This is a genomic window from Pedobacter sp. UYP30, from assembly GCF_040547165.1.
Lineage (GTDB): Bacteria > Bacteroidota > Bacteroidia > Sphingobacteriales > Sphingobacteriaceae > Pedobacter.
Map to the genome: position 1 here is coordinate 57,672 of NZ_JBEPPD010000010.1, position 57,671 is coordinate 115,342.

General features: G+C 37.7%; 42 protein-coding genes and 1 other RNA gene (2 of these 43 cut by a window edge). 26 read left to right on the forward strand and 17 right to left on the reverse strand.

Going from position 1 to position 57,671, the window contains the following annotated elements:
• Positions 1–329, reverse strand: partial view of an aspartate kinase gene (locus tag ABIB40_RS12445; RefSeq protein WP_354359519.1) — the start only. 985 nt of this gene lie to the left of the window's left edge; 329 of the gene's 1,314 nt are visible here — the first part of the coding sequence; its start codon is at positions 327–329; the stop codon falls past the left edge of the window.
• 179 nt (positions 330–508) lie between these two features.
• Here ABIB40_RS12445 and ABIB40_RS12450 point away from each other — a divergent pair, with 179 nt between their 5' ends.
• Both ABIB40_RS12450 and ABIB40_RS12455 read left to right on the forward strand, forming a co-directional pair.
• Positions 509–2,245, forward strand: coding sequence for a phospho-sugar mutase (locus ABIB40_RS12450; RefSeq protein WP_354359521.1), 1,737 nt, complete (start codon positions 509–511; stop codon positions 2,243–2,245).
• Between the two features lie 385 nt (positions 2,246–2,630).
• Positions 2,631–2,999, forward strand: coding sequence for a YccF domain-containing protein (locus tag ABIB40_RS12455; RefSeq protein WP_354359523.1), 369 nt, complete (start codon positions 2,631–2,633; stop codon positions 2,997–2,999).
• 21 nt (positions 3,000–3,020) lie between these two features.
• On the opposite strand, the gene ABIB40_RS12460 is transcribed toward ABIB40_RS12455, so the two are convergent.
• On the reverse strand, positions 3,021–3,404 hold the full coding sequence (locus ABIB40_RS12460) for a hypothetical protein (RefSeq protein WP_354359525.1): 384 nt from the start codon (positions 3,402–3,404) through the stop codon (positions 3,021–3,023).
• Between the two features lie 174 nt (positions 3,405–3,578).
• Entirely contained in the window at positions 3,579–4,235 is a 657-nt protein-coding gene (locus ABIB40_RS12465) for a hypothetical protein (protein ID WP_354359527.1), read from the reverse strand.
• Positions 4,236–4,307: 72 nt separating this feature from the next.
• Here ABIB40_RS12465 and ABIB40_RS12470 point away from each other — a divergent pair, with 72 nt between their 5' ends.
• The 6 genes from ABIB40_RS12470 to ABIB40_RS12495 all read left to right on the forward strand — a co-directional run bounded on the left by ABIB40_RS12470 (position 4,308) and on the right by ABIB40_RS12495 (position 10,423).
• On the forward strand, positions 4,308–4,679 hold the full coding sequence (locus tag ABIB40_RS12470) for a hypothetical protein (protein ID WP_354359529.1): 372 nt from the start codon (positions 4,308–4,310) through the stop codon (positions 4,677–4,679).
• A gap of 87 nt (positions 4,680–4,766) precedes the next feature.
• Complete coding sequence (locus tag ABIB40_RS12475; RefSeq protein ID WP_354359531.1) at positions 4,767–5,414, forward strand: SCO family protein; 648 nt, start codon at positions 4,767–4,769, stop codon at positions 5,412–5,414.
• 186 nt (positions 5,415–5,600) lie between these two features.
• Positions 5,601–6,026 carry a c-type cytochrome gene (locus ABIB40_RS12480; RefSeq protein WP_354359533.1) on the forward strand — a complete coding sequence of 142 codons (426 nt, stop codon included), beginning with the start codon at positions 5,601–5,603 and terminating at the stop codon, positions 6,024–6,026.
• A 1,073-nt stretch (positions 6,027–7,099) separates the two neighbouring features.
• On the forward strand, positions 7,100–7,561 hold the full coding sequence (tnpA, locus tag ABIB40_RS12485; protein WP_354359535.1) for an IS200/IS605 family transposase: 462 nt from the start codon (positions 7,100–7,102) through the stop codon (positions 7,559–7,561).
• A gap of 794 nt (positions 7,562–8,355) precedes the next feature.
• An RNA gene (gene rnpB, locus ABIB40_RS12490) (RNase P RNA component class A) lies at positions 8,356–8,735 on the forward strand.
• Between the two features lie 110 nt (positions 8,736–8,845).
• The gene (locus ABIB40_RS12495; protein ID WP_354359537.1) at positions 8,846–10,423 is read left to right on the forward strand and encodes a S8 family peptidase; all 1,578 of its coding nucleotides are present in this window, start codon (positions 8,846–8,848) and stop codon (positions 10,421–10,423) included.
• 79 nt (positions 10,424–10,502) lie between these two features.
• On the opposite strand, the gene ABIB40_RS12500 is transcribed toward ABIB40_RS12495, so the two are convergent.
• Entirely contained in the window at positions 10,503–11,552 is a 1,050-nt protein-coding gene (locus tag ABIB40_RS12500) for an NAD(P)-dependent alcohol dehydrogenase (RefSeq protein WP_354359539.1), read from the reverse strand.
• A gap of 298 nt (positions 11,553–11,850) precedes the next feature.
• On the opposite strand from ABIB40_RS12500, the gene ABIB40_RS12505 reads away from it, so the two are divergent.
• Complete coding sequence (locus ABIB40_RS12505) at positions 11,851–12,504, forward strand: YceH family protein (protein WP_354359541.1); 654 nt, start codon at positions 11,851–11,853, stop codon at positions 12,502–12,504.
• Between the two features lie 231 nt (positions 12,505–12,735).
• Here ABIB40_RS12505 and ABIB40_RS12510 read toward each other — a convergent pair whose 3' ends face one another.
• Positions 12,736–13,023, reverse strand: a complete 288-nt coding sequence (locus ABIB40_RS12510; RefSeq protein WP_354359543.1) for a BRO-N domain-containing protein — start codon at positions 13,021–13,023, stop codon at positions 12,736–12,738.
• Positions 13,024–13,060: 37 nt separating this feature from the next.
• Positions 13,061–16,195 carry an Eco57I restriction-modification methylase domain-containing protein gene (locus ABIB40_RS12515; protein ID WP_354359545.1) on the reverse strand — a complete coding sequence of 1,045 codons (3,135 nt, stop codon included), beginning with the start codon at positions 16,193–16,195 and terminating at the stop codon, positions 13,061–13,063.
• Positions 16,196–16,521: 326 nt separating this feature from the next.
• On the opposite strand from ABIB40_RS12515, the gene ABIB40_RS12520 reads away from it, so the two are divergent.
• The 5 genes from ABIB40_RS12520 to ABIB40_RS12540 all read left to right on the forward strand — a co-directional run bounded on the left by ABIB40_RS12520 (position 16,522) and on the right by ABIB40_RS12540 (position 18,451).
• Complete coding sequence (locus ABIB40_RS12520; protein ID WP_354359547.1) at positions 16,522–16,869, forward strand: type II toxin-antitoxin system RelE/ParE family toxin; 348 nt, start codon at positions 16,522–16,524, stop codon at positions 16,867–16,869.
• Positions 16,869–17,177 carry a helix-turn-helix domain-containing protein gene (locus ABIB40_RS12525; protein WP_354359549.1) on the forward strand — a complete coding sequence of 103 codons (309 nt, stop codon included), beginning with the start codon at positions 16,869–16,871 and terminating at the stop codon, positions 17,175–17,177. Before ABIB40_RS12520 ends, ABIB40_RS12525 begins: the two co-directional genes overlap by 1 nt.
• A 408-nt stretch (positions 17,178–17,585) precedes the next feature.
• On the forward strand, positions 17,586–17,816 hold the full coding sequence (locus ABIB40_RS12530; RefSeq protein ID WP_354359551.1) for a hypothetical protein: 231 nt from the start codon (positions 17,586–17,588) through the stop codon (positions 17,814–17,816).
• Entirely contained in the window at positions 17,806–17,973 is a 168-nt protein-coding gene (locus ABIB40_RS12535; RefSeq protein WP_354359553.1) for a hypothetical protein, read from the forward strand. Before ABIB40_RS12530 ends, ABIB40_RS12535 begins: the two co-directional genes overlap by 11 nt.
• A 337-nt stretch (positions 17,974–18,310) precedes the next feature.
• Positions 18,311–18,451 (forward strand): type II toxin-antitoxin system RelE/ParE family toxin, encoded by a 141-nt coding sequence (locus tag ABIB40_RS12540; protein ID WP_354359720.1) that lies wholly within the window; start codon positions 18,311–18,313, stop codon positions 18,449–18,451.
• Positions 18,452–18,517: 66 nt separating this feature from the next.
• Here ABIB40_RS12540 and ABIB40_RS12545 read toward each other — a convergent pair whose 3' ends face one another.
• The 3 genes from ABIB40_RS12545 to ABIB40_RS12555 form a co-directional block, all read right to left on the reverse strand.
• A complete protein-coding gene (locus ABIB40_RS12545) occupies positions 18,518–21,745 on the reverse strand; it encodes an error-prone DNA polymerase (protein WP_502931061.1) in 3,228 nt (1,075 codons plus the stop codon).
• Positions 21,746–22,132: 387 nt separating this feature from the next.
• Positions 22,133–23,662: a Y-family DNA polymerase gene (locus ABIB40_RS12550; RefSeq protein WP_354359555.1), complete on the reverse strand. Its 1,530-nt coding sequence runs from the start codon at positions 23,660–23,662 to the stop codon at positions 22,133–22,135.
• Positions 23,662–24,417, reverse strand: a complete 756-nt coding sequence (locus ABIB40_RS12555; protein WP_354359556.1) for an ImuA family protein — start codon at positions 24,415–24,417, stop codon at positions 23,662–23,664. The genes ABIB40_RS12550 and ABIB40_RS12555 overlap by 1 nt, the downstream gene beginning before the upstream one ends.
• Positions 24,418–25,097: 680 nt before the next feature.
• On the opposite strand from ABIB40_RS12555, the gene ABIB40_RS12560 reads away from it, so the two are divergent.
• Both ABIB40_RS12560 and ABIB40_RS12565 read left to right on the forward strand, forming a co-directional pair.
• Positions 25,098–25,661, forward strand: a complete 564-nt coding sequence (locus ABIB40_RS12560; RefSeq protein WP_354359558.1) for a hypothetical protein — start codon at positions 25,098–25,100, stop codon at positions 25,659–25,661.
• A 155-nt stretch (positions 25,662–25,816) separates the two neighbouring features.
• Positions 25,817–27,457 carry an FMN-binding glutamate synthase family protein gene (locus tag ABIB40_RS12565; RefSeq protein ID WP_354359560.1) on the forward strand — a complete coding sequence of 547 codons (1,641 nt, stop codon included), beginning with the start codon at positions 25,817–25,819 and terminating at the stop codon, positions 27,455–27,457.
• A 97-nt stretch (positions 27,458–27,554) separates the two neighbouring features.
• On the opposite strand, the gene ABIB40_RS12570 is transcribed toward ABIB40_RS12565, so the two are convergent.
• The 4 genes from ABIB40_RS12570 to ABIB40_RS12585 form a co-directional block, all read right to left on the reverse strand.
• Positions 27,555–27,947 (reverse strand): YidH family protein, encoded by a 393-nt coding sequence (locus ABIB40_RS12570; protein ID WP_354359562.1) that lies wholly within the window; start codon positions 27,945–27,947, stop codon positions 27,555–27,557.
• Between the two features lie 219 nt (positions 27,948–28,166).
• On the reverse strand, positions 28,167–29,129 hold the full coding sequence (locus ABIB40_RS12575) for a hypothetical protein (protein WP_354359564.1): 963 nt from the start codon (positions 29,127–29,129) through the stop codon (positions 28,167–28,169).
• Positions 29,130–29,191: 62 nt separating this feature from the next.
• On the reverse strand, positions 29,192–30,562 hold the full coding sequence (locus ABIB40_RS12580; RefSeq protein WP_354359566.1) for a hypothetical protein: 1,371 nt from the start codon (positions 30,560–30,562) through the stop codon (positions 29,192–29,194).
• A 27-nt stretch (positions 30,563–30,589) separates the two neighbouring features.
• A complete protein-coding gene (locus tag ABIB40_RS12585; protein WP_354359568.1) occupies positions 30,590–33,394 on the reverse strand; it encodes a TonB-dependent receptor in 2,805 nt (934 codons plus the stop codon).
• 336 nt (positions 33,395–33,730) lie between these two features.
• On the opposite strand from ABIB40_RS12585, the gene ABIB40_RS12590 reads away from it, so the two are divergent.
• The 4 genes from ABIB40_RS12590 to ABIB40_RS12605 all read left to right on the forward strand — a co-directional run bounded on the left by ABIB40_RS12590 (position 33,731) and on the right by ABIB40_RS12605 (position 41,376).
• Positions 33,731–34,495 carry a COG4705 family protein gene (locus ABIB40_RS12590; RefSeq protein ID WP_354359570.1) on the forward strand — a complete coding sequence of 255 codons (765 nt, stop codon included), beginning with the start codon at positions 33,731–33,733 and terminating at the stop codon, positions 34,493–34,495.
• A 1-nt stretch (position 34,496) separates the two neighbouring features.
• Entirely contained in the window at positions 34,497–35,129 is a 633-nt protein-coding gene (locus ABIB40_RS12595; protein WP_354359572.1) for a phosphatase PAP2 family protein, read from the forward strand.
• An 88-nt stretch (positions 35,130–35,217) separates the two neighbouring features.
• Positions 35,218–37,656, forward strand: a complete 2,439-nt coding sequence (locus ABIB40_RS12600; RefSeq protein ID WP_354359574.1) for a TonB-dependent receptor — start codon at positions 35,218–35,220, stop codon at positions 37,654–37,656.
• A 1,002-nt stretch (positions 37,657–38,658) separates the two neighbouring features.
• Positions 38,659–41,376, forward strand: a complete 2,718-nt coding sequence (locus ABIB40_RS12605; RefSeq protein ID WP_354359576.1) for an alkaline phosphatase family protein — start codon at positions 38,659–38,661, stop codon at positions 41,374–41,376.
• A gap of 327 nt (positions 41,377–41,703) precedes the next feature.
• On the opposite strand, the gene ABIB40_RS12610 is transcribed toward ABIB40_RS12605, so the two are convergent.
• Genes ABIB40_RS12610 through ABIB40_RS12620 form a run of 3 tightly spaced genes read right to left on the reverse strand, consistent with a single transcriptional unit; the run spans position 41,704 to position 47,418 of the window.
• Entirely contained in the window at positions 41,704–42,759 is a 1,056-nt protein-coding gene (locus ABIB40_RS12610) for a phosphatidylinositol-specific phospholipase C1-like protein (RefSeq protein ID WP_354359578.1), read from the reverse strand.
• A gap of 49 nt (positions 42,760–42,808) precedes the next feature.
• The gene (locus tag ABIB40_RS12615) at positions 42,809–44,398 is read right to left on the reverse strand and encodes a RagB/SusD family nutrient uptake outer membrane protein (protein WP_354359580.1); all 1,590 of its coding nucleotides are present in this window, start codon (positions 44,396–44,398) and stop codon (positions 42,809–42,811) included.
• Positions 44,399–44,418: 20 nt separating this feature from the next.
• Positions 44,419–47,418 (reverse strand): SusC/RagA family TonB-linked outer membrane protein, encoded by a 3,000-nt coding sequence (locus tag ABIB40_RS12620; RefSeq protein ID WP_354359582.1) that lies wholly within the window; start codon positions 47,416–47,418, stop codon positions 44,419–44,421.
• A 470-nt stretch (positions 47,419–47,888) separates the two neighbouring features.
• Here ABIB40_RS12620 and ABIB40_RS12625 point away from each other — a divergent pair, with 470 nt between their 5' ends.
• The 6 genes from ABIB40_RS12625 (at position 47,889) to ABIB40_RS12650 (ending at position 57,079) form a co-directional block, all read left to right on the forward strand.
• A complete protein-coding gene (locus ABIB40_RS12625; protein ID WP_354359584.1) occupies positions 47,889–50,621 on the forward strand; it encodes a TonB-dependent receptor in 2,733 nt (910 codons plus the stop codon).
• Positions 50,622–50,637: 16 nt separating this feature from the next.
• Entirely contained in the window at positions 50,638–51,864 is a 1,227-nt protein-coding gene (locus tag ABIB40_RS12630; RefSeq protein ID WP_354359586.1) for a right-handed parallel beta-helix repeat-containing protein, read from the forward strand.
• 98 nt (positions 51,865–51,962) lie between these two features.
• Entirely contained in the window at positions 51,963–52,967 is a 1,005-nt protein-coding gene (locus tag ABIB40_RS12635) for a YncE family protein (RefSeq protein ID WP_354359588.1), read from the forward strand.
• 234 nt (positions 52,968–53,201) lie between these two features.
• Positions 53,202–55,511, forward strand: a complete 2,310-nt coding sequence (locus ABIB40_RS12640) for a TonB-dependent receptor (protein WP_354359590.1) — start codon at positions 53,202–53,204, stop codon at positions 55,509–55,511.
• 2 nt (positions 55,512–55,513) lie between these two features.
• Complete coding sequence (locus tag ABIB40_RS12645) at positions 55,514–56,410, forward strand: DUF4249 family protein (RefSeq protein ID WP_354359591.1); 897 nt, start codon at positions 55,514–55,516, stop codon at positions 56,408–56,410.
• A gap of 6 nt (positions 56,411–56,416) precedes the next feature.
• Complete coding sequence (locus ABIB40_RS12650) at positions 56,417–57,079, forward strand: DedA family protein (RefSeq protein WP_354359593.1); 663 nt, start codon at positions 56,417–56,419, stop codon at positions 57,077–57,079.
• 142 nt (positions 57,080–57,221) lie between these two features.
• Here the strand turns inward: ABIB40_RS12650 and ABIB40_RS12655 are convergent, their stop codons facing one another.
• On the reverse strand, positions 57,222–57,671 hold the end of the coding sequence (locus tag ABIB40_RS12655) for an ArnT family glycosyltransferase (protein ID WP_354359595.1). The gene runs 1,176 nt beyond the window's last position; only the last 450 of its 1,626 coding nucleotides appear in the window; its start codon lies off the right edge, out of view; the stop codon is at positions 57,222–57,224.

The following is a 57,671-nucleotide window of genomic DNA, read 5'->3' on the forward strand; positions in this document are numbered from 1 at the left end:
TCAATGCTTGTAAAAAGATCTTGCGCTAAGGTCTCTAAAAAATTAAAATGATAATCAATAACCGAATTGCCTTGTTCTTGGTACTCTTCAGCGGGTAAAAGTTCTATTACGAAAGCCTTGTATTTTTCGTGCAGAGCACTTGTAGCGGCTCTACCTGCAGGCTTATCGCCCTTTAATAACTTATTTGTAATATCTACTAGGCTATTGGTTGTGCCGGCAACAGCCGATAGAACAACGATTTGAGGTTCATTAGGATTTATGATATCCAATAATTTGGTCATGCGCTCCGGGCTCCCTACAGATGTTCCGCCAAATTTTAATATTTTCATTTTTAGATTTTGAATAGGTAATTTTTCTTTATTATTGTATCGGGGCGTGAAATTAAGCAAAAGCAGTTTAATTGCAACATCCACATAGAATTAAATTTGGATTTGCTCGGCAAAACCGTTCAACAACCAAATTTATATTGTTTTTAGTCATTTTATCTTCATTTAAATTAAAAAAACACATGAGTACAATAGATTCGGCAACACAGCAAACCATAAACAAATGGCTAAACGGCAATTACGATGCCGACACGAAAAAAGACATCCAAAAATTGGTAGATGCAAATGCCAGCACAGAACTTACCGATGCTTTTTATAAAAATTTAGAGTTTGGCACAGGCGGTTTGCGTGGCATTATGGGTGCTGGATCAAATCGTGTAAACAAATACACCATTGGCACCGCAACACAGGGACTTGCAAATTACCTAAACAACAAATATCCCAACGAAAAAATAAGCGTTGCCATTGCCCACGATAGTCGCAACAATTCAGATTATTTTGCAGAAATTACAGCAAACGTGTTTTCTGCAAACGGCATTCTTGTTTATTTTTTCTCAGCGTTAAGACCAACTCCTGAGCTTTCTTTCGCCGTAAGGCATTTTGGCTGCAAAAGTGGTGTAATGCTTACCGCTTCGCATAACCCGAAAGAGTACAATGGTTATAAAGCATACGGCGCAGATGGCGGTCAGTTTACTTCGCCAGATGATAAAATGGTTATCGACGAAGTGAACAAAATTAATAGTATAGACGAGGTAAAGTTTGATCGCGTAGAGGCAAACATTAAGCTAATTGGCGAAGACGTAGATAAATTATATTTGGACGGCATTACTGCGTTGTCTATATCGCCAGAAGCGATAAAAAACCAACACGACCTTAAGATTGTGTTTTCACCAATTCATGGGACCGGCATAACTTTGTTGCCACAAGCTTTAAAGCAATTCGGTTTTACCAACTTAACATTGGTAGAAGAACAAAGTATGCCAGATGGAAATTTCCCAACGGTTGTTTATCCAAACCCAGAAGAAAAAGAAGCGCTTACCTTGGCGCTAAAGAAAGCCAAAGAAATTGACGCTGATTTGGTGCTAGCAACCGATCCAGATGCGGATCGCGTTGGCATTGCCGTTAAAGACACAAATAATGAATGGGTTTTACTGAACGGTAACCAGACTGGTAGTTTGTTAATTAACTATTTGTTAAGTGCTTGGCAAGAAAAAGGCAAGTTAGATGGCAAGCAATTTATTGTTAAAACCATTGTTACCAGCAACCTTATTGCGGCAATTGCCGACAAAAAGAATGTAACCTATTACAATACCCTAACGGGATTTAAGTACATAGGTCAGCTGATGACACAATTAGAGGGCGAAAAATACTTTATAGGCGGCGGCGAAGAAAGTTACGGCTACCTTATCGGCGATTTGGTGCGAGATAAAGATGCCATTGTTTCTGCCGCTTTTATTGCAGAAATGACTGCCTATTATAAAGATAAAGGCAAATCTTTGTACGAAGCTTTGTTAGATACTTATGTAGAATATGGCTTGTACAAAGAAGATTTGGTCTCGCTTACCAAAAAAGGTAAAACTGGCGCCGAAGAAATTAAGGCCATGATGGAAGGTTTTAGAAACAATCCACCAAAAAGTTTGGGTGGTTCTAAAGTTGCCGTTTTAAAAGATTACGAATTGGGGCAAGAAACTAATTTGCACACCAACGAAGTGAGTAAATTAGACTATCCAACATCAGATGTGTTGCAATTTATTACCGAAGACGGAAGCATTGTTTCGGCTAGACCAAGTGGCACCGAGCCAAAAATTAAATTTTATTGCAGCGTAAATGCGCCGTTGGCCAGCAAAGCAGATTTCGAGAAGGTTAATGGCGAATTAACCGAAAAAGTGAAAGCGGTAATGGAAGATTTGCAAGCGTAAACTTGTAGCAATCAATCCCTCGCAGATTTTAAATTTGCGAGGGATTTCTATGTTTAGTAGAAATCTATTATAAAGGTTTGGGCGCTTTAATCCCGAATCAAAATCGGGACAGGCTCGCCATACATTATATCTTTTATAGCTGAAGGCGCAATAAAAGGATTTCATTTCTGTCGTAAGCGCAATTAATACGCATAAAAATTTTATCCCAACTAGCAGATTCCGTCATTTCGACCGCAGGGAGAAATCGCACTTTCTAAAATCAGCTTTCAATATGAATCCTAGTTGTGAGACCTGTCCTACGGTCGAGGTGGCGCTGAAAAAAAATAATTCACTAAACAAAAATGTAACAAACTTAATTTTTGGACATCTTAAATGAAACTCACGAATGAATCTTTTAGGCAATATTATTTGGATTATTTTCGGCGGAATCCTTATTTTCTTCGAATACATCATCGGCGGTTTAATCCTTTGCCTCACCATAGTTGGCATTCCATTCGGCATACAATGTTTTAAATTTGCAGTAGTTGGCCTTGCTCCTTTTGGTGTTAAAATAACCGATACTTCATCCAATACAGGATGCTTATCTACCATAATGAATGTTATTTGGATTTTTTGTGGCGGCATCTGGATTGCCTTAACTCATTTCTTTTTTGGAATTTTGCTTTGCCTTACCGTTGTCGGTATCCCATTTGGCCGTCAACATTTTAAGCTTATGAACCTCGCTTTTACACCTTTTGGTAAATCAATAAAATGAGACAGAGCTATTTTCCACACGCTAAGGCGTGGTAATTTTGTCGATTTTTAAAAAGTACAATTGTTCCCCTCCGAGCGTTTCGAAAAAATTCTCGCCGTCGTTAAACTTTTCAAGTTTCCCGTTTAAAACTACGCGTTTTCCTTCAATTTGAAATTCTTTAGGCAACTCACATGGCAATCCATTAATATGAGTATCGATGTTGTCTTTGATTAAAGTGTCTATGCTCACGGCAAATTTATTATACTGCCGATAATAGAAGACAGTACCTTGATGATTAACAAGGTTTCTAAATACTTGCCTTTTGGCCGAACAATTTGGTAAAGTAGCTTTTTTCTTGCAACTGTTAAAACTAAACAAAACCATTATAAGAACAATGGGCATCGCAAACAAGGATAATTTCTTCACAATAAATTTTATTTTAAAACTTGATCTACAAACAAGTTATTTCTTCAATCTTTTAAGGTAGTCAGCTAATCTGTTAAAAATACAGAATTTTGAGTGAGTATTTTTCTCCAAAGTTTTATCTCAGATTATTCGCTCCTCAAAAATTAACTGCAAAGTGCAGCTATAGAAGTGTTACTATTCATAAACCTTATGGTAACCAAAGCCATAGGTTAAGCCAAAACCAAGATAACTAAATTTAGAAATGTTCCCGCTAAGTTTTAAACCAAAGCCCCTACCAAAAGCGGTCGGCTTTCCAACAGGAAAAATACTATAAATAATACGATAACGTGTTTTTTTATTTTTAAACAATTTATAATTTACCTCAAAAGGGAACCCAACATATTCGCTTCTTTCTGAATATACACTCTCCCTCGGTGAGTAAACCAGTTTGTTATTGTAAGATATTCCTCCAGAAACGCTAAACGAGTGTCCGTTTTTTATATACCGATATCCGTAAAGCAGTGCGGGCTCATAATAGAATTCTTTGGTATAGAATACAGGAATAATAAACCCTCCAATTTCAAGCACCGAAACTCCGGTAATTCGTGCGGTAAATAGAGAATGATTAACCTGGTAATTAAGCTCGCCACCAAACAAAAAACCAAAAGAACCTCCGATAAACCCTTCACCAAAAATAATAGGATTCTTCGCTTTTGCAACCACGTCTAAATTAATGGTCGTATCTACCTGCCCAAAAGCCTGATTGGTAAATGCTGCACCTATAAAAAGCAAAACCACAAATAGCTTGAAGCGCGTGGAGAGCATGGAGAACGTGGAGAACGTGTACCTCATCTGTCATAAAATAATTTATCTAAGTTAGTATTTTTATTTAAAACCATTGTTTGGTATGTTTGCCAACATAAAATGATCAAAAAACTTCTTGTTTTCTTTTTGATAATAAGCATGGTTGGCAATTGCTGTATGCAATTGATTATGTATTCGGGTTATCAATTAAACAAAGCGTATATTACAAGCGTATTCTGCGTAAATAAAGTACACCCAGAACTACACTGCAATGGAAAATGTTTCCTTTCTAAAAAACTTAAAGAGCTAAATCAAAAAACAAAGACGAATCAAGAAAACCTAAAAAAGTCTGTAGAGGGTTTTGTTACCTTCAAGATAATTTCCGTGGAACAAGCCTTTTCCACATTACTTGCAAAACCAAGCACCGGATATTTAAAAAAACCGACAATCGGTCTATCGGCGATTATTTTTCATCCCCCGAAAGTTGCTTAGTCTTTTACAAATTGTTTTATAAACCAACGCTCAGTTTAGCATATTGTGTACCCATAAGGTTGCACATTTATCATAAATTTAAAAAAAATGAAAATCCTATTTTCTTATTTGGCCGCCAGTTTGGTAGCCACAACCCTTTTTACAGCTTGCAACAATAACAAAACGCTGCCCTATTATGGCGAACGCCATGCAGAAACCGTTAAAGATGCAAATGGCAAGGAAACTATAGATACCGTTTATCAACAGATTCCAGAATGGTCTTTCTTAAACCAAGACAGCGTGGTAACCACCAATAAAGTAACCGATGGCAAAGTATATGTGGCAGATTTCTTCTTTACTTCTTGTACCAGTATCTGCCCAATTATGCACAGAAATTTGCTTCCCGTGTATCAAAAATTTAAAGACAATCCTAACGTAATGTTTCTATCTCACACCATAGATTTTAAATATGATGTACCGAGCAAACTGAAAAAATACGCCGAAAAACTAGGCGTAGATGGCCCTAAATGGCAATTTTTATATGGAACCAAAGATCAAGTTTATCCGTTAGCAGAAAAAAGCTACTTGGTTGCTGTTGGTCAAGACAGCACCTCGAAAGACGGCTACATTCACCAAGGTTATTTGGTATTGGTAGATCAAAATAGACACGTTAGAGGCGCTTACGATGGCACTAAACCAGAGCAGGTTGCCCAAATGGAAAAAGACATTCAGCTTTTGTTGGCAGAAAAGAAATAAGATTTTGCGATAAAAAACTCAGAGCTAAAAATTCTGAGTTTTTTTACACATTTTACCAATCCTAAATTGTCCTAGCAATAACCACCGAACACTTTTAGATAGTTTCGCCTGTTTTTTTTTATAAATTAGCGCAAAAAAATCCAATAATTGAATATTCAAACGATAGCACATTAGTAAAATCCCTTTATGCGCAGAACCATCATTGCCGCCATTTATCTATCCGTACTCGGGCTAATTTTTTTCTCATGCCAGAACAAAGAGCAGATTCAGTTTCAAAGCTATAAGTCTAGCGGGAAAGATTTATATGTGAGTAACTGTCAAGGTTGCCACGGTGAAAATGGTGAAGGTTTGGGAATGCTCGCTCCACCACTTACCGATGTAAAATATCTTACCGCAAATAGAACAAACCTAGCTTGCATTATTAAAAATGGATTGCACAAACCCATAACCATCAATGGTAAGGCATACAACGAAAAAATGCCTGCTTTTCCAGAATATGCGCCAATAGATATTGCGCAGGTAATGGTGTACATTACAAACAGTTTCGGCAACAAACAGGGAACTTACACCTACCAGCAGGTAACCATGGATTTGAAAAATTGCAAGAAATAACGTTATAAATCACCGTTTGCGACATCTAATTTAGAATGTGATTTCTTAGTAAAAGCTTCAAATGTTTATGGCAAACAATTAGGTTGCTTAACATTCGACCCCGACGGGGTCGACTAATTTCAATTAAAATTCTTACACCTACCAGCAGGTAACCATGGATTTGAAAAATTGCAAGAAATAACGTTATAAATCACCGTTTGCGACATCTAATTTAGAATGTGATTTCTTAGTAAAAGCTTCAAATGTTTATGGCAAACAATTAGGTTGCTTAACATTCGACCCCGACGGGGTCGACTAATTTCAATTAAAATTCTATAAACATTTAATCCCTCCAGGATTAGCAAAGCCACAAAAATATCTTTCCCAAGCAGGCTAAAGGACAACCGAACCTGAAGGGTTCAAATGTTTATAGCAAATGGTCTCAGTAAAATTCTACCCTGGCGGGGTCGCACAACCAATTATTTCAACATCATTATAAACATTTAATCCCTCCGGGATTAGCAAAGCCTTAAAAACATCTTCCCCAAACAGGGGAAAAATAAAAGAACCTGAAGGGTTCAAATGTTTATAGCAAATGGTCTCCGTAACATTCGACCCGGGCGGGGTCGCACAACCCATTATTTCAACATCATTATAAACATTTGATCCCTCCGGGATTAGCAAAGCCTTAAAAACATCTTCCCCAAGCAGGGGAAAAATAAAAGAACCTGAAGGATTCAAATGCCTATAGCAAATGGTTTGCGGAGAATGCGACCCCGACGGGATTAGCAAAGCCACAAAAATATCGTCCCCAAACAGGAAAAAATAAAAGAACCTGAAGGGTTCAAATGTTTATAGCACAATGCTCTCCGTAACATTCGACCCCGGCGGGGTCGCACAACCCATTATTTCAACAAGGCTATAAACATTAAAGCCCTCCGGGATTACTCATCTGACTAAATCCACCAAGTAGATTATCTTAAACCAAATCTGAAAATTTCCCAGGACTTCATCATCAAAAAGAAAAAAAATAAACAGAAATCTGGAAATCTTTTCCCGATATTTATAAAACCACCAACTTAAGAAATGGTATTATGTCTGGAACATTTTCGCAAATTTATATTCAAGTGGTATTTGCAGTAAAAGGAAGGCAAAGTCTAATCCATTCTGTCTGGGAAGAGGAGTTATACAAGTACATTTCGGGAATCGTAAAAAACAAAGAACAAAAGATGCTCGCTATCAACGGAATGCCTGACCACATTCATTTACTGATTGGTATGAGACCGATCTGTTGCTTGTCGGATTTAGTTAGAGAAATAAAAAAATCATCAAACGAGTTTATACAACAAAAGAAATTTTTAAAGCATAAATTTTCTTGGCAAGAAGGTTATGGCGCTTTTTCATACAGCCATTCTGACTCAAACAATGTAATTCAATACATCAACAATCAGAAAGAGCATCATAAGAAACAATCCTTTAAAGAAGAGTACAAATTGCTTTTAAAAGATTTTCAGATAGCATTTAAAGAAGAATATTTATTTGAATGGTTGGAATAGGTTAAAATATTCACTGCAGTATAATAGTTGACGAGGCATTCGACCCCGCCTGCGGTTGCGCAACCATATATTTCAACAACGCTATAAATTTTTAATCTCTTTGGAATTAAAAATAATACAAAATTTGTTTAACATGAACGCTATCCACCATAACCTCGACGGTTCGAACATTTGTCAATATCGACACATATAATTCTCCTGTAATTAAGACTCTAGTGGGCCAAACCTAAAGTTAATGTAGAGCCGAGACGGTTTTAGTTTTTACAACACACGATAAGATTTAACGCCGTACGACCTCGAGGAGGTCAAATGCTTATGGCTCAAATTCGAGCAAGATTCGACCCCGTCGGGGTCGCACAACCCATTGTTTCAACAAGGCCATAAACATTAAATCCCTCCGTGCTTACATAAGCCATAAAGCATCGTGTACCGGCGAGGTAACGACACAACCGAACCTGAAAGGTTCGAATGTTTTTAGCAAATGGTTTGCGTAGAATGCGACCCCGTCGGGATTAGCAAAGCCACAAAAATATCGTCCCCAAGCAGGAAAAAACAAAAGAACCTGAAGGGTTCAAATGTTTATAGCACAATGCTATCCATAGCATTCGACCCCATCGGGGTCGCACAACCCATTGTTTCAACAAGGCTACAAATATTTAATCCCTTCGGGATTAAACACATTACAAAATATTTTGAGCTCTTTGATAATATCTATGGAACACAAATATTCACTATTTAAAACAAAACACATAAAATTCATCGCTTTGCGCGATAAAAGATACATCTTTGCAAAAAATGCAGGCTGTTCTATCGCTGGCTCAACCTAGGTTGAGAAAGAGGAAAGTCTGGGCAACATAGGGCATCTCGCTTTCTAACAGAAAGGGATTTAGGATTGAAAACCTGAATTACGGAAAGTGCAACAGAAAATATACCGTCTCGATTTATTGGGATAAGGGTGAAAACGTGCGGTAAGAGCGCACGACAAGGGTTAGTGATTGCCCTTGATTGTAAACCCCGAGAGTTGAAAAACCAAATAGGCTAACGCATGTAGGGCTGCCCGCCCGATGTTAGTGGGTAGGTTGTTAGAGGCTGGTGGCAACGCCAATCCTAGATAAATGATAGAAACTTTGTGCAAGCAAAGACACAGAACCCGGCTTACAGGCCTGCATTTTTTTCTCTATTTTGTCATAAAACTCTTCTCGGACACGCTTTTAACATCATTTAACGGAACAGGTTAGTTTGATAAAAATTAAATTGATATTTTGCATAAAAATAAAATACACAATGAACAACTTTTTTATAAAAGGAGCTCTAGGTCTTGCCCTAATGGTTTCTCTGCCATTTTTAGCTAGCGCACAAAAAGAAAATTGGCAAAATTTAGATTTAAAAACCGATTCTGTTTTCGGAATAAGTACCGAGAAGGCATACAATGAATTGCTAAAAAACAAAAGACCAACCAAAGTAATTGTTGCTGTAAACGATGGCGGAGTAGATGTGAATCATGAAGATCTTAAAAGCGTTATTTGGACAAACCCAAAAGAAAAAGCTGGCAACGGAAAAGATGATGACAAGAACGGATACATAGATGACATACACGGTTGGGACTTTTTGGGTGGAAAAGACACTGCCATTAACTACGAAACTTTAGAGCTTACCCGATTGGTGCGTAGAGATATGAAACGCTTTGGATCTACCACCGATGAAAATGTTGCCCCAAAAGATACAGCAGCGTATACTAAATTTAAAAAAGCACGTACAGAATACGAAAGCAAACTTGCCGATGCAAAGCAGAATTTGGCTGGAATAACTGGATTTAAAAATGCATTAGACGAATTGGTCAAGCATATTGGTAAGGCAGATCCTACGGCAGAAGACATTGCAAATTACAAGCCTCAAAATGATATGGAAACCCGTATTCAAAGCGTTCTTGGCAAAACGTTACAAAAGATGACCCTCAAGGAGTTTTACGACAGCCAAATTATGGAAGGCTTAAAATACTACGGGCAACAAGCAGATTACAACTTAAACATTGATTACAATCCCAGAAATATTGTTGGCGATGACCCAGATAATAGCAAAGAAAAATTTTATGGAAATAACGACGTAAAAGGGCCAGATGCCTTGCATGGTTCGCACGTAGCGGGGATTATTGGTGCCGACAGAACAAATAACTTGGGTATAAAAGGAGTTGCAAACGATGTTGCCATTATGGGCGTGCGTGTTGTTCCTAATGGAGATGAACGCGATAAAGATGTTGCCAATGGTATTTATTATGCGGTAAACAATGGCGCAAAAGTAATTAACATGAGTTATGGCAAAGGCTATAGTTACGATAAAGAAGCGGTAGATGCAGCTATGAACTATGCGGCAAAAAAAGATGTGCTGATTGTACAAGCTGCAGGTAACGATAATGAAGATATTGATATAGAAAACAACTTCCCCAACCACAAAGGTTTAGATCAAAAAACCATCGATTCTTGGATTACCGTTGGTGCTTCTGGCCCTACAAATGATTCAACCTTAAAGGCTAGCTTCTCTAATTTTGGAAAAACTCAAGTAGACGTTTTTGCGCCAGGGGTAGATATTTTAAGCACCGTAGCAGGCAACGACTATAAAAAAGAAAGCGGTACAAGTATGGCCTCGCCAGTAGTTGCAGGTTTGGCTGCACTTATTAGAGAATACTATCCTAAACTTTCTGCCAAGCAGGTAAAAGAAATTATTGTGAAATCTGTTGTAAAAGTAGATCACAACGTAAGTTACATGAAAGGCACGGAAAGTGTTTCTGTTCCTTTCTCTGATCTTTGCATTAGCGGTGGCGTTGTAAATGCATATAACGCATTAAAATTGGCAGCCACTTATTAGTTAAACATAAAATAGCACAAAATAGCCCCGAAAACCATTGGTTTTCGGGGCTATTTATTTACGTTAAAAATTTAAAGACCTAATTCAACGTATCCATATCTATTACAAAACGATATTTAACATCGCTACTTAAAACACGTTCATAAGCCTCATTTACATAATTGATGTTTATCACTTCAACATCCGAAACAATATCATGCTCTGCACAAAAATCTAACATTTCTTGTGTCTCTGGAATGCCACCAATGCTAGAAACGCTGATACTTCTATTTCCCCTCAACAAAGAAAACGCACTAAATTTCATTGGTTCTGTTGGCAAACCTACACAAATGTGCACTCCGCCAATAGCCAACAATCCAAAATACATTTCATAATCGTGAGGGGCAGAAACCGCATCAATGGTGAAATTAAAGTAATTGCTGTATTTTTTTACGTGTTCTGGGTTGGTGGTTATGCAAAAATTATGGGCACCTAAATTTTTCGCATCTTTTTCTTTCGATGGCGAAGTACTTAACACAGTTACCTCTGCCCCTAAAGCAACAGCAAATTTTACGGCCATGTGCCCTAAACCGCCTAAACCAACAACTGCAACTTTATGTCCTTTGCCAATTCCCCATTTTTTAATGGGCGAATAGGTGGTAATTCCTGCACAAAGCAACGGCGCTACCCCACTTAAAGGAAGTCGTTCGCTTACCTTTACAACAAACTCTTCGGTACACACAATTTTATTGCTATACCCACCGTAGGTCGGCGTTTTTTTATCTCGTTCTAAGCTGTTGTAGGTAAAAACTGTTTCACCTTTCTCGCAAAACTGCTCCAATCCTTGTCTGCACGTTGGGCACGTTTTGCAGCTATCTACCATGCATCCAATACCAACCAAATCGCCTTCTTTAAACTTCGCCACCTCAGCTCCTATTCCGGTTACGCGGCCAACAATTTCGTGCCCAGGTACCATTGGGTATTTCGCTGGCCCCCATTCGCTCCGCACCTGGTGAATGTCTGAATGGCAAATGCCACAAAAAGCAATTTCAATAAGTACATCATGTGGTTTTAAATCCCTGCGTTCAAATGTCCAGGGTGCTAAAAGATCTGTTTTGTTATGAACGGCATAGCCTTTGGCTTCTATCATTTTTTTATAGTTATTTTTATTTTCAAACTATCAACACAAGCAGCCATTAAAAGTTTCGAGACTTGATAATCAATAGGTGTAAAAATATGTTTCGACAAAAATAGAAATCAACAATTATTTGGGCGTTTTTACACGCTATCCGCTAAATCTTTATTTGGCTTAAAGAGGCCAAATAAAGTAAATCGCTTCTATCGTTAACGCCAGCGACCGCCCAAAAAAATAAAAAAAACCTAAACCGTGTTAAAATAATTTAACGTCGAAAACCTAACCCGTATCAAATGTTTTATATTTTTACCGGATGGATAACAATGAATATAAAATTCCCCAACTAACAGCTCCACAACAAAGAGTGTTGGGTGTTCTAATAGAAAAAAGCAGAACCACGCCAGAAGTGTATCCGTTAAGTTTAACCAGTTTAACGCTTGGTTGCAATCAAAAATCTGCTAGAAATCCGGTTGTTAATTATGATGAAGAACTCGTTATCGCCACGCTAAACCAGTTAAAAATAATGGCACTAACCTCTACTGCAACGGGCGGCAGCAGTCGGGTTACAAAATACAAGCACAATATGGGCATCGTTTTTCCGCTGGTTCCCGCAGATTTATCTATTCTATGCCTTCTATTTTTACGTGGGCCACTTACCGCCGGCGAAATAAACAGCAACAGTGGCCGTTTGTTCGAGTTTGATAGCATAGAAGAAGTAAGCGAGCATTTAGAAAACTTAGCCGAAAGCGAGCATCCATTTGTTAAAAAATTAGCTAAAAAACCTGGACAAAAAGAAGGCAGGTATATTCATTTGTTCGGAGATTCTGAGATTGAAATCGAAGAAAGCTCAATCGAACAAGTAGAAAATCAATCTTCAAATAATGCTGATTTGGAGGCAAGAGTTGCTGTTCTTGAATTGGAATTAACAGAGTTGAAAGAAATGGTTAATCTGTTGATGAATGGGTAGATAAAAATTGTATCCTCCTCGGTTCGTGTCCTCACCGATGCTATTAAGTTAAGCTGAATCGTTGTCAGTCTGAGCCTGTCGAAGACCGTTCAATAGTCGTAAACCAAGAAAATAATTGTCCTTCGACAAGCTCAGGATGACATCATTTTCTTGATTTTCTCCGTAACTTGATAGCATTGGTGTCCTCACAAACAGAAATCAGTATTATTTCTGGAGACACGAACCAAAGGATTAGACAGATTGTATTAAACGGAACAGCTGTTCGGTATCTGCTACATCAGTTATGCGCATTTTACCGTCTGTAGCAAGCATTTTCAAACCGTGAAGATTTGTCACGGTTTCATTTCCCTCAGTTTTTAATCGTTGTTTTAGCTTACGCCAGTAAGCTGCCACAGCAATGCTTTCGGTAAGTATCTGAATTACATCAACCACAGAAAAAAACCATTTCTCCTGCTCATCATCCCACACGCTTCTTACCTTTTCTTCCTCGAATAATTTTATCGCGAATTTCTGTTCCATGTTAATAATTCTTTTCTATTTGCTAAAAGTCAAAACGTTAACCCTCCACAATTTTAATTTCCTCTTCTGTTAACTCATAAAGCGCATAAACCATTTTATCAATTTCTTTGTCGGTTTGTTCTATTTGAGATTTTATGGCTAAAGCCTTTTGTTTCTGTTCTTCAAAATATTGAAGCCAGTCAGATTGCTCGCTTAAAGAAAGTTTTACTTTTTGTTTTGCGAGTTCTTTAAAAAACTCTGTTGAAGTTAATTCATTCCATTTTTCTAACTTTCTATTTATCGCTAAGTTAAATTTTGAAATTAAAAGATTTTGAAATAAACCATTTTGATTATCCAAACTCTTTGTTTGTTGAATATTTAAATTACTTTTTTGAATGAGCTGATTGTTTAATTGTTCTGAAATCTCTGGGATTGGTATTTGTTCAAAATATTGGGGTTTTACTTCTATATAACCGCCACTTCTCACTACACAAATTGAAGCGAGAAAATACCACACTAATTTGGAGTTTAAGATTGATAGTAAAGCTTTATTATCAGTTGATATAAAAACTGCTGGAGCATTTATAAAAGTACCCTCATCATCGAAACTGAATTTATTTTTATTTTGAAGATTTGGAAATGATATTTTGGGCTTATCGAACAAATCATAATAAGCGCAATTCCGCAACTCCCACCAAAAATCTCCTTTATCATATCGTTTTTTTGCTTGCTCTTCAAAAGGTAATAAATCAATAAATATTTCTGGAAAATCCCTTTCTAAGCAAACTTTTGCTTTTTCTTCTGTTATTTCATTTCCGTATTTTTCTTTTGTCCATTTACTTTTAAACAAAATCAACTTTTTATTAGTCGCTGGCGAAACCCACTTTTTTAAATCTTTACCCTCATAAATAGGCTTCACAAAATCAGAAGAAGCAAAATCTTTATTTGTGATAAACGCTTCGTTTAAGGAAGTTTTAACGCCATAATAGGTTTTTCCAAACTTTTCTCTACTTGTTGAGTGCTTTGTTATTTTATCTAACAAATCACTTTCTAACGAAGATTTAAAAGTCCAATTATTAGATTTTAGATTTTCTTGATTAATAATATCGTGGGCAAATAAATCGATGTCTAATCCCTTTGGATTTGCTGTTGCAGGAATTTTGGTGAACGAAAATTGAATACCTTTTTTAGGAATTTTATTTTCTGCGATCAGAATTACAGGATAAGTTGTTGCACCTTCAAAAATTTGCAAATCTGTAAAATCAACAAATTTTAAAAAAGAAACTTTGTCTTGTAAATATGTTCTCAAATCAATTCCTGCTGTCGTTTTGTCGAAAGTGTTTGATATAAAACTGAAAATCCCGCCCTCTCTTAACACGTTAAAAGCTAGCTCATAAAAATATGCGAACAGATCACTAGAAAAATTAAAAACCTTATATTTTTCGGAGAAATAATCCTTAAACTCTCCTAAAAGCTCTTGTCTTACATAAGGCGGATTGCCAATAACCACATCAAAACCACCTTTATCAAAAACTTCTTTAAATGCAGTATTCCAATTAAAAGCTTTATCTCCGGCTACGGCAACATCATCAATTAAAGAATTACCGCATTTTAAATTATTGTTTAATGAGTTTAGCTTGCGGCCTTTTCGGGCGGTACGCAACCACAAAGAAAGTTTAGCAATCTCTACCGCTTCGTCGTTTATATCAACTCCGTAAAGATTGTTTTCTAAAATACTGGTTTCCACATCAGATAGAACGATGCTTCCGCCTAAAAGCCTTGCTTTTAATTCATCTATTTTAGAATGCTCTGCAATTAAAAACTCTAAAGCTTGGTTTAAAAACGCGCCCGAGCCACAAGCTGGATCTACAATTTTTAATTCTAAAAGCCATGCCCTGTAATCGTTAATTTTTTGGTTTAAACTTTCTCTTTTCGCCTTCTCCTTTCCTTTGGCTTTTGCATCAATAAACTCAAAATCTTCTACTACAATTTCGAGTTCCTCCTTTTGCACTTTGCAAAGTGTGCCAATGGTATTTTCTACAATGTATTTTGTAATGTATTTTGGCGTGTAAAAAACACCGTCTTTCTTTCGTTTGGTTACTTTCTCTACTTTGTTTTCTTCTAAACTCGCTTGTATTTCATCTATCTCGTTTAAAGAATGTTCAAAAATATGCCCTAATATATTTACATCAACCTCACTATCAAAATCATAATTACTTAATTTAAGCGAACCTTTATAAAGCAAATCATCGTCAACAATTAAACTGTCTAAAATTTCGTCGGGTGCAAACAAACCGCCGTTATAGGCAAATATTTCTCCATCCTTACCGCTATAACCTGTGTTTAAATAATCGAAGTTTTTGCGAAATCTTGTATAAAGCGGTATGTAATTATCGTAACGGTCTTTTAAATCTGTCCAATCTTGTAAAATCTTCCTCGTCCAATTTGGGGCAACCAGACCTCTGTCTTCTGCAAAGAATAAAAACAAAAACCGATCTAATAGTTTCTGCGTTTTCTTGAACAAAAATAACCTGTCGTAATCGGTATTTTTACCGCAGATATCGTTAAATAATTCGGTTCTAAACTTGGCATAATCTGCATAAAGCTGTTTGGTAACTTTTTCTTCTTGATGGTTTGAGGCTTCTTTTATTTGAGCAGGAATATTTTTTAAAAGATAGTTTGCACTTAAACAAACCCACATCAATTTAAAATCCTCAAATGTGAGGTTGAACAAATCAAACTCTAAAAACTCAACTGCGTTATCTATGTAAAACCTTAGCTTTTTAAAGTTTGAGGTAATTACATATTTACATGCTTGTTGGTTGTTTTTGTAACCAAACGCCTGACTTTCTATACTGGCTAAATCAACGGTTTTTGTAGATTTTAGTTCTATTACGGCAATTACATTTAAACCGTTTAAAATTGCTCCGTCTGCTTTTTTGCTATTTTTCTCGTTTTTCTGCTCGGTTATTAAATTATGGTTTCCATCGGGATATAAGGTGTAACCTAAAATTTGTACAAACAATTCTCTTAAAAAACCCTCTTGGTATTGCTCTTCTTTAGCATTTAAGATGTTTTGTTGCTTAACCGGATTGTTAAAGATGGATTGGAAATCAAGAAAGGATTCTCGAATTTTTGGAATGGGTAACTCGTTGTAATATTTGTTTAATACTGATTTTTGAAATAGAGACATGCTTTAAAAAGATATGCCACAATATCCGAAAAATCATTTTAAAAATTTAGGTTGTTTAATTTTATAATTTCTTCTGTGTTGAATCTGCAAGCCCGATAAAAGCGGATTCGGAAATCCGCATTATCGATACTTCGGAATGCGCAAGCTAACATTCCGAAGAACGGGCTTGAGCTGTAATTGTAGGCAAGATTTAGGTTGCCGTGCATCGGCTTTTTACAACACGATACAAACCTTTTCTTACAGACATAATTAAACTAATTAATTTACGCACACAACATTTGTTTCCTAAGTAAGAAACCTTTACTTTTACTAATAAATAGTATTTAATGGAAGTTTACAAATTTCGGGTAGAGTTTTTAGAGGATGCAAAAGAGTTTTTGGATGAACTTGACGAAAAATCCAGAGAAAAAATTGTGTATAATATATGGAAAGCAAGAAGCACAAACGACAAAGAACTTTTTAAGAAACTGCAAGACGAAATTTGGGAATTTAGGACGAAGTACAACAAAACTTATTACCGGCTTTTTGCGTTTTGGGATAAAATAGACAAAGCCGACACAATTGTAATCTCAACCCATGGACTGATTAAGAAAACAGACAAAATCTCGAAAACTGAAATTGAGAAAGCAGAAAAATTAAGAAAAAAATATTTTAACGAAAAGAATAAAGAGTAATGAAGACATATAGTTTAGAAAACTTGACCGACAAATATTTAGGTAAAAAAGGCACTAAAAAACGCGATGCGTTTGAAAACGAATTACGTCTGGATTTGCTGGGGCAAGCTATTAAGCAAGCTAGACAAGAACGCAACTTAACCCAAGAAGAATTGGGTGCACTTGTAGGCGTAAAAAAAGCACAAATTTCTAAAATTGAAAACAGTACAACTGACGCTAGATTTACAACAATTCTTAAAGTGTTTGAAGCCTTGGGTGCAAAAGTTAATTTTAACGTAGAACTGAACAGCAAAAAATTAGCCTACTAAAAATATGCCACCGCACTAAAAGGGACAAGTCAGGAGTGGTCGGCTTAGGACAAAATTAAACGGTAGTTTTTTGACTGGATTTCCATGCAAAACTGAATTTCGCACCTGCGAGATGTTTAGGTTTCTGCAATTGCGGAGCTTTTACATGTTCCGCAGGGCATATTGAATTTAAGATATTCCGTCTTCATGTCAAACTCATTTCGACATCTTTACTTTTTATAATAATAGAAGGTCCTGAAATAAATTCAGGATAACTTTCACCTATAATCTGCTGTTTTTATTTTTATACCGGCATTGGGTTCATTAACTTCTTTGCTAGGCAGTTTTTCGACAGGTAAAAAAACAATATCTAAATATTTTAAATTTTGTAACTTTGATTAGGACAGTAAGGCTTTAAAAACTAAAATCATGAACATTGTTACTTTAGAAAATTTAACCGAAAAACTAAAATATGCACCTTCTCCCATTTTAGAAAAAATATGGGAATATGCAGATGCTTTACTTGAAAAAAGTTCATCTAATTTTGTACTTTCTGATGAGCAAAAAAAGCATTTGAAAAAACAAAATAATGTGCCCTTAGAAGATTGTACCGATGCCAATGCTGTGTACAAGCAATTAGTAGAGAAGCATGAGTTATAAGATTGTTTTAACCCCAGATGCAGTACAGAATCTTGATGATGCGGTAGATTATTACAAAAACGTAGTTTCAGCTAAAGTGGCAAAACTCTTTGTTGAAGATTATAAAAAATCTTTCAAGGATATTTTGAGGACTAAGAACCTGTTTACAATTCGATAAAATAAAGTTGCTATAGCCAACTCGGTAGGATAGGCCTAGCAGCTGTTTGGAGGGAAAAACGCCTAAAGCTGCTTGCAGAGACCTACCGGTCTGCTCGTGCGAAGAGGATTCGCAGCCGTGTGCAGGAGAGAAGCCAAGGTAAGGCCTCGAATCATCGGTATTAAACAGCTTGGCGAATTTTTACCCAAAGAGATGCCAGCCTTGAATTTTTGCTACTTTTTTTTCAAGAAAAAAGTAGGACTCCCGTCCGGATAGGACAGCATTGGGTAAAGTGGAGGGCTCTTTCAGTTAAGAAAATAATAATTGTAAAATCTAAACAGACTCTAAATATTTTCAAATTTCCTTTGAAAATTTTCGAGGTTTACCAATGAAAAAATTTCCTTATATCATATTCTACACAATAAGCGAAGAACAAAAAACAATTATCATTAAAGCCGTTTTTCATACTTCGCAAGACACAGAAAAATATCCAAAATAAAAAATCAACTCCAAAAAGCTGGTTTTGTATTTTATACACAAGAGCTAGACGCTTGCACCAAAAATATTACTTAAAATTCCGTCCTTTATAAAACACTTCTTCACCAGTTGCCGACTGCGGTTGCACATTTGGAATTTTATGTTGTTGAGGAAAAGGTGTTTTTTCATCGGCACGAGATAAGGTAAGCAAAGGCAAATTTTCTTTTTTCGAATCAGTAAGTCCTTTTAACATTTTGCTTAGGTCGAAACATTTTTGCACAATAACATGCACTACTTCTCCTTCTCGCTGCAACTTCCCTTCTACCATAAGTAACCTTGCACCTAAAATTTCCTTTCTATATTTTTCAAATAAATGTTTAAATAAAACAAGGTTTACGAAACCTGTTTCATCTTCTATGGTGATAAAACAAACGCCACCAGCGGTTCCTGGCCGCTGCCTAACCAAAACTAATCCTGCTGTTTTAATTTTTATGCCGGCATTGGTTTTATAAACTTCCTTGCTAGAAAGAATATGCAATAAGCTTAATTTTTCTCTTATAAAACTTATCGGGTGCGCTTTAAGCGAGAGTGCTGTTGATGCATAATCTTGTACCACATGTTCTGATTTACTCATAAAAGGCAGTTCTACCTGAACTTCTTTTGCACTTTCTGATGGTTGTTCTTCAAACAGCGCAATCGGCCTATCTGCCAATGCAGAGATTTCCCAAAGCGCTTTCCGCCTATCCAATCCCATAGAACTAAAAGCATCGGCATCTGCCAAACGTTCTAAAGCAGCTTGCCCCACTCCTGCTGTCCGCATCTCTGCGATGGTTTTAAAACCATCGCCACGGGAGACTAACAATTGCAAAATTTCGGCTTCACTCATTCCCTTAATTTGTCTAAAACCCAAACGCATGGCTTTATACTTTCCACTTTGTTCTTCTAGCGCGTTATCCCAAGCAGAAAAATTTACATCTACGGGCCTTACTTCTACGCCATGTTTTTTAGCATCTATTACAATTTGTGCAGGTTGATAAAAACCCATAGGCATGCTGTTTAACAAGGATGCCGCAAAAACATCTGGATAAAAGCATTTTAGCCAACAAGAAACATAGACCAATAAAGCAAAACTTGCAGCATGACTTTCTGGGAAACCATAACTTCCAAAACCCTTTAATTGCTTAAAAATACGTTCAGCAAACTCTCTTGTGTAGCCCTTTTTTAACATGCCGTTAACCAATTTCTCCTCGAACTTATTCACCAATCCTTTTGCCTTAAAAGTGGCCATACTTCTACGCAACTCATCGGCTTCGGTAGGCGTAAAACCAGCTGCAACAATGGCAATTTTCATGGCCTGTTCTTGAAAAAGCGGAACGCCCAAAGTCCTACCCAAAATTTCTTCCAATTCTTTTGATGGATAGTCGATTGGTTCTTCACCATTTCTTCGCCTAATGTATGGGTGCACCATATCTCCTTGTATGGGGCCGGGGCGAACAATGGCCACTTCTATCACCAGATCATAAAAACACTTTGGGCGCAAACGCGGCAACATGGCCATTTGCGCCCTACTTTCTATCTGAAAAACCCCAAGCGTATCTGCATGACTGATCATTTCATAAACCCTTGGGTCATCTTGCGGGATATTGGCAAGGGTAAGGTCTAAATTATAATGCTGCTTTGCCAGATCAAATGCCTTTCTAATGCAGGTAAGCATGCCCAAAGCAAGCACATCTATCTTTAAAAAACCGAGTGTATCTATATCGTCTTTGTTCCATTCTATATTCGTTCTACCATCCATACGGGCATTTAAAATAGGGCATAGATCAGATAGCTTTCCTTGCGTAATTACAAACCCACCAGTATGTTGGCCAAGTTGCCTTGGGAAACCAATCATTTGTTCTGTAAGCTTCAACACCTTTCGCAAATGTGGATCATTTGGATTTAAGCCTTGCTCTATCAAACGTTCTTCTTCAAACCACTCGTTGGTAAATTTCCAAACCGATGCCGAAAGTCGTTCTACGGTATCAACAGATAAACCCATCGCTTTACCTACATCTCTTATCGCCCCTTTTTGATGTTGTTGCGTTACCGTAGCTACGATAGCCGCTCGATCTCTTCCATATTTTTCGTAAATGTATTGAATTACTTCCTCTCGCCGCTCGTGCTCAAAATCTACATCAATATCTGGCGGTTCGTTGCGGGCAGAAGAAATAAAACGCTCAAACAACAATTCAAATTTTGTGGGATCTACAGAGGTAATGCCCAAACAATAACAAACGGTAGAGTTTGCTGCAGATCCTCGCCCTTGGCAAAGAATGTGTCTATCTCGCGCAAAGCGAACAATATCATACACCGTTAGAAAATAAGAAGCATAATTCATCTCTTTTATAAATTTCAGTTCATAGTTGATCGAATCAACCATTTTTTGCGGAATTGGATCTCCAAAAGAATTTTTTGCACCTTCCCAAGCTAAATAAACCAATTCTTCCATTGGAGTTCTTCCCTCGGTTGTAATCTCATTAGGATAAACGTATTTTAACTCATCAAGAGAAAATTCACAAGCATCGGCAATATGTTGGGCATTGTTTATGGCCTCTGGATATTGCCTAAAAAGCCGCTGTATTTCTTCTTCTGTTTTTAAATGCCGCTCTGCGTTTTGGTTGAGTTTAAAACCAGCATTTTGTACTGTGCATTTTTCTCTAACACAAGTTAATACATCTTGTAATTCTCTGCGTTTTACATCATGATAATAGACATTGTTGGTAGCAACCAACGGAATGTTAAATTCTGTTGAAAGCTGTGCAAGACGGTATAAAATTTTATGGTCTTGACCTTGATAACTTCTGTATGCTGCAAGGTATAACGAGTTGCCAAAGGCTTTTTTGTATTCCACTAAATGCCGATGGAAATCTTCTTCAAAATTAAACGCTGCATTAAGTGAATTTGGAGGCAAGATTATAAAAATCATTCCTTCTGCATGTGCATATACATCGGCTTTATACAAATAACATTTGCCTTTTTCTGCTCTTAAGTTACCTAAAGTTAGCAAAGCTGATAATTTACTATACGCCTGTATATCTGTTGGATAAGCAAGCAAACTCGGGCCATCTAAAAGATCCAATCTACAGGCGGGGATAATTTTGAAGTCTATATTTTTTGTAGCTGCATGCGCACGCACTATTCCTGCCAAAGTATTCCTATCGGTGATTGCAATTTTCTTATAGCCATAAATAACCGCTTGCTGCACCATTTCTTCTGGATGGGAAGCACCTCTTAAAAAACTAAAATTTGTGGTTACTTGGAGTTCTGTGTACATGTTTTCATGATGAGATTAAGGTTGAGATTAAGACTGAGGTTAAGGTTGAGGTTGAGTGCTTTAGTCATGCCGAACTCGTTTCGGCATCTTTCTTTTTTCTATTGTCTGAATCAGGATTTGGAGGGTTTTAGGATGATAGGCGTCAAAATCTTGTTAGTCCATCAATCTTGAAAATCCTGATTCAGATGATTTTGAGCGACGAAAAAAGCCTACCGTTCTGGTGTGATGTTTTCCCAAGTACAAACCGGGACAGGCGCGGTCTCAATAGGACGATCTCTTTTATCAACCACCCCCAACCCCTCCTTGAAAATAAGGAGGGGAGCTATTGGCGCCCAGACTTTCAACCTTTAACTCGTAACCCGCAACTTTCAACGTATAACCTCTTTCCTATGCAAAAAAACCATGCAAAAACCATTTTCCTTGTATATTAGGTGCATAATGTCCAGATCTAAACACCCAATAACGTTTTCCATCTTCATCTTCTAACAGGTAATAATCTCTGTGTTCGCCTTCTTCTAACCACCATTCTCTTTCTATGCGTTCTGGCCCATCGGCTTTTTTAACCAAATGTGACTTGCCTTTGTAAATAAAAAGCATGGGCGGATAATCTGGAATGGGTGCTGTTACCTCTACCCTTTCTGGATAAACTAATAATTGTGTGGGTCTGGGTTTATCGGTTTTCCATGTAATAACAGGTTGTTCTGCAATAGAAGCGGCTTTTTTGATAGAGCGCTCTGGCCAATAATGTTCGGCGGGCAAATATTTTGCAATCATACTGCCACCTATTTTGGCTTCTATGCGATCTAACAACTCGGCAATTTCTTGTTCAGCAACTTCTTTTCCGCCTGTAAATAAAGCCTCTTGTTCTTCGGGGGCATCATCTACCTTAGTAGCTTCCAGCACAAAAAGTTCTATCCCCAATGCCGGCTTTATAGTATCTATTTTCATAGCTAAAAGCTTAAACAAATGTGGTAGATGATTTGATGGTTTATGTGTGCCAATAGATATTTTTATAATTTTCCCATCTATTCGGTAACAGGTTAAAACGGCATGTCTAACTCCTTTTCCATCTGCTTTTAAACGCAAGCATAACTTTTCTAAAAGCTTCTGTATGCCAATTTCTATCCCCGTAGCTGTACGTATAGGCTCTAAAGAAGGCAAGCTTTCTCTATAAGGTTCGGGAATTTGAATAGACACAAACTGTTCTTCTTTAATGCCCAAAGCTTGTTCCATTCGCAACAATAAACCTTCGCCAAAGCGCCGTCTTAGCACTGAACGAGGTATGTTTATAAAATTGCCAATGCGGTGCATGCCCAATTTATGCAGGCGCTTAAGAATTTCTTCTCCAGAATACCCTAGATTTTCTAAACTATCTAGCCGAAGCGCCGCTGGAGGCAAAGACAATAGTACATCAACTTGTTGGCCTGTTTTAACAATTGGGCTTATCTCTCCAAAACGAGCAACTGCCCAAGCCGCTCCAATGGTATCTGCAACGGCACCGCGCACTTCATACCCACGAAGCCGAAGTTTGCTAATTATTTCTGTATAATACGCCCGTTCCCCGCCCCATAAATGTGCACAACCAGAAATATCCATTACCAATCCATCTGGGGCATTTATGCCTACCCACGGCGTATAACGAATGCACCATTCTCCTAATTTTCTAAGTAATTTTAATTCCATGCCAGGTTTATAATCAAAAACTTCTATGTCTGGAACAAGTGCTTTTGCATCTGCAAGCGGCATTCCTGTTTTTAAACCTTTTTTTTCTGCAATGGAGTTTATAGCAGTAATTACTTTTCTGTTTTTCTCATTGGCTGCAAAAACAAAAGCAAGCGCTATCAACTCGACTTTATGAATGGCCAATCTATCTGGCAACAAGTGCCTGAACCATATAGACATGTAGCGCTTTTGCATTAAGAACCCGTTTTTAAATGGTTATTTTGATGAAGCAAAACGCTTGGTATTTGTTTACGCAATGGTTTAAATCCAGTTGCAGACCATTCTATTTGCCAAATGCCTGTTTGGCCGTTTTTAACTTTTAAAAGTTCTACTTGCCAATTTGGATAGCCTACGCCCGGCATTCCGTTTTCGGTAATACTAGGTAAAGAGCTAATGCGCCAACGTGCTAGGCAAGCAGTAGGACAAATTTTACTTTCATCGCTACGAAGCACAAAACCCGTTACCTTACTTTTTTCTACCGCAAGTTGTAGTCGGCGGGATTGGGCAAAATTGAGTTCCTTTAACTCCGTAACCACCGCCTGCAAACCATTGCATTTTAAGGCTTCTTCTGTTGCCCATAAAATATCTTTTTCGGTTTTTAAATCGATGAAAATAATTTTATCTGGCGCTACGCCAAAAATCTTTAAGGCTGGCGGGAAAAGCAAGCGTGAACTACTTATCCATATACAGGTGCCATTATTTTTCATCAATTTGGCTAGAAGTCCAGAAATAAAACCTCCACTAGCCGCGGCCTGTTCTTTTTCTGCACATAAAAACTCGTGAATGGCTCCTATTGGAAAAATTTTGTTTGGAAAGGAATGTTCTAAATCTCCCAAACCAAAACCTGCTGCCAATCTGCTTTCAACAGGCTTGAACCCTTCCAAATGCAAAATCTCTTTACGCAATTGAGAAATTATTTCTTGCTTATTTTTTTTCTGCAGACTTTCCATCACTTTAACTTATATGCAAATTTTGCTAAAATTTTTAGCATTTTAAAGGATTGTGGATAACTATTTTAGTATTGGGTTAAAGTTTAGGGGATTATTTGGTTAGGTGGTTAGTTGGTTAGTTGGTTAGGCGGTTAGTTGGTTAGGCGGTTAGTTGTTGAGTTGGTAAGTTTCGGCGGATGAAAGTTGAAGTTTAAGGATCGAAAATCTGGCGGTTAAAAAATTAATCTGAATCAGGATTTTCAGGATTGGTAGATAAACAAGATTAAAGTATTCAAAATCCCTTTCTTATTTTTAAGAAAAGATTGTGGGTTGTTCAAAAGAACTCGTCTCGTTGAATGCGCACCTGTCCATTCTCCCGCCGTTGAGCCAGCGAAATATCTCAAAAGAACAGTAAGCTTAATGCAATATAAACTGCCAAAGCCATCTCGCTAGCGCTAACGATCGAAGTGACATACTTTATTTGGCTTTTTGGCCAAATAAAGATATAGCGTAGAGCGTGTAAAAGCGCCCAAAAAAGACTTAGGTTGAGGCTGAGGTTAAGGTTGAGCAAAGAATAAGGAGCAAAGACTAAGCGCAAAATAACTCTATCCTTAAAAAGGTAAACAAGGTTTTACAAAGCATTTAAAAATATGTCTTTCCTTGGTTTGATTTTTGTTAAGAAGGAAGCAAAACAAAAACCTATGAAAAAATCATTTAAAATATTATCGCTACTTATTCTATCTAGTTCTGTTCTGATTACTTCTTGTAAAAAAAGCGACCCCATAGCGCCCGCAGCACCAAGTGGCGATAGCAATTGGAAATTTGGAGATTACACATACATAAGGGCGGCATCTTCTCAAAAATCTCAAACAAACGATTCTAAAACGCTTACCGTAATTGCAGTAAGCACAGCCGGTGTTGGTACTTATGGTGCATTTTCTGGCAGTGGATTAACATTATCGTTTTATAGCAACTTAGGTGTGGGAAAATACAATTTGGGCAATACCGAATTATTGGTAAGCAATCCCGGAACAAAAATTTTAGATGTATCATGTACCATTGGCACCGCGGTAAATACAGGAGCCACCTTATATACTCCAAATGCACTTAGTACTGATGTAACGGCAGATATTACCAAAGATGCCAACGGGCAATATCATGTAGCATTATCTAAACCAGTTACCTTGTTTAAAGATGTAGTTGTAGGTGGCGGAGTTCCTAATGCGGCAAATTCTTATGAGTTAACCATTAATAACGCGTATTGAGGTTGAGACCGAGGTTGAGGTTAAGATTAAGACCGATGTCTCCTATCTAAATATTAATTGAATCTCTAAGGCCTAAATATGTCATAATCGGTAAACAAATAAACAATTGGTTTATATTGCCAATCTTTGTAAATTATTCTAAATTTCTATACAATATGAGAAAAGCATTTGTAGCGATAGCAGCATTTTTAGTAGCTCTTACCATAATGTTGGGTTTCTATAACTCGTACTTATGGTGGATTGCTATTTTTACAGGGCCGTTTGTTTTGCTAGGCATTTATGACCTTTACCAACCTAAACACAGCATTGTTAGAAACTATCCGGTTTTTGGCAGGTTAAGGTATTTTATGGAAGAATTGAGGCCTAAAATTTACCAATATTTTGTAGAAAGCGATACCAACGGAACTCCTTATAACCGATTGAACCGTTCTTTGATTTACCAAAGGGCAAAAAAACAAAACGACACCATTCCTTTTGGCACGCAATTGAGTGTATACGATAATGGATATGAATGGCTAAGCCACAGCATTGCCGCTATTTCCCATCACGACCTAAACCTAGATCCGCGCGTATTGGTTGGTGGACCAGATTGCACAAAACCTTATTTAGCAAGTATTTATAACATTTCTGCTATGAGTTTTGGCTCGCTTAGTCAGAATGCAATTTTAGCATTAAATGGAGGTGCGAAGCTTGGCAACTTTGCGCATAATACTGGAGAAGGCGGACTTAGTGATTATCACCTAAAACCGGGCGGAGATTTAATTTGGCAAATTGGTACTGGCTATTTTGGCTGTAGAAATACCGATGGAACATTTAATTTTGATGCTTTTGCCGAACGGGCTAAAACCGAGCAGGTAAAAATGATAGAGATTAAGCTTTCTCAAGGTGCTAAACCTGGGCATGGCGGCATGTTGCCAGCCCAAAAAGTTACGCCAGAGATTGCCCGCATCCGTTTGGTGCCTGTGGGTAAAGATGTATTATCGCCACCTGCCCATTCTGTTTTTAGCACGCCAATAGGGCTATTGGAATTTGTACAAAATCTAAGAAATTTATCTGGTGGAAAACCAGTGGGTTTTAAATTGTGCATTGGGCGTAAAAGCGAATTTTATGCCATTTGCAAAGCGATGATAGAAACCAATATTTATCCAGATTACATTACCGTAGATGGCGGAGAAGGCGGCACAGGAGCTGCCCCGCAAGAGTTTTCTAATTCTGTAGGTATGCCGTTGAGAGAAGCGCTTGCTTTTGTGTACGATGTATTGAATGGATTTGACTTAAAGAAACATATTAAAATTATTGCTGCTGGAAAAGTGGCCACAGGTTTTGATATTGTAAAAAATATAGCCTTAGGTGCAGATATGTGCAACGCGGCCCGCGGAATGATGTTTGCTTTGGGCTGTATACAAGCATTGGAATGCAATAGAAATACCTGCCCAACCGGCGTTGCCACGCAAGACCAAAGTTTAATGAAGGGTTTGGTGGTGGAAGATAAAAAAGTAAGGGTAAAGAATTTCCATAACCAAACGGTTGCAAGCGCCGTAGAACTTTTGGGTGCAGCTGGTTTAAAAGAACCAAACCAAATGACCAGGGCTTATATAAATCGGCGGATCAGTCCAAGTAAAGTACAATCTTATTTAGAAACCTATCCTTATAGTCCGGTGGGTAGTTTGTTGCAAACCCCCTATCCTTCTCGGTTTGAGCTGGGCATGGCATTAAGCACTGCCCAAAGTTTTGCACCAACCGATTATAAAGTTTCTGCGGTAGATTATGCACATGCCAACCCGTACAACGAGTAGGTATTTTAGAGAAGCTTAAGTATTTGCTAGGGCATTCAACCTCATTTAAACGCACATAACCCCCCAACAACATAGAGAAAATGCTTAGGCTAATAAACTACGTAGTTTTAAGCAAATACCATAATAAACTAACACATACCATTACTATTAAAACAGTAACAAATTTAATAAAAATGGTTGAATGATAGTAAACCCCATTGTTCAATTGTTTTTTGGTATTGATGTACCTAAAATACGCAAAGCCGATGGTTATTCCGCCCAGAGCCACCAAAACAATACCAATAACGTGAGAATAACCTGTTTGCGGACCGGTTGGTTTTGCACCCAAAACTATAGCAATTTGTTTTACGAATAGCGAAAATTTAACTACTACAAAACCGAAGCCCATAATACCAATACTGGTACGAATCCAGGCTAAAAAAGTTCTTTCGTTGGCTAGATGATCACCAGCGGTTCCAGCGTTTATGTTGGTTTTATCTAATTGCGGCATAAAGTAATTGTTTATAATGGTCTAAAGTTAATTAATCAACTCTTAAAACAGAGCATCTTTATTTCTCTCAGAATTATAAAAATACTTTACAAGCCATAATCGTTGATAGAACGGGCATGTATTTTTTCAGTCAGCGCAGCCAGTTACCTTTCAGTTTTTTATGATGAAAATGTGCATGCTGTCAATCAAAGTAAATCGAATTTAAGTATTGACTTAGGTTTATTTCCGTTTATAAAAACTTAATGAAGGCAACATAGACCTATCTTTTGGCACTTCTGAATTGGTATAAAAACCAGATCCATTGTGTGCGAAGCAAATCCCCTCACCCTGATGTTCTGGGTTTATAGAAACAGCGGTCGGCGTTTTTAACAACGTAGTTGAAATCGTTTCGCCATTACTGCGATGCCAATACCACACACCCGCTTTACTTCTGAGCAAAATTTCTTGCCCATCTGGAGAAATATCTCCGCCAGTTATTTTATCAAAAGGCAGCTCGACCAATGGGATTAACATGGTAGTAGAAGATGTACTTTGAGGGTAACTTGCTTTGTAAACATAAGAATGATTGCTTTCTTTAGAAGCTATGTAAATGTCTTTACTAAGCGGGTCTATCATGAGAGATTCGGCATTTCTAGGTGCATTTGGGTATTTTAACGTGATACGATCAAATTGCGTAATAGAGAAATTTTGTTGCTCATCTCCCTTTGCGATTTCGGGCTCTAAAAACCTATAAATAGTTACCTCGGGATATACGGCATCATTATCTCCTATATTGCCTACATAAATATAACTTTTATCTTTTTCTGGACCAGGCCCAACTGCAATATCTTCCCAGTCTCTATTTTGGACTCCGAGTAGTGTAATTTTACCTATCGATTTACCATCAGTATTGATGATGTTAACCACAGGTGCATTACCGCTATCTTGGTGGATATATAAAATGCTTTCATTTATTCCGCTAGAAGCAACCCCACTTTGCTCAACCAAAGATTTATCTTGTAAAAAACAAGTTTTCGCAACGGAAGAAAAAACAGATAGATCTTTTTTAATGTCTAGTCCGTTATATTGTGCTTTGGTAAACTTTGAACTATCTATAGCAATTTTTTCTGCGGCAGTTTTGCTTTTTTTGCAATTCTGCAATAGCAACGTAAAAGAAAGCAGTATAAGGAGACAATGTTTCATAAGTTTAAAATAAAAGCGAGCAGTAGCGCTATTTGCCCAACTGCCCGCTTGTGAATAATTTATTAGTGTTGGTTTCCTGTACCATCTAATTGAAATGCTCCTATATCTTTTCCAGGAGGCGTAATCTCAGAAGAACCAAAATTAGGATCTACAGGCACTACGTTTAAAGCAGTTAGAGCACTTGTTAGTCCTTTTCCCGCACAAGGTGAATTAGATTTTAAATGAAAATCATAAACTCCTACAGAGGCAATTTTCTTAAAATTGGTTTGAGGCAAAGAATAATTTACGAACATCGGATCATTTTTGCCTACAACCGCTGCACCATTGTAGATAGCGCCCAAAGTGTAATTGGCAGGCAGAAACGAACTCGCCATAGGCACATCGTTAGTTTGCGGCTTAGTGATATAACCTGTTGGGTAAATTTCATTGGCAGTTTCTAGCGAAGTATTGTAACTAAACGTATTGCCATAAGACAGGTTGGTGGTATCGGCCAACGGATCGCCAACCACTCTAAATCCAAAACGGCAATCTACAATTAAATTGTTGTAGGCTTTGCCTCTTGCACCTTCCTCATAATTAATGGATCCACCTCTTCCGCTTTCTACCCTTCTATAACCATTGTTTACATAAGTGTTGTTGTACATGTTTACGTTACATTGTATAGGCGTACCTCCCTTGTTCGAAGCTTTTGTGCCTGTGGTTGCTGCACCAATAACTAAGTTGTAGGCCATATTACCAACACTGCCACTTTTTGCGTTCATTACATCGCCTCCAGTAAAACCACATTTTTCGAATGTGTTGCGCATAAGGTTAAATTTACCACCTTTTAATCTAATTGGGTCATCTATGCTGCCATAAACCCAGCTGTCTTCCATTACAAAAACACCATCGGTATTTTGAAACAGTACAACAAATGAGTTGTCGTTAGCTTTTGTACCCTCAACCGGCGGGTTGGTATATACGCCACCGCCAAACTCTATGTGTGTCCATTTTAAAACCAATAGTTTACAGGTTACATCGCAATTAATTCCTGTCCATAAGCCCTTATAAGCATTATCATCAATCGGGTTTAAATTAGGATCCGAAGATTTGGTTTTGTCTTCTACCGTAAAATAATTTGGCTGGTCTTTTGTTCCCAAAGAAAGCAAAGTTCCTTTTACAATAACATCTGCATTGTTTGTCATGTAAATCTTAACTCCTTTTTGTAACAAGAGTGTATCTCCCTCATTAACCGTTACGTCTCCGCTAATGGTGTAGGTTTTTCCAGTTAGCATTGTTCCTTTAATAGACCCTGTTAAAGGTGTTGCATCACTTACTGGCTGGCCAATTTGAAATGGCGGAGTAGAGATTTTGGCATCCTCTTTTTTAGAGCAAGAAACCATTGCCATTGTGGCGGTTGCAAATAGCATGCAAGATAAAAATTTGTTTTTCATGTTTAATTTATTTTTAAGTGCTAACATTTATAATTTATACCTCAATCCCAATAGGTAAGATGGTTTGTATAAATCTCTTTGAGTAAGTATATAACTAGAATTTTTCTGCTCTGGTAGCGCTAACTTGCCCGATATAAACGGATTAGGCTGTTTGATAATAATTTCGTACGGGGTGTTTAAAAGATTATTGGCCTTCGCATAAATTTTTAAATGATGGCCTATAGATTTTTCGGCAGAGAAATCTAATAACGTAGAAGCCCTTTCCCAATAGTCTAGGTTTCGGTATAAGGAAAGTTGTGCAATCCTTTCTCCGGTGTACACCGCGGCCAATTGAGCTTCTATACCGTTTTTTACATTTTTATAGAGCAAAGAAAAGTTTGCAATGTGTTCGGCCTGGCCCTGTAAAGGCCTGTCTTGATTTACGTAAATGGTAGTTAACCCACCACTATTCGGGTCTCTGTAATACAAACCCTTGTCTGACGAGATTTTTGAATGGGTATACGTGTAGTTTCCTGTTACACCCCATTGCCCAAAGTATTTTGTAAACATAAGTTCAGCGCCAAAATTTGTGGCATTTCCAAAATTATCTGGCCTTAACTCTTGGCCAGATGTAGTAGTTTGTTTCAGCGCAAACTCTATTGGATTTTGCAAGTATTTATAAAAAGCGCCAATCATAAAGGCATCCAATCCTTGGGGAAAAAGCTCGTATCGAAAATCCATGTTATCAATGCTGGTGTGTTTTAGGTTTGGATTTCCGTTGATGCTATAATACTCACTCGTACTCCCATCGGCAAAAGGAATTATATCTGCGTACGCAGGCCGACTTACTGATTTAAAGTAAGACAGTCTTAGTGCTTGTTGGGTGTTTAGGTTATACTTTAAGTGAAGACCGGGCAGCACATCCAAATAGGTAATGCTACCAGATTGCCCCGCAAAAGAAGCCGGCGCCGAGGTTACATAGTTTTGATCAGTATTTTCTACCCTAACTCCTGCTAAAACCTCTAGTTTTTTTGCCAATAGAAATTTCACTTGTCCATAAGCGGCACCTATATTCTCATCAAAAGTATAAACGCCAGGGTTAGATGCTGCTGAGCCATATCCGGCACTTGCTGGGCTAAATATAAACGTGGCGGCATCAATTCCGTTGTAAACCTGCGGAGTGCCATCTGCGTTTGGCTTAGGGGTAAAAGAATATTGGTTGTTGTAATTATCGCGGTTTTTATGCCGATATAAACCTCCGACACTTATGGCAATTTTTTGATTAAAAACAGGCTGCAGATAGTGTAGATTTAGGTAACCAGCCAAATCTTGGTCGGTATTGTGTTGCCAATCTCTATTCATTCCCAAAAGCAAAAAAGGTGTTTCGTATGCATTTCCACTGCCGTCTATTCCAGCTTTGTGCGTACTTTTTAATTGTCCAAAGTCTGGCAGTTCTCTATTTGCTTTAGAATATACTGCGGACCAATCGAAATTAAATTTTGGTGAAAGATTGTGTTTACCTTGCAATGTGGTATTAAAAATACCTTGTTTTTCAAACCTAGATCTATCGGCAATTTCTACCAAGCCTTGCCCCTGCCCAACACGCTGAATAGCCAAAACGGAATCGACCGAATGCCTATATTCTGCTTTGTTTAACTGCAAAAAAGTAGTGTATAAACTTAAGCTTGTTTTTGGGCTAACGCGATAATCTAATTTTAAATGCGTGCCTAAACGACTCTGTTGACTGGTATAAGTTCTAAAAAAACCATCGGTAAAAACTGGGCTACTATCTGTATTCTTATCTGGCGATGGATTTGGTTGGGTACTTGGCTGAAAGAAAATAGAATTTGCGCCACGGTAGTTATTTTGGTAGCTAAAAGCAGCAATTACACCCAATTTATTTTTAAAATAACGATTTCCAAAAGATAAACCTCCAGAATAATTGATGGGACTTTTTTTGGTTGAGTAATTGTAATTGGCCTTTGTAAAATCATTTACGGATGCCAAATAGCTACTGCCATTTACTTCGGCGGGAGATTTTAATTGGATAGCGCCTTTGTTGAAAACCTCAGCCGGCTGATCGAAGAAAATTTGACTATAACCAGTTGCCAAACTTGCGTTTAAAACCATCCGACTAGGTGCGTCTTTCATCACTATATTTATTGCACCGCCGCTAGCATCGGCTTCCATATTGGGTGTTAAAGACTTAACCACTTCCAATCTTTCCAACAAATCTGCCGGGAATATATCTAAGGGCACAAATCTATTTCGGTTATCAGGACTTGGTATCTTAACTCCATTAATTAGGGTAACATTATAGCGTTTATCCATTCCCCTAATTATTGCATGTTGGCCGTCTCCGGTGTTTGACCGCTCTATAGATACGCCAGAAACTCTTTGTAAAACGTTAGCCACCGTAATATCTGGAGAAAGCTGAATGCTTTTTGCCGAAACAATATTGCTTATGTTATTAGATTTTTGTTCGGCTCTACGTGCATATTTTTGTGAACCACCATCTTGATTTCCGATTACGGTTACGTCTTGAAGATCATTAACTGTTTTTTTTAGATATAACTTTAAAAAGATATTTTTATCGATTAAAACGGTTGTGTCTAAGCTTTTATAAGTTAAAGATGTGCAATGAATGCGATACCGATTTTTGGAAAGGTTTTTAAAAGTAAAAGACCCATCTAATTGAGTGGCAGCAGTTAGATTTATGGGTTGAATATGTACACTTGCCCCAACAAGTTGTTCTCCAGTAGAGGCATCTAGCAGCTTCCCTTTTAAAGTGTTTTGAGAAAAAGCTGAAGAAGTAATCAGCAAAAAAAGAAATGTAATGCGGTAGAAATTCATCTATTGTTAAAATTTCCGCTAAGGTATCGGGGCTTAGTTAAGTTAATGTTAACAGTAAATGAGGTTTAAATTAAAACATTCTGTGTTTTTCTACTTTTGAAGCTAAAACTTAACCTGAAAATAACCTATACAAACATTTGTTAACTCGGATGCAATGTACATCGGACTTAATTCAACGAGCAAGATAAATCTATCCTAATGCAGTATTATATAAGATTATTACTATAGTTATGGCTGCGCAAAAGGTCCACAAAGAAAAAATTTAACAATAGCTCCAAAAAGTCTACAGATTTCCGTGCTAACTTACACTACACTAGAGTTGTTAATTAAGCAGAAATGAAAAACATGTTAAACAAGGTGCCTGCGGTTACCTTAGCCTTCTGGATCATAAAAATTTTGGCCACTACTATCGGCGAGACTGCAGCAGATTTCTTAAACGTAAATTTAGGACTAGGCTTGGTAAACACCTCTTATGTAATGACGGTCCTGCTAATTATAGTGCTTGTTATTCAGTTTAGGTATAAAAAATATGTCCCGTGGATTTACTGGCTAGTGGTAGTTTTTATTAGTATTATGGGCACGTTAATATCTGATAATTTGGTTGACAACCTTGGCGTTAGTTTGGTTACCACTACTGTATGTTTTGGCACCGGCCTTATCATTGTGTTTATTGCATGGTATGCGAGCGAAAAAACATTATCGGTTCACAAGATAAATTCTACCAAACGAGAATTTTTCTACTGGGCAGCTATTCTATTTACCTTTGCCTTAGGCACATCTGGTGGCGATTTAATATCAGAGCGATTAGGACTAGGTTATCCGTTAGCGGCAGCTTTGTTCTCAGGCACCATCCTACTCATATTTCTATCCTACAAATATTTAAAGTTAAATGCAGTTCTTGCCTTTTGGTTAGCCTATATACTTACACGTCCGTTAGGTGCATCTATCGGGGATCTTTTAACACAATCACCCAAAGATGGCGGACTAGGCGTATCAATCACTATCGTAAATGCCGTTTTCCTTGCAGTTATAATAGGTTTGGTGAGTTATCTGTCTATACTCGAGGCTAAAAAGCCACAGGAAAATTTAGTAGTGGATTAAATTGAGATTCTTACATAAAAATGCGCGCCCAATATTTGCTGTAATTGTAATAGGCTTTCTTGCATTAACCATATTGGTTTTGGTTTTTCCTTCGTCTTGGGTAGACCTAGAGTTTTCTGAGGAAATTCAAGAACATCATAACCACTTCTTAGATTTTTTGATGAAAGCCATTAGTTGGTTTGGATTAATGTATAGTTCTATCATCACGGTAACGGTAAGTGCTATCATCCTTTTCGTAGCCAAAAAAAGAAGAGCTGCCTTTTTTAGTTTTTCTACCCTTTTAATAGGATTAATTATTTACCTGATAAAAATTTTAGTTAACAGACCGAGACCTGGAAAAGGTATAGTTAGGGTTATTGTTGATGCGCAACATCAAAGTTTCCCTAGCGGTCACGTAGCGTTTTACATTGCGTTTTTTGGCTTTGTGGCCTTTATTCTTCATCACCACAAATGGTTAACAAAAACATTTCGTTATTTAATCATCTGTTTTTGTTGTTTTTTAATTTTGACCATCCCTATCTCTAGGGTTTATTTAGGCGTACACTGGTTTACCGATATTTTGGGTGGCTTTTTATTAGGTGTGCTATTTTTGTGGATTCACATCATTTTGTATCTAAAAAATCAGAACCAGTAATAAAGCGCATTTGTAACAAACTTACTAACTACGAAATTACTTCAGAATCTCTTCTTAATTCTGCAAGGAAGTAAGATTATCCTTTATTATGAAGTACACTTTATTAGCAATTATATTATTTGTAAGCACAGTTTCTAGCGCACAAAAAATTGGCAAAATTACGGGGACAGTTAAAGATTCTACCTCCAAAATATCGGTAGATTATGCGTCTATCGCTCTTTTTAAAACAGGCAGCAATAAACCTATTGATGGCGTGGTGACTAACAATAAAGGAGAGTTTACTATAAACAATATTAGCGTAGGTGCATATAAAATTACTGTTGGTTTTATTGGCTATAAACGTAAAACGATAGACAATATTAAGGTAGACGCAACAAAGAAACAGGTTAATTTGGGCAATATATTGTTGGCCTCTATAAGTAAATCATTAAACAGCGTAACGGTAACGGGTAAGGTTCCCATCATCCAAAATAAAATAGATAAAATTGTGTACAATGCAGAAAATGACCTAACCTCGCAGGGCGGTGTTGCAACAGATGTGCTAAAAAAAGTGCCTCAAGTTTCGGTAGATATTGATGGCAATGTGCAGCTTTTGGGCAGCTCGGGCGTAAAGTTTTTAATCAACGGAAAGCCTTCGAGTATTTTTGGTAGTAGTGTGGCAGACGCGCTAAACTCCATTCCTGCCAATCAGATAAAATCTGTTGAGGTGATTAGCAGTCCTGGCGCTAAGTATGATGCAGCTGGCACCGCAGGAATTATAAATATAATCCTGAAAAAAAACAATGCGTATGGGATAAATGGCAGTGTAAATTTATCTGGCGGTACGCGAAGAAACAACGGCTCGGTTAATTTGGGTCTAAAAAGAGGAAGCTTTGGAATGAATGCCTATTTTAACGGAAGTAACCGACCAAATACAGTAAGTTTAAATGGCGTAACCCGTAATTCGTTTTTTGCCGACACTACAAATACGTTAATACAAAATGGCAATACCAAAGTTAAAAGAGGCGGAATAAGTACTGGCATAGGTTTTGATTGGGACATTAATAAAAAGAATAATATTAACGCTTCGTTTGGGTATGACAGTTATAATAGCGACAACAATAGCTTTAACAACCAAACCATTGAAACGTTTAAAAACAGTCAACTGCTAAATACAGAAAATTCTGTCTTAAACTCTAATAATCATTCTAGTGAACGTGCTATCGACTTAACTCTTGCCTACAAAAAAACCTTTAACAAACCAGATGAAGAGCTAAACTTCGAGGCAAATGCAGGTTGGGGAAAAAGCAACAATTTCTTTGACCAACGAGAATCGCTCCTAAATTCAAATCCATTTTCGGGCTTAAATAGCAACAACAATGGTTTAGATAACGACTTTGAAGCGAAGGTAGATTACACTTATCCGGTTAGTGATAAATTTACTTTAGAAACTGGCGCCAAAACTATTATAAACCACATTACCAGCAATGCATTGGTTTACTCTTTAAACAACACACAACAGTTGGTACCAAATTTATCGCAAACAAACAGCTTAAACTACAATAGAAATATCTATGCCGCATATATTTCTGGCACCTATAATCTTTTTAACTATTTAGATGTAAAATCGGGGTTGAGGTATGAGCGCACCTTGTCTGATGCGAATTATTCGCAAGTGGGAATCATCAACATACACCCTTATAATACCTTTGCGCCTTCTATTGTAGTTGCACATAATTTCGAAAATAAAAATAGCATTAAACTTAGCTATAGTTACAGGATAGAACGACCAGATTATGAAGACCTAAACCCATTTTTAGACCTTTCTGACCCTAGAAATGCCAATCAGGGAAACCCAAATTTAAAACCAGAAATTGGCAATAACTTCGAGCTTGGTTTTAATAGAAGTTTTAAAAAAGGTGGAAACCTAAACATAGCCCTATTCTTTAGGCACAATAATCAGGATATAAAATCTTACGCAACTTTCTATCCTGCATATACAGTGGGCGATTCTACCTATAAAAACCTTACCTTAAATACACGTTTAAACATTGGACAAGAGATTAGGGAGGGCATAAGTATATCGGGTTCTATACCTTTTGGAAGTAAGTTAACCGTACGCCCAAATATGTATATCGCCAACCAAACCATTGTAAACAAATATACAGGCGGGCCAAATGTTAACGGCTTTAGAGCGCGTGTTAACCTAAATACCACGTACGAGTTTAATAAAGATTTTAGCGCCGAACTGTTTGGAACCTATAGCGCGCCAGAAAACAATATACAGGGAAAAAGACCAGCGTTTTTCTTCTACAATTTTGCGATAAGAAAGCAGTTGTTTAATAAAAAGGGAAGTATAGGTTTTACCGCTACCAATCCGTTTAATAAATATATAAACCTACAAAACAGTACAACCTCAATAAATTCTGTAAGAGCATCGTACAGACAACTACCGTTCCGTTCTTTCGGGTTAACTATTGCCTACCGCTTTGGTAAGCTAAATTTTAAAAAAGATGAAGAAAATCCACTGCCAAATTCCGTAAATTAAGGGATATTCTCCAAAGTTCCTGTTCATTAAGCTCCGCGAGCGAACTACTGCACGAAATAGCGCATGAAATTAACAGCCAAATTCTATCCTCCGAATTCACAGCCTATTTGTTTCCAATCCAAGCAAAATTATTATTATGACTGTGTTAAGTTATCACTTATGTGCGGGAGAATGTCAGCAAAACCTTATCTTTGTACTGAATTAAAAACCGTTACTTTAAGGCAAGCGTTGAATTATGAAGGTTAACTATTATCGTCATTCCAATCGTTCTTGCGTCCATTCTATTTTTTTAACTGGCTGCTTAAGCAGCAAACGAAAAGAAAATTGAACACAATACGGTCAAGACAGAAAAGTATTTAAACGGCATTGTAAAATTGACTTATATCAAATTTCCAGAAAATTTATGCGTATAGAACAAGCTTCCCTAAAAAATGTATCATCAGTTAATCCTGAGCCACTCTGTCCATGCGGACGTGGTAAGAAGTCTGATTTGGAGAGGATAAGGCGTACCCCATTTATCAGAACTGCTCTGTTCTGGCTTCCATTAAAACGCTACCGCTGCTATCGGTGCCTGAGGAACAAGTTGCTCATAGGTAAATAGTTCCACTTTGCTACTACAAATATTTGGCCTTCGTTTAAATAATGTTACAGCAGCTATAGTTGCTAAATAATCAGATAGTTTCTTTCTGAGTGCTTGCTTCGCAATGTTGGAGCAAGATTTTTTTTTCTAACGTTCTCACGAAATATAACAACCTTGGTTCTATTAATAATTTTAAAAATTACCAGTAGAAATTTGATTAGTATAAAATTACTGGTCTAAATAGTTTAAACTCGACAATGGGACTATGCTCTTTGCTAAGCGATGTGCGAGAACATCCGTTTGGGAAAAAGCATAACCTTAAATTTAAAGTTTGATGTTTATCTTTTAACATTGGAAAGGCTAATTTTAAACTATTTTTGAATTAATTTTTCCTTGTTGTTAAAATTTACCCACACCTCCAAATGAAAAATCTCAAGCTCGTACTTGCCTTTTGCTTGGCAACAATTATATTCTTTTCTTGCGCACGGTTTAAGCACAGCAATTCCAATCGCAACGATATGGAATTGGTTTCGCAACATTCAGCTTATGATGATAGTACTTTAAATAACAGCACTTTACCGGTCTTAATGCCCTATAACAGGATTATTAGTCCTGCGGGAGAAACTGTTAGTTACGGAGATGCGAAATACGAAAATCACAGCCTAGATTTGGCCATTGTTCCCGGTAAAGATGAAATTATTGTCGAGGATCGCTATGGCATTTCTGTAATGAGCCCCGAAACTAAAAAAATATTGAAACACTGGTCTTATGATGGCTCTACCTATAAAGGATACATGAGTACTTACTCTGGGATCTCATTGTTAGCCGATGGCAACAAGGTTAAAATATTTTGGGGCGCTGCAAATAGCGATAGTGGCAAATCGAAGGTTTTCGAAGCGGTTTGGGATGGAAATGACATCTCGATTGAAGACACGTTTGACTTTGCGGCTCTAGGTGATGCTCCCTTGGCGCTTCCAAATGAAATTGTTGTGAGGAAAGAGCGTGGCGAAAAGTTTTTATATGTAGTGCTAAACGGGAACAATGAATTGGTCAAGCTAAATCTTGCTGATAAAAAAGTAGTTTGGACAAAAAAAACTGGCGCGGCACCTTATGGTTTGGTTGTTTCAAAGGATAGAATTTTTGTAAGTAACTGGGGAGGAGAATTGCCAACAAAAGATTCGAAACGTGAAACGGCTGGTGTTCCGATTGAGTATGGTAGTATTTACATCGATCCAAAAACAGGTGCTTCTTCAAATGGTTCTGTTAGTGTTTTTGCTACAGATGGCAAACTGATAAAAAACATAGACGCCGGCCTGCATCCAAACGATATAATCAGCAGTTTAGATGGCCAGTTTATTTATGTGGCAAATGGAAATTCGGATGATGTAACCGTTATCAATACTCAAACTTTAAAAGTTAGCGAAACCATTTCTGTAAAAATTGATGCTCAGAACAATGGTTTTATGGGCGACACGCCAAATGCATTGGCCATAGATTCAACGGGGTCTAAGCTTTATGTAGCTAACGGCATGGATAATGCTGTGGCCGTAGTTCATCTGGGTCAAAGCGCATCGAGTCGAGGAATTGGTAAAAGTAAAATAGCAGGTTTTATCCCAACCGAAGCTTACCCAGGCGGTGTTGCTCTTTATAAAGACCTATTATTGGTTGCTAATTTAGAGGGCGAGGGAGCTAGGGTAAATAGTAAAGAAATTAAAGGAGCTGCGGAAGAAACTGCAGACCTCCTAGATGGAGCATATAATTCGCACCATCAAAAGGCCACGGTTTCCTTTATTCAACTTCCAGACGAAGTGACATTGGAAACTTATACCCAAAAGGTTAAAGACCTTATGCTTCATTTTAGAATGGCATTGGCTAAACTTAGTCCGAGAAAAAATGAACCGGCCAGACCCGTGCCAGAGCGTATTGGAGAACCTTCTGTTTTTAATCATGTGCTGTACATCATTAAAGAGAATAGAACTTACGATCAAATATTAGGCGACATGCCGGAAGGCGATGGCGAAAAGAAATTGTGCCTTTATGGAAATAGCGTAACCCCGAACCAACATCAGCTTGCTAAACAATTTGTGCTGTTGGATAATTATTATGCCTCTGGAAAATGTTCTGCCGAAGGCCATCAGTGGACCGATGCCGGGATGGTTACAGATTATGTAGAGAAAAATGTACGCGCTTGGTTTCGTAGCTATCCACATGTGCAAACCGATGCAATGGTGTACCACCAAAAAGGGTTTATATGGAATAATGTAGCCGACCATGGTAAAACGGTGCGGATTTATGGGGAGGCGGCAGTCCCAGAAATGAATGAGTCTTTGAGCTGGACAGATATTTATAAAAAGTACCAAGCTGGCGAAAAGCTGAAATTTAACAACATAACAACCATTTCTCGAGTTCGGCCATGGTTATCTCCCAATTATCCAGGGTCTGATGAATTAAAAATCACAGACCAATATCGTGCCGATGCTTTTATAAAAGAACTTTCAGGTTACGAGAAACAGGACGGTGACAAGCTTCCTAATTTAATGGTAATGGCATTATCCACCGACCATACCACCGGAACGCGGCCTGGAATGCCAACGCCTCGAGCAATGGTTGCAGATAATGACTTGGCTTTGGGCAGAATTGTTGAGGCGGTAACCAAGAGCAAATTTTGGAAAAACACCGTAATTTTTGTCACAGAAGACGACTCTCAAGCCGGCTGGGATCATGTATCTGCTTACAGAACAATTGGTTTTATAATTAGTCCTTACAGTCAATCTGGAAAAACTGTTTCTGTGAATTATAACCAAACAAGTATGATTCGGTCTATTGAACAGATTTTGGGAGTGCCACCGATGAATCTTTTGGACGCAACCGCTTTGCCGATGTTTTCTTGTTTCGACAATAAAGCTATTGAACAAAAGTACGTTGTGAAGAAGAACATTATTCCTCTAAATGAAATGAATAGGGAACTTTCCGCATTGAAAGGGGAAGCATTGTATTATGCAAAGCAATCACAGAAAAAAGAATACGACCACATTGATGGTGGAAATGATGCGATGATGAATCATATTTTATGGTTCGATGGCAAAAAGGAAATGGCATATCCAAAATTTATTGCAGGAACGGATAATGATGGCGATTAACAATACAATCAGTTGTTTCGCACACGAGAATGAGCCACTAAACTCTTGGCTGTTAATTCTCCGTCCTCTGGTGGATAAAATGCTCCATACTAGCTACGAAAGAAATATTCAGCCCTTTCTCCAATTTTTGTAAGCCTTAACACATTTTCGTTTACACCTAAAATTTTGGGTTCTCCCGCTGATATTACGTTAACACATCATTTCGGAAGTCGGATATAGTTAAAAGGACACAGGCGAAAAAAATCCAAAATTTGAGCCTGTGTCTCTTCTAAATGAAGGTGAGTTAAAGAGTGAAAACTGTGACGAAAAAACCTAACCATCGTTTTTTTAAAACAATGGATTCTTTTTAATATAGGTTCCATCATCAAAACTCACTTTGTAGTCAGACTTAAAATGGGTGCTTTTCAGGTAATAATCGGTCGTGATAATTTGTGCTCCGGAAGCCTTGGCAGCTTCGAAATCCGAATAGTCATCTGTTCTGGCTTGTTGCGTATCCGCATCTGCTCTAGTTCTGATGATATAGCCCTTTTTTACTAACTGCGGAATTAAAGGGTCTTTTGGATTATTCCGAATCATCATGGCAGCTTCTGGCGTACCAGCGTCTGCATTGGCAAACAAAACCCGCCCGGTTAACGATGGATGGTCTTTTATGTATGTTTCCATCTTTTTCCCTTTAGCATCCAATATAAAAGCAAAAGTGCCCTTTGCCTCCTTCAAAGTTGGCCAGTTTTGTTTCAACACCGCTTCTTCCAAGGTTTTATATTTCCCTCTTACTTTGTCTGGAGTGAGCAAATGCTTTTGCCCAAGGTTGGCAATAATTACCTTATCAAGTTCATCAAAAGTGCGCTGACTAAACTTTTCGGGAATGGTCATCCCCGGCAAACTTAAAGGTTCATCTTTTGCCTCTAAGGTAATAAAAATAGGCGTGTGGTCTGGATGGACTTCGGACCATTTCCTCAACTGTACCAATGCGTCTTGGAAAGTAAGCGCGGAGCTTCGAAAATCTAAGTCTTGAATGTGAAAAATCTTAAATCCGGATTTTGCCATTTCATGGTCTACATCATAGGGAGGTTGGTTTTTTACCCAATCCAGCCCCTTGGGATGCGCATATTTTCCGCCAAGCGAATCCGAATACACATCGATCTCTAAATTTCGTAATCCTAAATCTAGCTGCGCTGCAAAAGGGATGTGTTCATAATCAATTTTACTGGAGGATGCAGAATCGCGCTGTTCAAAAAACTTAAAAAGCGCAGGGTCGATTGCCTGTTTGTAACTGTTATGAGAACCAATTACTTGAATCTTATTTATGGGAGTATTCTCTGGCAAGGGTTGCAGAAAGATTGGGGCTGCAAGAATTAACACGGCAAAAATGGTTGCTTTCATATTATAAAAACTTTAATCAACCTCTTTTTTATGAGGTTGTTGATGAAAATTAATATCCTGGATTTTGCACCAGTTTTGAGTTTAACTTAAGTTCATTGGCAGGAATAGGAAATAACCTTCGGGTAACATCCTTATTCATGGTAAGTACGTCGTTGGGCAGTAGATAGTCGATTTCGAACTTGCCATAGCGTATTAAATCATTCCTTCTCCAAGCTTCCCAGCTAAATTCTCGTGCCCTATCATCTAATAAACTCTTCAGGGTTACATTTGTAGCCAACTCGGCTCCTGCTCTAGCCCTAACCTTATTTATTAGAATCATCGGAGTCTGCAGCTCTCCGTTTACGGTTGTTGCAATCGCTCCTCTAAAAATTGCCTCTGCTTTCATTAGCATCACATCCGCCAATCTAAATAACGGCATGTCATTGCCATTTACACGGGTTGATTGTATGGCATTGACATCTGGAAAGTATTTGATAGAGCGAATCCCTTTAGCTTGGTCTGCAAGAGTGTTGCCAAGATCCATCGGCTTTCCTGGTTTTAGCGTTAGATCCGGAAGAATTTCTATCTGGTTGGTTGTACCCGAATAAAATATTGGCTTTGTCAAATCCGGACTTCTGTCAGCAACATTTGGCAAATACTGTTTACCAATTAGCCATGAATTTTTTCTTACATCGCCAGCTAAATTAAAACGGTTATAAAATTCTGGCGTGGTGCTCATCGCGATACTAAACCCAACGTTTATGCCGTAGGCTGGCGCAAGATAGGCATAAAAGCCAAATCTTGTCATTTGATTTCCTGGGATCTGCTGATCATACGGTATTGCAAATATAGTTCCCTGAACCTGTGGGCCATTATTTACATCGAAGAGATTATAATAATTATTGTCTAGCTTGTAGTTGTCTCCCTTTAAAATACTGTCAGCCATTACAACTGCATCGGTGTATCTTGGTTTTCCGGTGTAAACCTCCGAATTGAGATACATTTTCTCTAATAAAGCAAACGCCATTGCTTTAGTTGGTCGGCCATACAATAATACGTTATTGGTAGAGCTCTTTACTGGCAGATCCGGCAGTACAGCTTTTAGTTCAGCTTCGATAAAATCAAAAACTTTATCGCGGTTCACGTTTGCAGGCTGGTCTACCACCGGGAAAGACTCTATGATTGGCACATTTCCATATAAATCCATCATAAAGAAATAATAGAGCGCCCTCATAGCCTTTACTTCGGCAATTTTAGCTGCTTTATCAGCTGCCGATGCTTTCGAATCGTTGGTTAGATTTATGAGTCGGTTACAATTATTTATTCCTCCAAAACCCCACTGCCAAATGTCGCGTACGCTTGGGTGGTCGATTGTCCAAGTGTGATAGTGAAGTTGTCTAAATTGTCCGCCATCGTCAAAGTTACCATCTCTTGCCGGCAAAATAGCTTCGTCTGTTGATAGTTCTTGCATTCTCCAATAAGGCACGCCAAACTGAGAACTAAGGTTAGAGTACATGGTGCCAAACAGCGCTGCATAATCTCCCTGAGTGGTAGGGAAATTTCCTTTAACATACTGGGATTCTACCGGCACATCTAACTTTCGGCAGGATATAGAGGTAACTACTGCCATCGATAACATTATGTATAGAATATTTTTCATGATTTTTAATGTCTTAAAATTTAAAAGTTTGCACTTACCCCAAAACTGAAAGTTCTTGTCTTTGGATAAAAGTTATAGTTGTCAATTCCGGGAGTTAAGCCACCAATATTAATTTCTGGATCTATGCCCGAATAGTTGGTTATCACAAATAAATTATTGGCGTTGAGATATAATCTTATACTTTTTACCGCAGTGGATTTTGGATTCAGGGTATAGCCGATAGTTGCGTTATCTAACCTGAGGTATGAGCCGTTCTCTAAAAATCTATCTGAAATCAAATAGCCGTTTATATCGCTGGCAGATTCGTTCAGAGTAAATTTCGGGATGTTTTGAAGGTTTGCATCCGATGGGTTATTTAGGGAAGCCTTGGTTGCGTTTAAAATTTTATTGCCCAATACCCCTCTGATCAAAAAGTTCAAATCCCATTTTTTATATCTAAAACTGTTGTTCCAACCATAAATTAAAGAAGGCTGCGCATTTCCGGCAATCATTTGATCTGTGGTTAACGGTTGGGTAGCAATAGTTTCTCCTTTTGCATTTAGGTAGGTACTTACGCCTTTTTCATTTTTGCCAACATAGTGCCATAGATTGAAAGTACCCAACGCTTTACCCGGTTGTACAATTTGGCTATAATTGCCAGACTGCCCTTTACCTCCAAGCTGTGCTGTGTTTATAAAAGAAATCTTATAGAAATCATCTGATAATGTTTCTACCACATTTTTGTTGTGCGCAATGTTTGGTGCCGTTGTCCAACTGAAATCTTTTGTTTTTACCGCCAGGGCGTTCAGGCTAACTTCCAACCCTGAATTTTTTATCTTGCCCACGTTGGCCGTGATTGTCGGTAGAAAATATTGAGTGGTAGAAACCTCGTATTGATTGTAAATCAAATCAGAAGTCTTTTTAACATAATAGTCTATCGAGCCTGTAATTCTATTTTTTAGCAAGCCAAAATCCAAACCAATATTTGTTGTAGCCGTACTTTCCCACTTTAAATTTGGATTAGGATTTCTAACCGGTCCAATGGCATTGCTGATGTTTCCATTGTTTAAAAATTTACTGTTTCCTGCGGGTGTTCCATAAACCAATAAGGCAGAAAAAGCATTGAAACCTAAGCTATTGCCCGACACTCCATAGCCAACTCTTAATTTTAAGTCGCTAATTAGGGGCAGGTTTCGCATAAAGTCTTCACTTATAATTCGCCAACCTGCAGAAACTGCCGGAAAGTAGCCATACTGATTGTTTACCCCAAAGGCCGATGATCCATCATTTCTTAGGGAAGCTTGAAAAAGATATTTTTGATTATAGTTGTATTGAATCCTTCCATAAAATGAAATCAACCTTAGCGTCGAAATGGGGTTGCTATCAAAGGCTATTTGAGAAAGTAGATTGGGATTTGATAAGAATAAGTTATTTGAAGACAAGTTATCGTTAGAAAAATTTTGTGTTGTTATTCCAAAACCATCGTTATCCCTGTTTTCTTGCCAAGAATAGCCAGCAAGTAATTTTACATCGTGTTTTTCGGCAAAAATTCTGTCATAATTAAAATATCCTTCAAAAACATCCACCTTATTCAAATATTCTGTTTTTTTTGCTTGGCCATTCACTCCCCTTGCTAAGCCCGATTGGCTGTTAAGATAAGTATCATAAGTGTTCTGCGATTTTTGCATCGACCCGCTTGCCGTAAATTTCAGCCCTCTTATAAGGTCAACGGATGCAATTCCATTTAACAAGGTAGTGTTGTTTTTTGTGCCGATGGAATTATTGTCGATGATAGATATTGGGTTTCTTGTGCCGCTCCCGGTTCTGTTATAGTTTTCTTTGTAAGTACCATCCTCATTAAACGGACTTACGGTTGGTAAAAAGAACAGCATGTTCGACAGCACAAATTGTTGATACACATCTGATCCGGCGGAACTGCTATTTGTTATGGTTAGGTTAAGTTTTAGCCTATCGCTAAAAAATCGCTGATTTAAATAACCTCTTGCAATAGTTCTTTTCAAAGAAGTGTTTTTAAGAATCCCCTGATTATCGAGGTAATTTACACTAGCACCAAATTCTGCGGTTTTTTCTGCTCCTCCATAAGAAATGTTATGGTTTTGTGAAAATCCAGTTCGTTCTACCAAATTCTGCCAATTGGTGTTAGAACCATCGTCATCTACAGGATTTAATACCTTTTTATTGGCCAATAAATACTGCCTCAATTCTGGCGTCGAAAGCATATTGTATTTATTTGATACTTGTTCTGTGGCTGCATAGCCATTATAAGACAACCTCGATTGCCCTGCTTTGGATTTTTTGGTAGTTACAATAATAACCCCATTGGCTGCTCTCGAACCATAAATTGCGGTGGAAGAAGCGTCTTTTAGAACATCCATACTTGCTATGTCTGCCGGAGCCAATAGGTCTATTGATGCGCCAGGCACGCCATCAATTACATAGAACGGTTCTTGGGCAGCTCCTTCTCGTAGTGTTGATGGGCCTCTTAATATCGTAGCCGGCTGCTTGTTCGGGTCACCGCTTTTAGTAACATTTAGTCCTGCCACTTTCCCTTGCAAAAGCTCTGCCGGGTTTACCAAAACGCCATTGTTAAAATCCTCAGAATTTACCGATGTAACGGCTCCCGTTAAATCTTTCCTATTAGCAGTCCCGTATCCAATCACCACTACATCGTTCAATAATTTCGAATCGGGTTGTAGTCTTACATCTATTCTGGTTTGGTCTGTAATCTGGATTTCTTTCGTAACCATCCCTACAAAAGAGAATAATAGGATATCTTGATCTCCAGAAATTGTTATTATGAATTTTCCATTTTCATCTGTCGAGGTTGCGGCTTGTTTGCCCTTTTGCTTTACCAAAACCCCTGGAAGTGAGTTGTTCGATTCGTCAGATACCGTGCCTTTAACAGTTTTTGTCGTTTGCGCAACAACTACAGGTGTAAAACTGAGAACTAAAAAACAGAAGAAGAGAAAGTGTTTAAAATGTTGATGGACATAATTTGTTGGAGTATTGCTTATTTTCATAAAATAGATTAACTGTCAAATAGATTTTTGAACTGCCACAAAGAGACGGAGCTAATATTAACAAATTGATAAGCGAAAATTATGAAATCTCCACGTTTGCGATTTCTCTAGAAAAACCCTCAGGGCAGAGTCCACGAGGTCTTGGAGGAGAATATTTTATTTTTTGTTCATGAAAACTCTTCGTTTTCAAACTTCCCGCTTTTTATCCCGAGGCAGAGCCTCGAGGGATTCTGCAGATTAAAGAATCTTCGTTAGTTTTATTATCTATTTAAAGATTATGTAAGAGACGGCTTTTCATTGTTAACCTTAACTCTTCGTCTTGTTAAGTTATTGCATATAAAATCTCAATTTTCAACACGCAAAGCGCTGCATATTAAAATCATGTTATGTTTTCTTTACCTATTGGTTCTATCCTCCAAAATTCAGTATTCCTACAGATTTGAAGCGAATTTTTGCTTTAAAACCACAAGATGATACACAAATTCTACCTTACCATTTTAATTTTTCTGTCGTTCGCCTCATTTTCATTTGCCCAACAAACCCTTGTGTTAAAAGGTAAAATTTATGATGCAAAGACAAAGGAACCGCTAGCAGGAGCGTACATACATTTTGACGACCTGCAATTAGGCGCGCTTACAGATGCCTTTGGAGATTACTCTTTTAAGGGATTAATTCCGGGCAAATACAAGGTTAAAGTAAAGTACGTAGGCTATAAAGAGTTCGAAAAAGAGATTGAATTGAGCAGCAATGCTTCACCGATTCTAAATGTTGCAATGGAAGATAACTCCAAGAAATTGGGGGGCGTTACCATTTATAGCAAGGTTGATGCTGAATCCGACCTTTCATCTCGCCAGGGAGAAAAAAATGCGCTAAACATTAAGAACATCATTAGCGCCCAAGCCATGACGAGGTCTCCGGACATTAATGCAGCCAATGCGTTGCAACGGGTATCTGCGTTAACGCTGCAAAGGAGTACAGGCTCTGATGCGGCTTACGCTATTATTCGTGGGTTAGAACCTCGCTACAATAATACCTTGATAAACGGGGTTAAAGTGGCCAGTCCAGATCCGGTATCTAGGTCTATCTCATTAAGCATCGTACCATCAGATCTTTTGCAAAGAATTGAAGTAAGCAAATCGTTAACGCCAGATATGGAAGGAGACGCCATCGGTGGTACAGTAAATTTGGTTTTTAAAGACGCCCCAAATTACGAATATTTTAAAGCCAGTGCATCTGCTGGTTACAACGCACTCTTCATTAATAGAGATTACAACACATTTAATCAGGGAGCAGTACAACGAAAAAGTGTTTCTGAGCAATTTGGTACCGATTATAAGGCAAGTCCAGGTAGTTTTTCTCGTCCTAACTTGTCTTTCGGCAGCAAAACCGCTCCGATTACTTCGCTAGCGAGTTTTACCTATGGACGGCGGGTTCTAAATCAAAAATTAGGGTTTATTATTTCAGATAGTTATCAAAACCAGTTTTACGGCAGCAATTCTCAGTTTAATATCGCTCAATTAGATACTAGACCTGGGAAAGGTTTTCAGCCTATTATCTCCGATATTGCAAATCGAACCTACTCTACCCAACAACTTAATAATGGTCTTTCTGCTCACTTAGACTACAAGTTTGACGATAAAAACAAAGTGGCTTTAGACAATATTTTTCTTTATACACAGCTAAACCAAACTAGGTTAAGCATAGATACTTCTATTGTTGGAGGTAATGGAGGACGCTTAGGTCCTGGTACTGGGGCCGTTTTTAATGATAATCGTTCATCAATTAATAATCAATACGCAGAAAACCTTAAGCTAAGCGGAGAACATCTTTTAAGCCAACATTTTAAAGTAGATTGGGCAGGTGTATATTCAAACGCAAAACAAGATGCGCCAGATAGAGCGGTAATTTCTACCAACCATTTGGTCAATCCAGATTTTTCGTCCACTCCAGATTTCTTATATAATGTATCTAGAATTTGGGATAGAAGTAGAAATCGGGATGTAACTGCTTTGGGTAATGTTGCTTATAAGACAACTTTAAGTACAAATTCATCTTTAGAGTTAAAAGCCGGTGGATTGTACAGACATAGCACGCGATACAATATACAAAATCAATACACCTTAAAGCCGCTCGCAGGTAATGGAGGTGAAAAAACACCTTTTAAAGACATTTATAGTTCAGATTTTGTAGTGTATGACGTATCAGGCTCTTTAAAGAGCGATAAAGCAAATTATACTGCCTACGAAGATATTTCTGCAGGTTATGGCCAGTTTACTTTAACAGCCAATAAATTTAGTGCAACTGGAGGGTTGAGGATCGAAAACACAAAACAGGGTTACGATACAAAGCCGGTAGTTTTAGATATTAGGAGCAATGCGCAGAAAAAATACACAGATTTGCTGCCAAGCTTGCAATTAAAATACGAGCTAACTCCTAAATCAAACCTTAGAGCCTCTTACTTTAAATCTATTTCTCGGCCGGCATTGTATGAGTTGGTACCCACGGTAACTTTTGGCGATGCAACAGATGTAACCGGTAACCCACTCGTTAAGCATACAGAGGCAGATAACTTAGATTTGAGGTTCGAATTTTTCCCTAAACAAGACGAGCAATTCCTTATCGGAGGATTCTACAAAAATATTGTCAATCCTATCGAGTTTGGCTTAAATGGATTACTGGGAGGACAACAACAGACCAGTCCGCAAAATTTTGGAACAGCCAAGGTTTACGGCGTCGAACTTGTTTATAGCAGATTTTTTGGTAAAATCGGAATTTCTGGCAATTACACCTATACGCATTCAAACATAAACACTACTAAAATCTTTACTTCTACAGATGCTGCAGGCGCAACTACTTCTGTAGAAAGATTGCAAAGCAGACCCTTACAAGGGCAAACAGGAAATGTGGCGAATCTTTCTTTATTATACAAGAATGATAAACACAAAGCATTCGTTCAACTGGCTTATTCTTACACCGATAAAACTTTGGTAAGTGTGTATCCAAATTATGGTTACGACTACTATCAACAACCACAATCTTTCTTGTCTCTATCGGGAGAAAAGAAAATATACGAACATCTAACTCTTGCTGCCAAAGTAAACAACATTTTAAATACACCTACAACCATCAAGATTGGTGGTTTAACGCAGTCTAAAGAGATATACAATGTGAGTTTTAACCTGGGTTTACGTTATTCATTATAAGCTAAAAATCAAAATCATGAAATTAAAACACCTATTTATATTGGTTGGTACGATAGTTATTCTAACCACTTATTCTTGCAAAAAAGAAGAGGTTACAACCTTCACCAAAATCGAAATTCCAACCTCTAGCCCATTACAACCAGGAGACATAGGTGGATTTGTTAAGGGAACTTTGCAAGCAAACCAAACGTATTACATTACAAGCGATTTAACTATTAAGAAAGGCGACACATTAAATGCGCAACCAGGAGCAAACATCATCGTCAAAAATAATGCACAAGTAACGGTACAAGGTGTTTTAAATTTGGTTGGTTCTAAAGATCAGCCCATTTCTTTTAACTCTGATGTAAATAAGCCAGGAACCTGGGGCGGCTTTCAATGTGATACCGCCCAAGCTGTAACAATTAAATGGACACATGTGGAAAACACCGGCGGACCTGATGCCAGTGGAAGCGCACGCGCCACTTTAAAAATACAGGCACCAATTAAAGTAGATGTTGAAGACTCTTGGTTTACAAACGGACAAGATGATATGTTTGCAATTTTTAACGGGGCGAAGGTAACTATTTTAAGAAACACAATTAGCTCGTCTGGAAGCACTGATGGGGAAGGTATGAACTTGAAGGCTGGCGTAACAGGGCAGGTAGCTTACAATGTTATATTCAGTCAGGCCGGGTCTGGTGTAAAGTTAGAGACGAGCAAAACTGTACCTTTTCCACAAACAGAAGTAGATGTTTACAACAATACCTTTGTTTCCATGGGTTGGAGGCGCGGCGCTGCAGAGCCAGGAAGAGCCGTTTCAGTCGGCATAAACGCTATCGGCCATATCTACAACAACATTATAGTAAATTGCTTTCATGGGGTAGAATTGTTTGCCGATGGAGATATCCCTCATACAACTTATGGAAATAATCTTTTTTATGCCACTGTAGATCAGTTTGCCGACCTTGGCGATCCAACACAAAAAATAAACATCCGCGCTGGATTTTATCCAGCATCTGGAGTGGGAATCCCTCAAAAAACCGATTTAATTTCTAAAGCTGTTGGAGATTTAAACCCTTTATTTATTAAATTTGATGGCACAGTTGCAGCACCAAATGGATTTCCGAATACGTATGATTTTAGTTTGAAAGACGGCTCTCCATGCTTTGGAAGTGGTAATCCAAATTTTAGAAATGGTTTAGGTAGTAAAGATATAGGCGCATACACCTTAGACGGCAGAGGAAATGAACATTTATATTAAAAAATAGTTAATGACATTTCCTAAAGACACATTAACGCATACAATACAACCTCAAAAATTAGAGTACCAAATAACTATTTAATCCAATATCAAATTACATGAAAAAGATTTTTTCCATCCTCGCTTTAGTCGTTTCTTTAGCTGCCACTGGCACATCCGCGAAAGCGCAAGGCCAATTTACATTAGACAAAACCATTTCGCTGCCCGGAGATGGCGGCTATGATTACCTTTATCTTAACGAACCCACACGAACCTTGTACGTGTCGCACGGCACCATGGTACATGCTATAGACCTAAAGACAGAAAAATTAATTGGCACCATTAGCGGAATGGCAGGCGTACATGGAATTGCGATTGTGAATCATTTAAACCTAGGTTTTATTAGTGATGGAAGAGCAAACGCCATTATTGCTTTTGATACCAAAACACTAAAAATCATTAAATCTATTCCCATTAGTGGAAAAGGTCCTGATGCGATTATGTACGATTCTTTTTCTAAAAAAATATTTGCTTTTTGTGGCGATAGCAATAATGCGTCTGTGGTTGATCCTCAAACCTTAACCCAAACGGGTACGGTTGATTTGGGTGGCGCACCAGAGTTTGCGGTTGCAGATGGCAAAGGATTAATTTACAATAACCTAGAAGACAAGAGCCATTTAGATGTTATAAACGCTAAAACTTTAAAGGTAATCGAAAACTATGACTTGGCGCCTTGTGGCGGCCCAACGGGAATGGCCTTAGACCTTAAAAACAATAGATTGATTACCGCTTGCAGAGAAAATAAGGGATTAAGTATTGTAGATATTTCTACAGGAAAGGTTCTCCAGACTTTGCCTATCGGTGCAGGGGTAGATGCAGTGGAATATGATGCAATAAACAAATTAGTCTTTGTTTCAAACGGGGATGGCACTGCAACTATATTTAAACAAGAAAGCCCAGATAAATACAAATTATTCCAAACGCTAAACACACAATATAGGGCCAAGACAATGGCTTTAGATCCGTTAACACATAAAATCTATTTCAGTGTTGCAAGTTTCGAAAAAGGAACAAGAAAAACACTTCCAAACTCTTTTAAATTATTGGTGTATAAATCAAAATAGAGCTAAAACTCTTTGTTTATTGTCAAGAAAAGCCTATGGATAATCCTTAGGTTTTTTCGTTTGCAGATGAATTTCGTCAACGAAACCATCGATTTAATAATTCCTCAAAAAAACGATTTCAAAGGAGCATCTTTGATGTTTAATCCAAAAATCTAAAACGAATTAGGCCGTTGTTATAGGACTATTTCGGTTTGGTTTTGTCTTCATGGTAAGTCGGAAACAAAAACCCTTAACATGTTATTACTGATTAGAGAAAAACTCCTACCACTATGTTTATTAATTTTTACAGTTTTATCGCCAATACTGGTCTTCGCCCAAAAAACTACCATTAGCGGATACGTTAGAGATGCAAGTTCAAAGGAAGCGCTGATAGGTGCATCTGTCATTATTTCAAAGTCAAAAAAGGGTTCTCCAACCAATCAATACGGTTATTTTACACTTACGCTGCCAAACGCCGACACCTCCACCGTAATATTTTCTTTCAATGGCTATGCTCCTGTAGTCAAGAAATTTTTTGGTGGCAAAAGTATCCAACTAAATGTTTTTTTACAGCCAGAGGCAAATATTCTAAATGAAGTGGTTGTAAACTCCAACAGAAATGCAGATAACATACAAAAAACTCAAATGGGCGTAATCGACGTCCCGATTAGATCCATAAAAGAATTGCCTGTGCTTCTTGGCGAACATGATATTTTAAAAACCATCCAACTGTTGCCAGGTGTACAAAGCGGACAAGAAGGAACTACCGGCTTTTATGTAAGAGGTGGCAATTCAGATCAAAATCTAATTCAGATGGATGAAGCTACGGTGTATAATCCCAGCCATTTGTTTGGACTTTTTAGCACCTTTAACATAAACGCAGTAAATAGTGTAAAGTTGATAAAAGGTGGGTTTCCATCCCAATACGGTGGGCGATTAAGTTCTATTTTGGATATAAAGATGAAAGAAGGAAACAGAGAACATTTCCAAGCGGAAGGAGGACTTGGACTTATCTCTGGCAATCTTACTTTACAAGGGCCAATAAAAAAAGACAAATCTTCGTTCATTATTTCTGCAAGACGAAGTTATGTCGGCGCTTTTTTAAAGCTTGTCTCTAAATCAACTTCCTATCGGTTTTATGATGTCAATGCGAAGGTAAATTACGAACTGGGGATTAAAGATCATTTATTTTTGAGCGTTTTTAGAGGGAACGATAATGCCGCATACACCGCAGCCAACAGCTTAAATTATGGAATAAATTTTGGAAACACCACCGGCACATTACGTTGGAATCATTTATACGGAAACAAAATATTTTCTAACACATCGCTTATCTATAACGACTATCATCTGCAGCTTGGCACATCGCAAAACAACTATTACCAAGTTTTATATACGGGCGTTAAAGACATTATTGCAAAAACAGATTTTACCGCCATACCAAACACTAACCACAACATTAAATTTGGATTGGCGTACACGTATCATACATTATATCCCGGCGCTATCTCGGCTAAAATTCCGAAAAAAAATAACAGAATAGCCATCAATCCCGATAGTTTAACAAAGAGATATTCTAATGAAGCAGCATTTTACGTAAATGATGATTATCAACTTTCTGATAAATTCTCAGTTAATTATGGAATCAGAATTCCATTTTTTAACGGAAGTGGAGGCCAATATGTGTTTGTAGAACCTCGCATAACTACCCGTTTTTCTTTAGATAATTCAACTTCTATAAAAGCTTCTTACACTCAAATGAATCAATTTGTACATTTGGTTCCGAGCAGCACAGCTTCATTACCCGCAGATATTTGGTTAACAAGTAGTAAGATTATCCAGCCTCAAAAAAGCAATCAAGTATCCATCGGCTTGTTTAAAAACTTTAAACAGAATGAAATAGAAACAAGCGTGGAGGTTTATTATAAGACCATGAAAAACCAAGTTTTATTTAAAGAAGGAACGCAAATTTTATTAAATACAAACCTAGATAATGTAATTACTTTTGGTAAAGGAAAATCTTATGGTATCGAATTTTTTGCCAAGAAAAATTTCGGTAGATTGACAGGTTGGGCGAGCTACACCTTATCTAAATCTACCCAACAATTTCCTGATATTAATTTTGGCAATAGTTTCCCCGCATCTTTTGATCGCACGCACAATTTATCGCTCGCAGCTAGCTACGATTTAACAAAAAATTGGACCTTATCGGCTGATTTTGTCTATTCTACAGGAAAGCCCTATACTTTGCCTGCCGGTAAGGTTATTGTTTATGGAGATGGTTCTTTGTACGATAATTATTATTACGATTATACAAATAGAAACAACAGTAGATTAAGTGCGTATAACAGACTGGATGTTAGTGCCTCAAACAAAAAGAAGTGCAAATTATTTGGAAGATTTCCTTACGAACGAGAATGGGTATTTGGGTTTTATAATGTTTACAGCAGAGCTAACCCTTATTTCGTTTATTTGGAAACAGATCCGGCCACAAAAAGGCCACGAGCAAAACAAATTTCCTTACTTCCTATTGTTCCTAGCGTAAGCTTTAATTTTAAATTTTAATTATGAAAAACACAGCACTTTTGTTGGCAGTTATATCAATTGGGTTTATCTTGGCCTGTCAAAAAACCATTACGGTAAAACCGCTCTTGTACAACGACAAAGTAAGTATTCAATGCTTTATAGAACCAGATTCTGTACCTATTCTTTATTTTAATAAAACTGTACCCTATTTTGGCAAAGACATTAAAAAGAACCAACTGATAGTAAGAAACGCACAAATTAAGATCATTGGTGGAAACAGTGCAGATTTGTTAACTTTAGACAGCCTTTTTGACAAGATAGATTGCCAATACAATTATTTTTATAAAGGTCAGCAGAAAATACAGGCAAACCAAAGTTATCAACTAAATATACTTTCTGGAGGAAAAACATACACCGCAAATGCAACTACAAACTTATCAGCTCCACTAATAGATAGTGTTTCTTACGTGGCCAACTACAGCGATATTTATGGCGAACATGAGGGCGTAATTGTCTATTTTGAAGATGTGAGCAACCAAACCAATTTTTACCGCTACGAAATGAAACGTTCTGCAGATACCACCACCAAAAAGGCCGAAGCACCGATAGTGAGTACCTGTTTAGGAAATGACAGCATAAGAGTTAGTGAGATGGGAAGAGCTGTTTTTAACGATATTGGCAATGAAGACAAGCAAATTAAAATTGTAATCGAACCTGCATATTCACATAAAAAAGGAACAACGGGCGACATTTACATTCAGAGTTTTGACAAAAGTGCTTATGATTTTTTCGCTCAATTAGACCGCCAAAAACTGGCGCAATTTAATCCATTTGTAGAGCCAGTATTCTTACAACCTGGGCAATTTGGAAATACGGCGGTTGGATTTTTTGCTGCAAAGAAAAACAGCTCGAAAGTAAAATTTGTTTATCCCGAATAGCATATTATGGATCAACTTCTTATAATACATTTTCAAGATTTTTTTAATCCCGAGTTTTACATCGCTCATGGCGGATTATGGCTTGTGCTGTTTATCATTTTTGCGGAGACTGGTCTTTTTGTTGGCTTTTTCTTACCCGGCGACAGCCTGATTTTTATTTCGGGAATTTACAGTCACTCCTTATTAAAAGACATCTCCATTTTCAGTAGCAATCACATTTTGCTAAACCTCATTTTTTTTATCTTTTTACTGACCATTGCGGGCACTTTAGGTAATCTAGCCAGCTATTGGTTCGGCCTAAAAAGCGGCAAACTATTGTACAAGAAAAAAGATACTTTCTTTTTTAAGAAAAAGCACCTTTTCAAAGCTCAGCAGTTTTACGAAAAGCATGGAAAAGCAGCCATTCTAATCGCTCGTTTTTTACCCATCGTTAGAACATTTACCCCAATTGTTGCAGGTATCGTTAAAATGGAAAAGAAGAATTTCTTTATTTTCAGTTTTCTAGGAATGATAGCTTGGGCCTCAGTTATGCTATTTGCCGGTCATTACCTGTACCTTTTTTTCCTGAATCATTATTCTTTTGACATTAAAAACCATTTGGGAGTAATTGTGATTGTTTTTGTTCTTGTTACTACTTCTCCGGTTATTTATAAGGTTATAAAACGTTAGTCTGAAAAATCCATTTGTTGCGTCATAGTAGACTTAGAACATAGGAAAAAACTACAAGGTAGATTTAAAACACATCTGTTTCATTATGATAATTAAGCTTCATTATCTGGATGGAAAACAAGTTATATATCTAAATTTGAACCTAGTTAAGTTTCTCGGCCGATAATGACTTTAAACGCTCAAATTCTGTCTTAACTGCCATTTTAGAAATCTCTATTTGCATTCCGTAAAGCCGCGAAAACGGGTTGACAACAAAGTGCTGCATTTCCAAAATGTTCGGATTTAAACGTCTTCCAGGCTTACTTCGAGCAAAAGAAATGATAAGTTTATCATCTACATTTTTAGGCGCCCAAGTTGCGAAACTGCCGTTTAGTGAAACAACTTTTGGCAACGGATAATATTTTGCATAATAACTCACAGCAGAAGCTATACCGTAACTTTCTGTGTAGATAATTGTTTTTTTCTGTTCATTTGGCGAGAGCGTCATGTACAAGGCAGAAGTTTTTTGCGCAAGCTCCTCCCAACCAATCATGTCTGCATAATTTTGGTTGATTTTATGAATTTTTTGATCTTCCCATTTAACTGTAAAAGT

Coding starts and splice junctions, on each gene's coding strand:
- ABIB40_RS12450 (WP_354359521.1), top strand. CDS start 509: ATGAGTACAATAGATTCGGCAACACAGCAAACCATAAACAAATGGCTA.
- ABIB40_RS12455 (WP_354359523.1), top strand. CDS start 2,631: ATGAATCTTTTAGGCAATATTATTTGGATTATTTTCGGCGGAATCCTT.
- ABIB40_RS12465 (WP_354359527.1), bottom strand. CDS start 4,235: ATGAGGTACACGTTCTCCACGTTCTCCATGCTCTCCACGCGCTTCAAG.
- ABIB40_RS12470 (WP_354359529.1), top strand. CDS start 4,308: ATGATCAAAAAACTTCTTGTTTTCTTTTTGATAATAAGCATGGTTGGC.
- ABIB40_RS12475 (WP_354359531.1), top strand. CDS start 4,767: ATGAAAATCCTATTTTCTTATTTGGCCGCCAGTTTGGTAGCCACAACC.
- ABIB40_RS12480 (WP_354359533.1), top strand. CDS start 5,601: ATGCGCAGAACCATCATTGCCGCCATTTATCTATCCGTACTCGGGCTA.
- tnpA (WP_354359535.1), top strand. CDS start 7,100: ATGTCTGGAACATTTTCGCAAATTTATATTCAAGTGGTATTTGCAGTA.
- ABIB40_RS12495 (WP_354359537.1), top strand. CDS start 8,846: ATGAACAACTTTTTTATAAAAGGAGCTCTAGGTCTTGCCCTAATGGTT.
- ABIB40_RS12500 (WP_354359539.1), bottom strand. CDS start 11,552: ATGATAGAAGCCAAAGGCTATGCCGTTCATAACAAAACAGATCTTTTA.
- ABIB40_RS12505 (WP_354359541.1), top strand. CDS start 11,851: ATGGATAACAATGAATATAAAATTCCCCAACTAACAGCTCCACAACAA.
- ABIB40_RS12510 (WP_354359543.1), bottom strand. CDS start 13,023: ATGGAACAGAAATTCGCGATAAAATTATTCGAGGAAGAAAAGGTAAGA.
- ABIB40_RS12515 (WP_354359545.1), bottom strand. CDS start 16,195: ATGTCTCTATTTCAAAAATCAGTATTAAACAAATATTACAACGAGTTA.
- ABIB40_RS12520 (WP_354359547.1), top strand. CDS start 16,522: ATGGAAGTTTACAAATTTCGGGTAGAGTTTTTAGAGGATGCAAAAGAG.
- ABIB40_RS12525 (WP_354359549.1), top strand. CDS start 16,869: ATGAAGACATATAGTTTAGAAAACTTGACCGACAAATATTTAGGTAAA.
- ABIB40_RS12530 (WP_354359551.1), top strand. CDS start 17,586: ATGAACATTGTTACTTTAGAAAATTTAACCGAAAAACTAAAATATGCA.
- ABIB40_RS12535 (WP_354359553.1), top strand. CDS start 17,806: ATGAGTTATAAGATTGTTTTAACCCCAGATGCAGTACAGAATCTTGAT.
- ABIB40_RS12545 (WP_502931061.1), bottom strand. CDS start 21,745: ATGTACACAGAACTCCAAGTAACCACAAATTTTAGTTTTTTAAGAGGT.
- ABIB40_RS12550 (WP_354359555.1), bottom strand. CDS start 23,662: ATGCAAAAGCGCTACATGTCTATATGGTTCAGGCACTTGTTGCCAGAT.
- ABIB40_RS12555 (WP_354359556.1), bottom strand. CDS start 24,417: ATGGAAAGTCTGCAGAAAAAAAATAAGCAAGAAATAATTTCTCAATTG.
- ABIB40_RS12560 (WP_354359558.1), top strand. CDS start 25,098: ATGAAAAAATCATTTAAAATATTATCGCTACTTATTCTATCTAGTTCT.
- ABIB40_RS12565 (WP_354359560.1), top strand. CDS start 25,817: ATGAGAAAAGCATTTGTAGCGATAGCAGCATTTTTAGTAGCTCTTACC.
- ABIB40_RS12570 (WP_354359562.1), bottom strand. CDS start 27,947: ATGCCGCAATTAGATAAAACCAACATAAACGCTGGAACCGCTGGTGAT.
- ABIB40_RS12575 (WP_354359564.1), bottom strand. CDS start 29,129: ATGAAACATTGTCTCCTTATACTGCTTTCTTTTACGTTGCTATTGCAG.
- ABIB40_RS12580 (WP_354359566.1), bottom strand. CDS start 30,562: ATGAAAAACAAATTTTTATCTTGCATGCTATTTGCAACCGCCACAATG.
- ABIB40_RS12585 (WP_354359568.1), bottom strand. CDS start 33,394: ATGAATTTCTACCGCATTACATTTCTTTTTTTGCTGATTACTTCTTCA.
- ABIB40_RS12590 (WP_354359570.1), top strand. CDS start 33,731: ATGAAAAACATGTTAAACAAGGTGCCTGCGGTTACCTTAGCCTTCTGG.
- ABIB40_RS12600 (WP_354359574.1), top strand. CDS start 35,218: ATGAAGTACACTTTATTAGCAATTATATTATTTGTAAGCACAGTTTCT.
- ABIB40_RS12605 (WP_354359576.1), top strand. CDS start 38,659: ATGAAAAATCTCAAGCTCGTACTTGCCTTTTGCTTGGCAACAATTATA.
- ABIB40_RS12610 (WP_354359578.1), bottom strand. CDS start 42,759: ATGAAAGCAACCATTTTTGCCGTGTTAATTCTTGCAGCCCCAATCTTT.
- ABIB40_RS12615 (WP_354359580.1), bottom strand. CDS start 44,398: ATGAAAAATATTCTATACATAATGTTATCGATGGCAGTAGTTACCTCT.
- ABIB40_RS12620 (WP_354359582.1), bottom strand. CDS start 47,418: ATGAAAATAAGCAATACTCCAACAAATTATGTCCATCAACATTTTAAA.
- ABIB40_RS12625 (WP_354359584.1), top strand. CDS start 47,889: ATGATACACAAATTCTACCTTACCATTTTAATTTTTCTGTCGTTCGCC.
- ABIB40_RS12630 (WP_354359586.1), top strand. CDS start 50,638: ATGAAATTAAAACACCTATTTATATTGGTTGGTACGATAGTTATTCTA.
- ABIB40_RS12635 (WP_354359588.1), top strand. CDS start 51,963: ATGAAAAAGATTTTTTCCATCCTCGCTTTAGTCGTTTCTTTAGCTGCC.
- ABIB40_RS12640 (WP_354359590.1), top strand. CDS start 53,202: ATGTTATTACTGATTAGAGAAAAACTCCTACCACTATGTTTATTAATT.
- ABIB40_RS12645 (WP_354359591.1), top strand. CDS start 55,514: ATGAAAAACACAGCACTTTTGTTGGCAGTTATATCAATTGGGTTTATC.
- ABIB40_RS12650 (WP_354359593.1), top strand. CDS start 56,417: ATGGATCAACTTCTTATAATACATTTTCAAGATTTTTTTAATCCCGAG.